53 protein-coding genes and 1 pseudogene (2 of these 54 only partly in view) are annotated in these 55,454 nt (G+C 74.1%); 32 read left to right on the forward strand and 22 right to left on the reverse strand.

Going from position 1 to position 55,454, the window contains the following annotated elements; all coding sequences use genetic code 11:
- The 6 genes from A6F73_RS07435 to A6F73_RS07460 form a co-directional block, all read left to right on the forward strand.
- On the forward strand, positions 1-58 hold the 3' end of the coding sequence (locus A6F73_RS07435) for an aminoglycoside phosphotransferase family protein (RefSeq protein WP_244293323.1). 842 nt of this gene lie to the left of the window's left edge; the window shows 58 of its 900 coding nt (coding positions 843-900); its start codon lies off the left edge, out of view; it ends in the stop codon at positions 56-58.
- A gap of 115 nt (positions 59-173) precedes the next feature.
- Positions 174-674, forward strand: coding sequence for a DUF6232 family protein (locus tag A6F73_RS07440; protein WP_159398393.1), 501 nt, complete (start codon positions 174-176; stop codon positions 672-674).
- Positions 671-994 (forward strand): hypothetical protein, encoded by a 324-nt coding sequence (locus A6F73_RS07445; RefSeq protein WP_063347052.1) that lies wholly within the window; start codon positions 671-673, stop codon positions 992-994. Before A6F73_RS07440 ends, A6F73_RS07445 begins: the two co-directional genes overlap by 4 nt.
- A 79-nt stretch (positions 995-1,073) precedes the next feature.
- A complete protein-coding gene (locus A6F73_RS07450) occupies positions 1,074-1,745 on the forward strand; it encodes a TetR family transcriptional regulator (RefSeq protein WP_063347053.1) in 672 nt (223 codons plus the stop codon).
- 67 nt (positions 1,746-1,812) lie between these two features.
- Positions 1,813-2,547 carry a tyrosine-protein phosphatase gene (locus tag A6F73_RS07455; RefSeq protein ID WP_079135503.1) on the forward strand — a complete coding sequence of 245 codons (735 nt, stop codon included), beginning with the start codon at positions 1,813-1,815 and terminating at the stop codon, positions 2,545-2,547.
- A gap of 148 nt (positions 2,548-2,695) precedes the next feature.
- A complete protein-coding gene (locus tag A6F73_RS07460; protein WP_159398394.1) occupies positions 2,696-2,956 on the forward strand; it encodes a hypothetical protein in 261 nt (86 codons plus the stop codon).
- Between the two features lie 75 nt (positions 2,957-3,031).
- On the opposite strand, the gene A6F73_RS07465 is transcribed toward A6F73_RS07460, so the two are convergent.
- Positions 3,032-3,961 carry a pentapeptide repeat-containing protein gene (locus A6F73_RS07465; protein WP_079135504.1) on the reverse strand — a complete coding sequence of 310 codons (930 nt, stop codon included), beginning with the start codon at positions 3,959-3,961 and terminating at the stop codon, positions 3,032-3,034.
- Between the two features lie 167 nt (positions 3,962-4,128).
- Between A6F73_RS07465 and A6F73_RS07470 the strand changes: the two genes are divergently transcribed.
- Positions 4,129-4,848, forward strand: a complete 720-nt coding sequence (locus tag A6F73_RS07470; protein ID WP_063347056.1) for a GNAT family N-acetyltransferase — start codon at positions 4,129-4,131, stop codon at positions 4,846-4,848.
- Here A6F73_RS07470 and A6F73_RS07475 read toward each other — a convergent pair.
- Positions 4,755-5,618 (reverse strand): SGNH/GDSL hydrolase family protein, encoded by an 864-nt coding sequence (locus tag A6F73_RS07475; RefSeq protein ID WP_279634885.1) that lies wholly within the window; start codon positions 5,616-5,618, stop codon positions 4,755-4,757. The genes A6F73_RS07470 and A6F73_RS07475 overlap by 94 nt on opposite strands.
- Before the next feature lie 144 nt (positions 5,619-5,762).
- A pseudogene (locus A6F73_RS07480) lies at positions 5,763-6,116 on the reverse strand (helix-turn-helix domain-containing protein); the annotation flags it as partial.
- Positions 6,117-6,212: 96 nt separating this feature from the next.
- Here A6F73_RS07480 and A6F73_RS07485 point away from each other — a divergent pair.
- Together A6F73_RS07485 and A6F73_RS07490 are read left to right on the forward strand one after the other, a co-directional pair.
- Positions 6,213-7,427 carry a pyridoxal phosphate-dependent aminotransferase gene (locus tag A6F73_RS07485; protein ID WP_063347057.1) on the forward strand — a complete coding sequence of 405 codons (1,215 nt, stop codon included), beginning with the start codon at positions 6,213-6,215 and terminating at the stop codon, positions 7,425-7,427.
- Between the two features lie 18 nt (positions 7,428-7,445).
- The gene (locus A6F73_RS07490) at positions 7,446-7,778 is read left to right on the forward strand and encodes a YnfA family protein (RefSeq protein ID WP_063347058.1); all 333 of its coding nucleotides are present in this window, start codon (positions 7,446-7,448) and stop codon (positions 7,776-7,778) included.
- A 115-nt stretch (positions 7,779-7,893) separates the two neighbouring features.
- Here the strand turns inward: A6F73_RS07490 and A6F73_RS07495 are convergent, their stop codons facing one another.
- The 3 genes from A6F73_RS07495 to A6F73_RS07505 form a co-directional block, all read right to left on the reverse strand.
- Complete coding sequence (locus A6F73_RS07495; RefSeq protein ID WP_079135505.1) at positions 7,894-9,561, reverse strand: metallophosphoesterase family protein; 1,668 nt, start codon at positions 9,559-9,561, stop codon at positions 7,894-7,896.
- 196 nt (positions 9,562-9,757) lie between these two features.
- Positions 9,758-10,012 (reverse strand): hypothetical protein, encoded by a 255-nt coding sequence (locus A6F73_RS07500; RefSeq protein WP_063347060.1) that lies wholly within the window; start codon positions 10,010-10,012, stop codon positions 9,758-9,760.
- Positions 10,013-10,162: 150 nt separating this feature from the next.
- On the reverse strand, positions 10,163-10,567 hold the full coding sequence (locus tag A6F73_RS07505; protein WP_063347061.1) for a hypothetical protein: 405 nt from the start codon (positions 10,565-10,567) through the stop codon (positions 10,163-10,165).
- Positions 10,568-10,685: 118 nt separating this feature from the next.
- On the opposite strand from A6F73_RS07505, the gene A6F73_RS07510 reads away from it, so the two are divergent.
- The gene (locus tag A6F73_RS07510; protein ID WP_063347062.1) at positions 10,686-11,036 is read left to right on the forward strand and encodes a metalloregulator ArsR/SmtB family transcription factor; all 351 of its coding nucleotides are present in this window, start codon (positions 10,686-10,688) and stop codon (positions 11,034-11,036) included.
- Positions 11,037-11,057: 21 nt separating this feature from the next.
- On the opposite strand, the gene A6F73_RS07515 is transcribed toward A6F73_RS07510, so the two are convergent.
- Positions 11,058-12,713 (reverse strand): FAD-binding dehydrogenase, encoded by a 1,656-nt coding sequence (locus tag A6F73_RS07515; protein ID WP_063347063.1) that lies wholly within the window; start codon positions 12,711-12,713, stop codon positions 11,058-11,060.
- 311 nt (positions 12,714-13,024) lie between these two features.
- On the opposite strand from A6F73_RS07515, the gene A6F73_RS07520 reads away from it, so the two are divergent.
- A complete protein-coding gene (locus A6F73_RS07520) occupies positions 13,025-13,963 on the forward strand; it encodes an SGNH/GDSL hydrolase family protein (protein WP_063347064.1) in 939 nt (312 codons plus the stop codon).
- Between the two features lie 84 nt (positions 13,964-14,047).
- Here the strand turns inward: A6F73_RS07520 and A6F73_RS07525 are convergent, their stop codons facing one another.
- Entirely contained in the window at positions 14,048-15,169 is a 1,122-nt protein-coding gene (locus tag A6F73_RS07525; protein ID WP_063347065.1) for a HoxN/HupN/NixA family nickel/cobalt transporter, read from the reverse strand.
- Positions 15,170-15,507: 338 nt separating this feature from the next.
- Between A6F73_RS07525 and A6F73_RS07530 the strand changes: the two genes are divergently transcribed.
- The gene (locus tag A6F73_RS07530) at positions 15,508-17,376 is read left to right on the forward strand and encodes a CocE/NonD family hydrolase (RefSeq protein WP_107452833.1); all 1,869 of its coding nucleotides are present in this window, start codon (positions 15,508-15,510) and stop codon (positions 17,374-17,376) included.
- Positions 17,377-17,424: 48 nt separating this feature from the next.
- The gene (locus A6F73_RS07535; protein ID WP_063347067.1) at positions 17,425-18,117 is read left to right on the forward strand and encodes an aspartate/glutamate racemase family protein; all 693 of its coding nucleotides are present in this window, start codon (positions 17,425-17,427) and stop codon (positions 18,115-18,117) included.
- Between the two features lie 31 nt (positions 18,118-18,148).
- On the opposite strand, the gene A6F73_RS07540 is transcribed toward A6F73_RS07535, so the two are convergent.
- Positions 18,149-18,607: a MarR family transcriptional regulator gene (locus A6F73_RS07540; protein WP_063347068.1), complete on the reverse strand. Its 459-nt coding sequence runs from the start codon at positions 18,605-18,607 to the stop codon at positions 18,149-18,151.
- A gap of 129 nt (positions 18,608-18,736) precedes the next feature.
- Between A6F73_RS07540 and A6F73_RS07545 the strand changes: the two genes are divergently transcribed.
- Entirely contained in the window at positions 18,737-19,993 is a 1,257-nt protein-coding gene (locus A6F73_RS07545; RefSeq protein WP_063347069.1) for an alpha/beta hydrolase, read from the forward strand.
- Between the two features lie 177 nt (positions 19,994-20,170).
- Here the strand turns inward: A6F73_RS07545 and A6F73_RS44355 are convergent, their stop codons facing one another.
- Positions 20,171-21,721, reverse strand: a complete 1,551-nt coding sequence (locus A6F73_RS44355; RefSeq protein ID WP_063347070.1) for a putative Ig domain-containing protein — start codon at positions 21,719-21,721, stop codon at positions 20,171-20,173.
- Between the two features lie 262 nt (positions 21,722-21,983).
- Positions 21,984-22,943: a hypothetical protein gene (locus A6F73_RS07555; RefSeq protein ID WP_063347071.1), complete on the reverse strand. Its 960-nt coding sequence runs from the start codon at positions 22,941-22,943 to the stop codon at positions 21,984-21,986.
- Positions 22,944-23,099: 156 nt separating this feature from the next.
- On the opposite strand from A6F73_RS07555, the gene A6F73_RS07560 reads away from it, so the two are divergent.
- Positions 23,100-24,218 (forward strand): alpha/beta hydrolase-fold protein, encoded by a 1,119-nt coding sequence (locus A6F73_RS07560; RefSeq protein WP_063347072.1) that lies wholly within the window; start codon positions 23,100-23,102, stop codon positions 24,216-24,218.
- Between the two features lie 115 nt (positions 24,219-24,333).
- The gene (locus A6F73_RS07565) at positions 24,334-26,811 is read left to right on the forward strand and encodes a glycosyltransferase family 39 protein (RefSeq protein WP_063347073.1); all 2,478 of its coding nucleotides are present in this window, start codon (positions 24,334-24,336) and stop codon (positions 26,809-26,811) included.
- Between the two features lie 105 nt (positions 26,812-26,916).
- Here the strand turns inward: A6F73_RS07565 and A6F73_RS07570 are convergent, their stop codons facing one another.
- The 3 genes from A6F73_RS07570 to moaA form a co-directional block, all read right to left on the reverse strand.
- Entirely contained in the window at positions 26,917-28,488 is a 1,572-nt protein-coding gene (locus A6F73_RS07570) for an alpha/beta fold hydrolase (RefSeq protein WP_063347074.1), read from the reverse strand.
- A gap of 60 nt (positions 28,489-28,548) precedes the next feature.
- Entirely contained in the window at positions 28,549-29,307 is a 759-nt protein-coding gene (locus A6F73_RS07575; RefSeq protein ID WP_063347075.1) for an HNH endonuclease family protein, read from the reverse strand.
- 120 nt (positions 29,308-29,427) lie between these two features.
- Complete coding sequence (gene moaA / locus A6F73_RS07580) at positions 29,428-30,423, reverse strand: GTP 3',8-cyclase MoaA (protein ID WP_063347076.1); 996 nt, start codon at positions 30,421-30,423, stop codon at positions 29,428-29,430.
- 146 nt (positions 30,424-30,569) lie between these two features.
- Between moaA and A6F73_RS07585 the strand changes: the two genes are divergently transcribed.
- The 5 genes from A6F73_RS07585 to A6F73_RS07605 all read left to right on the forward strand — a co-directional run bounded on the left by A6F73_RS07585 (position 30,570) and on the right by A6F73_RS07605 (position 35,694).
- Positions 30,570-31,181 carry an NTP transferase domain-containing protein gene (locus A6F73_RS07585; RefSeq protein WP_208869061.1) on the forward strand — a complete coding sequence of 204 codons (612 nt, stop codon included), beginning with the start codon at positions 30,570-30,572 and terminating at the stop codon, positions 31,179-31,181.
- Between the two features lie 164 nt (positions 31,182-31,345).
- Positions 31,346-32,197 carry a hypothetical protein gene (locus tag A6F73_RS07590; RefSeq protein ID WP_244293324.1) on the forward strand — a complete coding sequence of 284 codons (852 nt, stop codon included), beginning with the start codon at positions 31,346-31,348 and terminating at the stop codon, positions 32,195-32,197.
- 322 nt (positions 32,198-32,519) lie between these two features.
- Positions 32,520-33,317, forward strand: a complete 798-nt coding sequence (locus A6F73_RS07595) for a hypothetical protein (protein ID WP_244293595.1) — start codon at positions 32,520-32,522, stop codon at positions 33,315-33,317.
- Positions 33,318-33,485: 168 nt separating this feature from the next.
- Positions 33,486-34,421 (forward strand): (2Fe-2S)-binding protein, encoded by a 936-nt coding sequence (locus A6F73_RS07600; protein ID WP_107452834.1) that lies wholly within the window; start codon positions 33,486-33,488, stop codon positions 34,419-34,421.
- A gap of 214 nt (positions 34,422-34,635) precedes the next feature.
- On the forward strand, positions 34,636-35,694 hold the full coding sequence (locus A6F73_RS07605; protein ID WP_063347077.1) for a DUF2637 domain-containing protein: 1,059 nt from the start codon (positions 34,636-34,638) through the stop codon (positions 35,692-35,694).
- A gap of 6 nt (positions 35,695-35,700) precedes the next feature.
- Here the strand turns inward: A6F73_RS07605 and A6F73_RS07610 are convergent, their stop codons facing one another.
- Entirely contained in the window at positions 35,701-38,049 is a 2,349-nt protein-coding gene (locus tag A6F73_RS07610) for a SpoIIE family protein phosphatase (protein WP_079135507.1), read from the reverse strand.
- Between the two features lie 365 nt (positions 38,050-38,414).
- Positions 38,415-38,930 (reverse strand): ATP-binding protein, encoded by a 516-nt coding sequence (locus A6F73_RS07615; protein WP_107452835.1) that lies wholly within the window; start codon positions 38,928-38,930, stop codon positions 38,415-38,417.
- Between the two features lie 585 nt (positions 38,931-39,515).
- Here A6F73_RS07615 and A6F73_RS07620 point away from each other — a divergent pair.
- The 4 genes from A6F73_RS07620 (at position 39,516) to A6F73_RS07635 (ending at position 43,768) form a co-directional block, all read left to right on the forward strand.
- Entirely contained in the window at positions 39,516-40,226 is a 711-nt protein-coding gene (locus tag A6F73_RS07620; protein WP_063347078.1) for an urease subunit gamma, read from the forward strand.
- The gene (locus A6F73_RS07625) at positions 40,223-41,938 is read left to right on the forward strand and encodes an urease subunit alpha (RefSeq protein ID WP_063347079.1); all 1,716 of its coding nucleotides are present in this window, start codon (positions 40,223-40,225) and stop codon (positions 41,936-41,938) included. The genes A6F73_RS07620 and A6F73_RS07625 overlap by 4 nt, the downstream gene beginning before the upstream one ends.
- A 65-nt stretch (positions 41,939-42,003) precedes the next feature.
- Positions 42,004-43,050 (forward strand): agmatine deiminase family protein, encoded by a 1,047-nt coding sequence (locus tag A6F73_RS07630; protein WP_063347080.1) that lies wholly within the window; start codon positions 42,004-42,006, stop codon positions 43,048-43,050.
- Between the two features lie 118 nt (positions 43,051-43,168).
- Positions 43,169-43,768 carry a TetR/AcrR family transcriptional regulator gene (locus A6F73_RS07635; RefSeq protein ID WP_063347081.1) on the forward strand — a complete coding sequence of 200 codons (600 nt, stop codon included), beginning with the start codon at positions 43,169-43,171 and terminating at the stop codon, positions 43,766-43,768.
- A gap of 234 nt (positions 43,769-44,002) precedes the next feature.
- Here A6F73_RS07635 and A6F73_RS07640 read toward each other — a convergent pair whose 3' ends face one another.
- Both A6F73_RS07640 and A6F73_RS07645 read right to left on the reverse strand, forming a co-directional pair.
- Positions 44,003-44,650 carry a response regulator transcription factor gene (locus A6F73_RS07640; RefSeq protein WP_063347082.1) on the reverse strand — a complete coding sequence of 216 codons (648 nt, stop codon included), beginning with the start codon at positions 44,648-44,650 and terminating at the stop codon, positions 44,003-44,005.
- A complete protein-coding gene (locus A6F73_RS07645) occupies positions 44,635-45,915 on the reverse strand; it encodes a histidine kinase (RefSeq protein ID WP_063347083.1) in 1,281 nt (426 codons plus the stop codon). Before A6F73_RS07645 ends, A6F73_RS07640 begins: the two co-directional genes overlap by 16 nt.
- Positions 45,916-46,061: 146 nt before the next feature.
- Between A6F73_RS07645 and A6F73_RS07650 the strand changes: the two genes are divergently transcribed.
- Positions 46,062-46,577: a hypothetical protein gene (locus tag A6F73_RS07650; RefSeq protein ID WP_244293325.1), complete on the forward strand. Its 516-nt coding sequence runs from the start codon at positions 46,062-46,064 to the stop codon at positions 46,575-46,577.
- Between the two features lie 74 nt (positions 46,578-46,651).
- On the opposite strand, the gene A6F73_RS43920 is transcribed toward A6F73_RS07650, so the two are convergent.
- Entirely contained in the window at positions 46,652-48,196 is a 1,545-nt protein-coding gene (locus A6F73_RS43920; protein WP_063347084.1) for a protein phosphatase 2C domain-containing protein, read from the reverse strand.
- A 330-nt stretch (positions 48,197-48,526) separates the two neighbouring features.
- On the opposite strand from A6F73_RS43920, the gene A6F73_RS07660 reads away from it, so the two are divergent.
- From A6F73_RS07660 to pth, 4 genes are all read left to right on the forward strand, one after another.
- The gene (locus tag A6F73_RS07660; protein WP_159398395.1) at positions 48,527-49,030 is read left to right on the forward strand and encodes a hypothetical protein; all 504 of its coding nucleotides are present in this window, start codon (positions 48,527-48,529) and stop codon (positions 49,028-49,030) included.
- Between the two features lie 103 nt (positions 49,031-49,133).
- Complete coding sequence (locus A6F73_RS07665; RefSeq protein WP_063347086.1) at positions 49,134-49,799, forward strand: DUF3105 domain-containing protein; 666 nt, start codon at positions 49,134-49,136, stop codon at positions 49,797-49,799.
- 140 nt (positions 49,800-49,939) lie between these two features.
- Positions 49,940-50,524 carry a DUF305 domain-containing protein gene (locus tag A6F73_RS07670; protein ID WP_244293597.1) on the forward strand — a complete coding sequence of 195 codons (585 nt, stop codon included), beginning with the start codon at positions 49,940-49,942 and terminating at the stop codon, positions 50,522-50,524.
- Between the two features lie 110 nt (positions 50,525-50,634).
- Positions 50,635-51,222, forward strand: a complete 588-nt coding sequence (gene pth, locus A6F73_RS07675; protein ID WP_063347087.1) for an aminoacyl-tRNA hydrolase — start codon at positions 50,635-50,637, stop codon at positions 51,220-51,222.
- 16 nt (positions 51,223-51,238) lie between these two features.
- Here pth and A6F73_RS07680 read toward each other — a convergent pair whose 3' ends face one another.
- Positions 51,239-52,774 (reverse strand): MFS transporter, encoded by a 1,536-nt coding sequence (locus A6F73_RS07680; protein WP_063347088.1) that lies wholly within the window; start codon positions 52,772-52,774, stop codon positions 51,239-51,241.
- 191 nt (positions 52,775-52,965) lie between these two features.
- Here A6F73_RS07680 and A6F73_RS07685 point away from each other — a divergent pair, with 191 nt between their 5' ends.
- Together A6F73_RS07685 and A6F73_RS07690 are read left to right on the forward strand one after the other, a co-directional pair.
- On the forward strand, positions 52,966-53,472 hold the full coding sequence (locus tag A6F73_RS07685; RefSeq protein ID WP_063347089.1) for a MarR family transcriptional regulator: 507 nt from the start codon (positions 52,966-52,968) through the stop codon (positions 53,470-53,472).
- Positions 53,473-53,590: 118 nt separating this feature from the next.
- Complete coding sequence (locus A6F73_RS07690) at positions 53,591-54,109, forward strand: GNAT family N-acetyltransferase (protein ID WP_063347090.1); 519 nt, start codon at positions 53,591-53,593, stop codon at positions 54,107-54,109.
- A 26-nt stretch (positions 54,110-54,135) separates the two neighbouring features.
- On the opposite strand, the gene A6F73_RS07695 is transcribed toward A6F73_RS07690, so the two are convergent.
- Positions 54,136-54,645 carry a methylated-DNA--[protein]-cysteine S-methyltransferase gene (locus A6F73_RS07695; RefSeq protein ID WP_063347091.1) on the reverse strand — a complete coding sequence of 170 codons (510 nt, stop codon included), beginning with the start codon at positions 54,643-54,645 and terminating at the stop codon, positions 54,136-54,138.
- Positions 54,642-55,454: the 3' portion of an AlkA N-terminal domain-containing protein gene (locus tag A6F73_RS07700; protein ID WP_063347092.1), read on the reverse strand. 705 nt of this gene lie beyond the right edge of the window; 813 of the gene's 1,518 nt are visible here — the last part of the coding sequence; its start codon lies beyond the right edge, outside the window; its stop codon occupies positions 54,642-54,644. The genes A6F73_RS07695 and A6F73_RS07700 overlap by 4 nt, the downstream gene beginning before the upstream one ends.

Raw genomic sequence — 55,454 nt, forward strand, 5'->3', positions numbered from 1 at the left:
CCTCACCGCCAACGCCCGCCACGTCGTCCGCGAGGTACTCGCCGACCGCAGCACCTGACCGGGCACTGCCGCCCGACCAGCAGGGCGGCACTCCCGCCGCCGCCGTCGGCGACCGTTGCTATGGTTCTCCCCGCCACTACGGGTAGGGGGACGACTTGGCACGCAGAAGCAGTGTGATCGACGTCAGAGTGAGCCGGCGGGTGCTGTGGGTGGGCGGCGACGCCTATCCGCTCCACAACATCGCCCGGGCCCGGCAGTTCCAGCTGCTGCCGCCCAAGCGCGCGCGGGTGATCATCCGGTTCGTCCGGCAGGTGATCGGCCTGCTGGTGGCCACCGCCCTCCTCGGTTCGCTGCTCGGGAGCGGCGCGAACCAGGAGACGACCAAGAACGTGATCGGCGTGGTGGCGCTCGTGCTCTTCGCGGCCAGCCTCTACCGGCTGGTCAAGCGGCTGCAGATGCGCACGGTCTACCAGCTGATCATCGAGACCTCCAGCTCCTCGAACACGGCGGTGGTCAGCCACGACGCCCAGCAGGTCGGCAACCTGATCCAGCTGATCATGGAAGCGATCGACAACCCGCTGGCCGAGTTCGCGCTCCAGGTGGAGAACGTCCACATCGGCGACCAGATCAACCAGTACGGCGACCACAACACCGGAAAGAAGGTCAGCCTGTGAGCGGCGGCATCCACTTCGGGGACTCGGTCACCCAGCACGGCGACCACAACATCGGCATCATCAAGCACCAGGGCCCGGCCGACCCGCAGACTGCGATGCGCGAACTCATCGCCGCCGTACGCCAGTTGCGCGAGCAGGTGCCGGCCGAGGACCGCGAGGTGCTGGACGAGTCGCTGGCGGACCTCGGCAACGGGCAGGCCACCCCGCCCGCCACCCTGCGCCGCGCCCTGCGCAACATCTCCGGCGTCGCCGCCCTCGCCGCCGCCGGCGCCCCGGTGGTGGAGTCGATCCGCCGCATCCTGGACTCGCTGAGTTCCTGAGCGGCGGCGGGCGGCCAGCCCGAAAGTCATACCGGGTCAGAGACCTTCCTCAGTCAAGGAATCCTGCTAGCCTGACGCCATGAGCGGACTGCGGGAACGGAAGAAGGAGCGGACGCGGCGGGCGATCTCCGAGGCCGCGATCGCGCTCTTCCTGGAGCGCGGCTTCGACCCGGTCTCGGTGGCGGACGTCGCGGCCGCCGCCGAGGTGTCGAAGCCGACGCTGTTCAGCTACTTCTCCACCAAGGAGGACCTGGTCGTCCACCGCTTCGCCGACCACCAGGACCAGGCCGCCGGCGTGGTCCACGGCCGGGCGGCCGGCGAACCGGTGCTGGCCGCCCTGCACCGGGACTTCCTGGACGGGCTCGCCCGGCGCGACCCCATCACCGGGCTCAACGACGACCCCCGGGTCCTGGCGTTCAGCGATCTCGTGCACTCCACGCCGAGCCTGAAGGCCCGGGGCGCCGAATACCTCGCCCGCGCCGAACAGTCCCTCGCCCGGGCGCTGCACGAGGCCCCCGACCTGGCCCCGCCCCGGCGCCTCACCGCACCCCTCCTCGCCGCCCAGGTCACCGCCGCCCAGCGGGTCCTCGCCGAACACAACTGGCACCGGATCCGGGACGACGGCCAGACCGCCGACGAACTCCACTTCGAGGCCGCCACCAACGCCGACCGCGCCTTCGAACTCCTCACCGCCGGCTACGAAGGCGCCGCCGGGCACCCGGGGCCCACCGGGCGCCGGGGCCCCGCCTAACACGGAGGCCCCACCGGGCATCGGGGGCCCGCCGGCCCCACGGGCACCGCTGGTTAGAGTGCCGCGCATGACAATGCGTCAGCTCACCTTCGAACGGCTGCACAACTTCCGCGACCTGGGCGGCCACCCCGCCGCCGACGGCCGGTCCGTCCGCCGGGGCCTGCTCTACCGCTCCGACTCACTCGGCAAGCTCACCTCGCCCGCCGACCTCGACCGGCTCCAGGCCCTCGGCGTGCGCACCGTGATCGACCTCCGCTACCCCTGGGAGATCGCCGCCAAGGGCCGGGTGCCCGACTACGAGGGGCTGGTCTACCACAACCTCTCGATCGAGCACCGCCCCTACGACCAGGCCGAGATCGACCCGGACGTCGACCCCTGGCGGCACCTCGCCGACCGCTTCGCCGAGGTCGCCGAGGACGGGGTGGAGGAGATCCACGAGGCCCTGGAGGTGATCGCCGCCGCCGAGGAGCCCGTGGCCTTCCACTGTGCCTCCGGCAAGGACCGCACCGGGCTCATCGCCGCCCTCGTCCTCACCCTGCTCGGCGTCTCCGAGGACGACATCGCCGCCGACTTCGCCCTCACCGAGCTGGCCACCCCGCACCTCATCGCCGAGTGGCACGCCGCCCACCCCGGCCGCACCCTGCGCTGGCCCGGCTACGGACGCGCCCCCGAGACGGTCATCCGCCTCGCCCTCGCCGACCTCGCCGCCCGCCACGGCTCGGTCGAGGACTACGCCACCGTCACCCTCGGCTTCTCCCCCGCCCGGATAGCCGCCCTCCGCTCGCGCCTGCTCACGGCCTGACCTTGCCCGACGGGCCGTCAACGGCCAAGAAGATGAAGGGAGTTCACTCGAACACAGGTTGACCTAAACATGTCATGTCGCATTGCCCCCGCCTTCGCCGCGCTGCCAGGATCGGGCCACTGCCCAGACGAACCAACGGGAGAAAACCATGAGGATGCGTTCCGTTCTGCCCGTCGCCCTGCTGGCCGTGGCCGGCCTGTTCGCCGGCGTCAACACCGCCTCGGCGGCGGGGTACCCCGGCTACCAGTGCTTCAAGACCGCCGACCGCGTCGAGTACTGCAGCGACGCCAAGGTCAAGAACCACACGGCGGGCTCCAACTGGATCAAGACCTGCCCGGCCGACGTCGTGGCGCACATGGGCAAGCCGTACATCGCGGCGAAGCGCCCCTCCGCCGCGCACAGCTGTTAGCACCGGGCACCAGGAACACCGAGCCCGCCCGGCAGACGCCTGCCGGGCGGGCTCGACCGTTGGCGCGGGCGGCCGCTAGCGGCGGCGCGGGCCGCCCGGGCGGCCGCCGCTGCGCGGCTTGCGGGTGCCGCGCGCGCCGGTGGCGGCGGCGGCCGGGGCGGGGGCCGTGGCGGGCCAGTGGGTGGGCCGGGTGAGGGTGGCCGGCAGGCGGGTGGTCGCGTCGCCGCGGGCCGCGTTCAGCTGGGCCTGGGTGAGGAAGAGGGCCTCGGTGAGGTCGGCGCCGGAGAGGTCGGCGTCGCGCAGGTCGGCGCCGACGAGGTCGGCGAGGCGCAGGTCGGCGCCGCTGAGGTCGGCGGCGACGAGCAGGGCGCCGCGCAGGTTGGCCCCGCGCAGGTCGGCGCCGCGCAGGCGGGCACCGAAGAGGTCGGCGCCGCGGTGTTCGCGGCGGCGGGGGACGGCGGCGCGGACGAGTTCGCTGGCGCGCAGCAGCAGGTCGCTGACGCGCTGCCGGTGGGCGGGGACGTCGACGGCGAGGATCTCCTCGGGGGTGCCGCCGGCGAGCCGGTCGGTCTCCTCCAGGGCCTGCCGCAGGTCGGCGTGGACCGGGCGGGCGGGGGCGTAGCCGAGCGCCTCGGTGAGGTACCAGAGCAGTTCGTGGAGCTGGCGCACCACCGGGAAGACGTCGTACATGGGCTTGGCGTCGGCCGGCGCCTCGCGCCAGCTGCGGCCGCCGAAGGTGACCTGGGAGACGCGCTGCCCGGCGCCGAAGCAGTCGTAGACGGTGCAGCCCTGGAAGCCCCGGTCGCGGAGGCGTTCGTGGATGCCGCAGGTGAAGTCGGTCTGCAGGTTGCGGCACGCGCTGCCGGCGGCCTTGTCGACGGCGAAGTCGGTGCCGGCGCCGAAGGGCAGGGCGACGCAGCAGAGGCCGAAGCAGCTGGTGCAGTCGGAGCGCAGCTCGGTCGGCTGAGCCGCCGTGGGGTGCTGCGGCGGCTCGGTCTCGCGCACGTCGTGTGGTCCTTCCAGCGTGGGCACCGGCCGTCCGGTGCCTCGGACCGCCAAGCCTACTTGGCGCTGGTCACACCCACCCCACCCCCGGTAAGGTGTCAATCGACAGTGCACCTATTACGAGGTGCACCCATGACGCAGTGCGCCCATGGCATACGGGGGTAGGAGTGCAGGACCCGAGCATCAACGAACTCGTCCGGATGTGGATCGCCGGCTGGAGCGTCTCGCGCGGCGCGGCCGAAGCGGTGGACGAGCCCTGGGGCTGGACGATCGACGTCGGTGTGGTCGGCCACGTCGCCCGGCACGTGCTGCCCGAGCCGGCCGAGCCCGACGTCCGCAAGATCGCCGAGGCCACCACCGCACCGGGCACCTGGCTGAAGCTGTTCACCGAGGAAGCCGTCGCCCGGCCCTGGCTGGGCCCGCAGTGGCGGCTCGACCAGCCGGGGTACCTGATGACCGCCCCGCTGGGCACCGAACGGCCCGAGGTGCCGGCCGGCTACACGGTGACCACCTGGACCCGGGGCGGGGTCGTCCGGACCCTGGTCCGCACCGAGGCCGGACACCTCGCCGCACGCGGCCAGGCGGGCCTGGCCGGCCCCGTGGCCGTCCCGGACCAGATCGTGACCGCGCCCGAGCACCGGCGCCGAGGCCTGGGCGCCCTGGTGATGCGCACCCTCCAGAACGCCGGGCACCAGGCGGGCGCCGACACCGCCGTCCTGGTCGGCACCCCGGACGGCCGGGCGCTCTACACCGCGCTCGGCTGGACCACCCGCTCCCCGATGGCGAGCCTGTTCTACGAGCCCGCAGCCGAACCTGCGGCCGAACCCGTCGCAGAACCCGCAACCGAACCCGCCGTAGAACCCGCAGCCGAGCCCGGAGCCGAGTAGGGCAGCAGCTCGGCCCGCTTCGGCGGCCGGCCGTCGCCGGAGGAGCGCCCGGTGAGCCGGCGGCCGATCCACGGCCCCAGGTGGCCGCCCAGCCAGCGGGCGTCGGCGCGCAGCCGCTCGGCCCGGCCGGGCGGGGCGGCGGGCGGCAGCGGGGCGCGCCAGTCGAAGGCGACGGGACGGCCGAGCGCCTCCAACACCCCTTCGGCGACCCGGCGGTGGCCCTCGGGCGACAGGTGCAGGCGGTCCTCGCCCCAGAGCCGGCGGTCGTCGAAGCAGGGGGCGGCGAACAGGTCGACGACGGCGACGCCCTCGTCCTGGCCTAGCTCGTGCACGAAGGCCTTCATCCGCAGGATGGCCGGGAGCAGCCGGGCGCTGCCCGCCATCCTGCGGGTCGGGTCGGTGCTGGTGAACAGCACCACGGTGGCGCCGGTGGCGCGCAGTTCCTCGGTGCAGCGGCCGAGCAGCCGCTCGACCCGGGCGATGTCGCAGCCGGGGCGCAGCGCGTCGTTGAGGCCGCCGACGAGGGTCACCAGGTCGGCGCCCATCGCGGTGGCGGCGGGGAGCTGCTCGTCGTGGATCTGGCCGATGAGCTTGCCGCGGACGGCGAGGTTCGCGTAGCGGAAACCGCCGTCACCCCCGGCCTCGGCGGCGAGCGCGTCGGCGACCCGGTCGGCCCAGCCCCGGTAGTGGCCGTCGGGCAGCAGGTCGTCGCACATGCCCTCGGTGAAGGAGTCCCCGACGGCGACGTAACTGCGGTAGGTGGTGGGCACGGGCGGTCTCCGCTCTCCTCCGATGGCTCCGTGGCCCGACGATGCTACGCGGCCGGTCCGGGCACCGGCATCGGACCCCGGCACCGGCACGAGCACGGGTGCCTAACCCGCGACAGGCACCCCGTCGTCCGCCGTGCGGGGGGTGAACCAGTGCTCGCGGACGGCGTCGGTGGGCCGCTGCTCGCCGAGGGCGGGCAGGCCCCACTCCCCCAGCGCCTCGATCACCGGGCGCAGTTCGCGGCCGCGTTCGGTGAGCTCGTAGACCGTGGCGTTGGCGGGCCGTTCGAGCCGGCGGCGCAGGGCCAGGCCGTCGCCCTCCAGCTGCTTGAGCCGGGCGGCGAGGATGTCGGTGGAGACGCCGGGCAGGTCGGCGTGCAGGTCGGTGTAGCGGCGCGGGCCGCCGAGGAGTTCACGGACGATCAGGAGGCTCCAGCGCTCCCCCACCGCGTCCAGGGCGCGGGCGACGGCGCAGTACTGGTCGTAGCTTCGGCGTGACATGTGGATCAGCATAGCCAAAAGGTTGGACTTTCCAAGTACCAACTTGGTAGAACAAAGCATCAGCAACGATGCGGTGGTGACGGTCGGGAGGCCGCAGTGGAGTTTCGGCAGTCCAGCAAGCTGAACAACGTGTGCTACGAGATCCGCGGCCCGGTGGTCGACCAGGCCAACGCCCTGGAGGAGGCCGGGCACAGCGTGCTGCGGCTGAACACCGGCAACCCGGCGCCGTTCGGCTTCGAGGCGCCCGAGGAGATCATCCAGGACATCATCCGCAACCTGCCCAAGGCGCACGGCTACAGCGACTCGCGCGGCATCCTGCCCGCCCGCCGCGCGGTGGTGCAGTACTACCAGCAGCGCGGCGTGACCGGAGTCGGCGTCAACGACGTCTACCTCGGCAACGGCGCCTCCGAGCTGATCCAGATGGCCGTCACCGCGCTCGTCGACGACGGCGACGAGGTGCTCGTCCCGATGCCGGACTACCCGCTGTGGACGGCCGTGGTCCGGCTGGCCGGCGGCAAGGCCGTGCACTACCTGTGCGACGAGCAGGCCGACTGGTACCCGGACCTCGACGACATCGCCGCCAAGATCACCGCCCGCACCAAGGCCATCGTCGTCATCAACCCCAACAACCCCACCGGCGCGGTCTACCCGAAGGAACTGCTGGAGGGCATCCTCGACCTCGCCCGCCGCCACCAGCTGATGGTCCTGGCCGACGAGATCTACGACAAGATCCTCTACGACGACACCGAGCACCACTGCCTCGCCGCCCTCGCCGACGACGTCCTCACCCTCACCTTCAACGGCCTCTCCAAGGCCTACCGGGTGGCCGGCTTCCGCAGCGGCTGGCTGGTCGTCTCCGGGCCCAAGCAGCACGCCGCCGACTACCTGGAGGGCCTGACCATGCTCTCCGGCATGCGGCTGTGCCCCAACGTGCCCGCCCAGTTCGCCGTCCAGGCCGCGCTCGGCGGCCACCAGTCCATCAACGACCTGGTGCTGCCCGGCGGCCGGCTCACCGAACAGCGCGACGTCGCCTACAAGGCCCTCAACGAGATCCCCGGCGTCAGCTGCGTCAAGCCCAAGGGCGCCCTGTACGCCTTCGCCCGGCTCGACCCGGCGGTGCACCGGATCGTCGACGACGAGCAGTTCGTGCTGGACCTGCTGCTCCGCGAGAAGATCCACGTCGTCCAGGGCACCGGCTTCAACTGGCCCCGCCCGGACCACTTCCGCTTCGTCACCCTGCCCCGCGCCGACGACCTGGAGACGGCCATCAACCGCATCGGCCGCTTCCTCGCGACGTACCGGCAATCCTGACGCCTAGGCTTGTCGGCCATGACCGTCCTGCGTTCCGTCGCCCTGTTCGTCGTCGCCGCCCTCGCCGAGATCGGCGGCTGCTGGCTGATCTGGCAGAGCGTGCGCGAGCAGCGGCCGTGGTGGCTGGCCGGGCTGGGGGTGGTGGTGCTCGGCGGGTACGGCTTCGTCGCGGCGCTCCAGCCGGACAGCCACTTCGGCCGGGTGCTGGCCGCGTACGGCGGGGTGTTCGTCGCCGGGTCGCTGCTCTGGGGCGTGGTCGTGGACGGCTTCCGGCCGACCCGCTACGACGTGGTGGGCGCGCTGGTCTGTCTGGCCGGGGTCGCGGTGATCATGTACGGGCCCCGGCGCTGAGCGCACTGGGCCCGCCACGCACTGGGCCCTCCACGCACGGGGTCGTCCACGCACGGGGCCCCGGCGTCGAGGTGCCGACTCCTCGACGCCGGGGCCCGGCAAGCCGGTTCGGGGACTACCAGCCCCAGCCGCCGCCCTGACCGTCGTCGTCGTGGTCCGAGTCCCAGCCCTCGCCGACGTTGCGCAGGATCGTGTAGTTGTCGATCTGCGTGCCGTCCTCGGCCAGCGCGGTCACCTTCATGGACGACTTCTGGCCCAGGTGGGCCGGGGTGACGTCGACCTTGATGAAGGAGTAACCGGTGTAGCGCACCCGCGACCACTGGATGGTCTCGGGGACCTTCACCTTGCCCTTCCCCCAGTAGTAGGTCTTCACCTCGTCCTGGTGGTTCTCGTGCCCCTCGTAGGTGTCCGGCACGTCGAACTTGTACAGGCTGCGGCCGGCCGCGCCCGCGGTCACGTAGACGACGCCGTCCTTCGCCGGCTCGATGGTGGCGCCGCTCGGCACCTGCTTCGAGACCTTGTTGCCGAGGATCGCGTCGGTGCGCTCGTAGATGTGGTTGTGGCCGTTGATGACCAGGTCCACCCGGAACTTCTCGAACAGCGGCACCCAGGCCTCGCGGACACCGCCCTCAGAGGCGTGCGCGACGGTGGTGGAGAAGGCGCAGTGGTGGAAGAAGACCACGACGAAGTCGATCGTCTCGTCGTTGCGCAGGTCCTTGAGGGTGCGCTCCAGCCACTTGGTCTGCTTGTTCGCCGAGATGCCCAGGTTGGCCGGGATCTCGTAGGAGACGTCGTTGGCGTCGAGCGAGATGACGCCGACGTTCTTGTAGCGGAAGGTGTAGACGCCGGGGACCTTGCGCGGGTCCGGGCCGTTGTCCGGGAGGAAGAAGCGGGTGTTCTCGCCGCCGTACCCGTTGGGCGAGTACCAGGCCTCGATGTCGTGGTTGCCGTAGGCGACCATCCACGGCACGGTCGCCGCGACCGTCTCGGTCTGGACCAGGAAGTCGTCCCAGGTCCTGGCGTTGTACACGGACTTGTCGGGGTCCGTGCCGGAGCCCGCCGGGTCGGCGTAGCAGATGTCGCCGGCGTGCAGGTGGAAGGACGGCTTCTGGGCCAGGATGACGTGGTCGTTGCCGGCCGCGTGCGAGCTGACGCCCTGGTCGCCGAAGGCGGTGAAGGTGAACGGCTCGTAGACCTTGCCCCAGCGGTGGTCGCGGGAGGGCGCGGTGCGGAAGGTGTGCAGGGTGGAGATCTGCTGCTGCGAGGCCGGGTCGAAGCCCTCGTGGCCGACACCGTAGTAGTAGGTGGTGTCGGGGTGCAGGTCCTCCAGCGCCACGTGCAGGTAGTACTGGTCCACCGGCTGGCTGTTCGGGCTCAGCGCCGGGGTGTGCAGGGTGCGGACCTCGGCCTGGAGCTTGTGGCTGAGCTCCCACGGGGTCTTGCCGAAGCGCAGGAACGGCTTCTTGACCGGCGCCGGGACCTGCCAGGAGATGCGGAACTGGGTGTCGGGCTCGGGCCCGAACTGGAGGTGGCGCCCGATCGGCGCGACCAGAGAACCGTCGACACCGGCCGTCGTGGCACCGGTCAGCAGCTGCGGGCTCGCCGGCGCGGCGAAGGCCGTTCCACTGCCCAGCGCGCCGCCGACGGCGACGGCACCGACGGTCACGGCGCCGGCGCGCAGCATCCGGCGGCGGGAGAAGCGGGCCCGCAGGTACTCGTGCTGCTCGGCCGTGCTCATGCGGTCCGCGAGCTTGGCCGGTACGCCCATGTGAGGGATATCCATGCGCGGGACTCTTCCAGCGGCGCGTTGACCGCACACGGACGCGGGGTGAACGGGCCGCAGCGCGCCGCCCATTCGAACGCCAATGTTCGACCATGATCAGGTAAAGGAGCGCGTCCGCCCCGGACCGACCCCGGATCATGGCCCCGCCCGGCGGCGCGGCCTGAGCCACCGTCGGCGCCGCCGCGGACGGGGGCGCTCAGCCGGAGGGCTCGTCCCAGGTGGAGGGGGACCGGTTGCCGGTGCCGTCGCAGGTGCGGCAGATCTCGTCCCGGTAGGCGTGCTTGGCGCCGGTCGCGTCCACCCGGTAGCGGACGTACACCCCGGTGCCGTCGCAGAGGAAGCAGTTGCCGCCCCCGCCGCCCACCTCGGTGGTCCCGGTGCCCTGACAGGTCCGGCAGCTGAGGCCGGCGGTCCGGCCGGTGCCCGCGCAGATCCGGCAGACCGTCGTCATCGTCGTCCTCCCTGGGCGGAACCGCTGGCAGCCACCGGTCATGGTAGTGGGACCGCCGAGGGCGGCGTCCAGCGGATCCTGCTCGGCCGCCGGATCGGCCAACCCCGCTGCGTCCCAACCGTGATGAGGACGGATCGACTCCACCGTCCGCTACTCCGCCAGGCCCTCGCGGACCCGGCGGGACACCGAGATCAGCTGGAGGTCGAGCAGCCCGGGCGGGTCGGCCAGCCCGGGGCCGCCCGCGTGCACCCAGGCGGCTATCTCGTCGATCATGTCGTCCGCCAGCACGAAGCCCAGCCAGACCGGGCGCCCGCCCGCCGCCCGCCCCTCCCCGGAGGGGCCGACCACCACCACGTTGGACTGGGTGCACACGTCCAGGCACTTGACCGCGCGGACCCGGCCCGCCGCACCCACCGCCGCCCGCAGCCGCTCGTACTGCCCGGCGTGGTCCACCCCCGGGTGCTTGGCCTCGGTGCCGCAGCAGCAGCCCCGGCAGACGGTGACGGTCACCGGGGAGGCGGCCGCCTGCTTGCGGTCCCGGTCTCGGCGGCTCATCGGCTCTGGAACTCCTCCTGGTCACGGGGCACGCTGCACGCGCAGCCTACCTGGCATGCCAAGAGGCACTGCCGGGTACCGGGTGCCGGGGTTCGGCGGCGGTCCGTAGGATGCCCCCATGGGACACGCGACCACCGAGAAAGCCGTACCGCGGATGCGCCTGGACGCCTCCAACGCGGCCAAGGTCGCGACCACCCTCCAGGCGCTGGCCACCCCCTCCCGGCTGCTGATCCTCGCCGAACTGCGCGAGGGCCCGCGCGCGGCCACCGAACTCGCCGACGCCGTGGGCATGGAGCAGTCCGCCTGCTCCCACCAGCTGCGGCTGCTGCGCAACCTCGGCCTGGTCGTCGGCGAGCGCCGGGGCCGCTCGGTGGTCTACTCCCTGCACGACGACCACGTCGCCGCCCTCCTCGACCAGGCCGTGTACCACGTCGAGCACCTGCGGCTGGGCCTCACCGACGAGCGCTGAGGCCACACCCGCCCCCGTCTCCTACGCGGTGGCCTGAGCCGCCGCGCGGCCGGCGGTGCGGCCGGAGAAGAGGCAGCCGCCGAGGAAGGTGCCCTCCAGGGAGCGGTAGCCGTGGACGCCGCCGCCGCCGAAGCCGGCGGCCTCGCCCGCGGCGTAGACGCCCGGGAGGGGTTCGCCGTCGGGGCGCAGGACGCGCGCGGAGAGGTCGGTCTCCAGGCCGCCGAGCGACTTGCGGGTGAGGATGTTGAGCCGGACGGCGATCAGCGGGGCGGCGCCCGGGTCGAGGATGCGGTGCGGCGGGGCCACCCGGATCAGCTTGTCGCCGAGGTAGCGGCGGGCGCCGTGGACGGCGGTGACCTGGAGGTCCTTGGCGAAGGGGTTGGCGAACTGCCGGTCGCGGGCCTCGACGGCGCGGCGCAGTTCGGCGGGGTCGATCAGCGCCTCGCGGGTCCTGGCGTTCATGCCGCGGGCGAGGTCGGCGAGGTTGCCCGCGACGACGAAGTCGGGCCCGTGCCGCAGGTGGCTTTGGACCGGACCGGGGGCGCCGGGCAGGGCGCGGCTGAGGACGCCGCGCACGGACTTCCCGGTCAGGTCCGGGTTCTGCTCGGAGCCGGAGAGGGTGAACTCCTTCTCGATGATGCGCTGGTTGAGCACGAACCAGGTGTGCCCGTACCCGGTGGACATGATGTGGTCGAGCGTGCCGAGGGTGTCGAAGCCGGGGAAGAGCGGGACGGGCAGCCGGTTGCCGCGCGCGTCCAGCCAGAGCGAGGACGGGCCGGGCAGGATGCGGATGCCGTGCCGGGCCCAGATCGGGTCCCAGTTCTCGATGCCCTCGGTGTAGTGCCACATCCGGTCGCCGTTGATGAGGCTGGCACCGGCGTCGCCGGCGATGCCGAGCATCAGCCCGTCGACGTGGGCGGGGACACCGGAGAGCAGTTTGGCGGGCGGGGTGCCGAGCCGGGCGGGCCAGGCCTTGCGGACGAGGTCGTGGTTGCCGCCGATGCCGCCGGAGGTCACGATCACGGCCTGGGCGCGCAGTTCGAACCGTCCGGCGGCCTCGCGCGAGCTGGCCTCGCCGCGGGCCGCCGAACTGGGCACCAGCACCTCGCCGGTGACGGTGTCGGTGACGCCCGCGGTGGCGGCCAGGCCGGTGACCCGGTGCCGGAAGCGCAGGTCGACCAGCCCACGGGCGGCGGCGGAGCGGACCCGGCGGACGAAGGGCTCCAGCAGTCCGGGCCCGGTGCCCCAGGTGATGTGGAAGCGGGGCACCGAGTTGCCCGGGCCGTCGGCGAGGAGGCCGCCGCGCTCGGCCCAGCCGACGACGGGGAAGAAGCGCACGCCCAGGCCGTGCAGCCAGGAGCGCTTCTCGCCGGCCGCGAAGTCGACGTAGGCCTCGGCCCAGCGGCGCGGCCAGGCGTCCTCGGGCCGGTCGAAGCCGGCGGTGCCGAACCAGTCCTGGCGGGCGAGGGCGTGCGAGTCGCGGATCCGCATCCGGCGCTGCTCGGGCGAGTCGACCAGGAAGAGGCCGCCGAAGGACCAGTGCGCCTGGCCGCCGAGCGAGGCCGCGGGCTCCTGGTCGAGCAGGATCACCTTCCGTCCGGCGTCGGCGAGTTCGGCGGTGGCGGCGAGTCCGGCGAGTCCTGCTCCGATGACGATGACGTCGGCGTCCAGGGCCATGCGCAGTCCTCCGTCGCGGCGGGCGGGACGGCGCGCGCGGGGTGGGCGCCGTCGCTGTGCGCCCGATACTGCGGCCTGCGGTGACGTCCGGTCAACCGGCCGGTAACAACCGAGTGCGGCAATTCCGCTCCACACCGTTTCGGAAATGTCTTCGATACACGGTGGAGCGAAATGCGAAATGCGATCTGACGGAATTTCGGAAATTTCCGCGCACGGCATGGACGTCCACGAAACCAACAAGTAACTTACCTGCGAGTAGCCGCGGCCCGGCACGACCCCCACCCGTCGTTTCTCTCCCCCCAGGAGGAACCGTGCTCCGCCCTGCCCGGAAACCCCGATACCTGCGCAGCTCCACCGCGCTCGCCTCCGTCGCCCTGGGCGCCGCCCTCGCGCTCACCTCCACCAGCGCCCAGGCCGCCACCCCGGCGCCCAAGCACCTCGTGGCGCTCGGCGACTCCTACGCCGCCGGCGCGGGCGTGCCCGGCCAGTCGGCGGGCCTGTGCCTGCGCTCCGACCGCAACTACGGCCACCTGGTCGCCGCCGCCCTCAAGGCCGGCGCCTACACCGACGTCACCTGCGCCGCCGCCAAGGTCAAGGCCATGACGCAGCCGCAGTACGACGCCTTCATCCGGGTCAACGACCCGCAGCTGGACGCGGTGACCCCCGACACCGACCTGGTCACCCTCGGCATCGGCGGCAACGACCTCGCGGCCAGCGACCTCGGCCTCGGCGAACTCGTCGCCACCTGCATCGCCGGCGCGGTCGTCAACCCGCTCGGCACGCCCTGCAAGGACGTCTACCACCACGGCTACTGGGACTGGAGCAGCTGGTCCTGGCAGTACGGCAACGACGACCTGGCCGAGCGGATCACCAGCAGCATCGCGCCGCAGGTCGCCGACACGCTGCGGCGCATCCACGCCAAGGCGCCGCGGGCCCGGGTGCTGCTGGTCGGCTACCCGTCCGTGCTGCCCGCCGACGGCCGCTCGTGCATCCTGCGCCAGCCCGTGACCCCGGGCGACGTCGAGTACATGCACGGCGTGCTCGACAAGCTGAACGCCGCACTCAAGAGCACCGCGGCGGCCGGCGGCGCGACGTACGTCGACACCGCCACGCCCACCGCCGGGCACGACGTGTGCTCGGACGACCGCTGGATCGAGGGCGCGCTGCCCGGCTCGCCCGCCGTGCCGTTCCACCCGAACGCCACCGGCGAGAAGGTGATGGCGGACGCGGTGCTCGCCGCGCTGCGGTAGGGCGTGTCTGACAATCCCTAGGCCCCGCAAACCCCGAGGGGGGCGGTGACCGGAGTCCGGTCACCGCCCCCCTCGGGGTTTGTGCTACTCCGACTTGGCGGCCGCGGCGGCCAGGCCGGCCGACCACTTCTCCTCGACCTTGCCGAACTTCCAGTAGGCGATCGCCGCGACCCAGGTCAGCACGAACAGGCCGACGATCGCGTAGCCGACGAAGTTGAGGTCCAGCCCGCCGATCCAGGCGATCGGGCCGCTGGTGATGTCCAGCTTCTCGCCGAGCAGGCCGATCAGCTCGACCAGGCCGATCACCAGCGCGACCAGCACCGACAGGCCGGTGACGGTCAGGTTGTAGTAGATCTTGCGGACCGGCTTGGAGAAGGCCCACTCGTAGGCGAAGTTCATGAACGAGCCGTCGATGGTGTCCAGCAGGCTCATCCCGGCCGCGAACAGGATCGGCAGCGTGAGCAGCGCGTACCAGGGCAGCGAGAACGCGGCCGCGCCGCCGGCCAGCACCAGCAGCGACACCTCGGTGGCGGTGTCGAAGCCGAGGCCGAACAGCAGGCCCACCGGGTACATGTGCCAGGGCTTGGTGACGGCCCTGGTCACCCGGCCGAGGATGCGGTTCATCAGCCCGCGCCGCTCCAACTGGCGCTCCAGCTCGGCCTCGTCGTACTCGCCCACGCGCATCCGGCGGAACACCTTGAGGATGCCGTTGAAGGCGCCCAGGTTGATCAGGCCGAGGAGCAGCAGGAACGTCCCGGAGACGGTGGTGCCGATCAGGCCGGTCATCGTGTGCAGGGTCGAGTCGTCCGCCTCCACCTGGTCGGCGAGCGAGCGGATGCCGAAGGCGAGCAGCGCGCAGAGGCCGAAGACGATCGAGGAGTGCCCGAGCGAGAACCAGAAGCCGACCGACAGGGGCCGCTTGCCCTGGCCCATCAGCTTGCGGGTGGTGTTGTCGATCGCCGCGATGTGGTCCGCGTCGAAGGCGTGCCGCATCCCGAGGGTGTAGGCGGTCAGGCCCATGCCCGCGCCGAACACCTGCCCGCCGACGTTGTAGTGCTCGGGCGCGACCAGCGCGAGCAGGGTGAACCAGCCGACGACGTGCAGCACGAGGATGAAACCGCCCATCCCGGCCAGGCGCATCCACTCCTCCCGGGTGAGCCGGTCACGCCATCTGACGGGCGAGGCACCTGCGGCGGGGCTGGACATCCTGTGGTCCTTTCGGGTGGTCCGGGCGAAGCTGGGCCATCTTTCCCCCCTCGGGGAAGTAGTTGCAAGTCATGTGCAAATGCCGGACGACGGCGAACGGGGGCATACGGGCGCGGACGAGGGGCGCGCGGCGGCGGGCACACGCCCGCTCGCGCCGGCCTCCACCCCGCCGCCCCGACCGGCCGCCCCGACCGGCGGGCCGCGACCACCGCGCAGCTTTCGTCAGGAAATCGGACGATTCCTCCCCTAGGGTCGAGATGCCGACGCCCGCAGCGCGCTCCCCGTACGCGCCGCGGGCCCACCGGCGCTCACCGGCCCGGGATCCGATGGGAGCGGCCATGCCGTCCTACCCCTTCCGCACCACCCGCGAGGACGTCCGCATCCCGCTGCCCGACGGCACCCGGCTGGCCGCCCGGCTGTGGCGCCCGGTCAGCGACGAACCCGTCCCCGCCCTGCTGGAGTACTCCGCCGGCCGGCTCACCGACCGCACCGCCGCCGAGGACGCCCGCCGCCACCCCTGGTACGCCGGCCACGGCTACGGCGCCCTCCGGGTCGACACCCGCGGCCACGGCAACTCCGACGGCCTGCCCGGCGAACCCGGCGGCGACCAGGAGCTCGACGACGGCGCCGCCGTCCTCGACTGGCTCGCCCGCCGCCCCTGGTGCAGCGGCCGGGTCGGCCTGCTCGGCGTCGGCGCCGCCGGCACCACCGCCCTGCTGCTCGCGGCCCGCGCCCCCGACACCGTCGGCGCCGTGGTCACCGTCTGTCCCGAAGGCGGCCACCGCCTCGGCGGCGCCCTGCTCGCCGCCGACCTGCACACCCGGCTCACCACCCTGGTCTCCGACGCCGCCCTCCCGCCCGACCCCCGGCACGTCGGCGACGCCTGGCGCACCGACTGGCTGGCCCGCCTCGAATCCCTGGACCCGCCCGTCGACGCCTGGCTCGCCGCCGGCGAGACCACCGTCCCCGTCCCCGCCCCCACCTTCGCCGTCGCCGGCTGGGGCGACCCCTCCTGCTCCTTCGTGCTGCGCCTGCTCGCCACCTCCCCCACCGCCCGCGCCCTGCTCGGCCCCTGGCCGCACGGCCTGCCCGAGGACACCCTCCCCGAGACCCTGCGCTGGTGGGACCACTGGCTGCGCGACCTCGACACCGGCGCCCTGGCGGAGCCCGCCCTGCGCAGCTGGATCGGCACCCGCTGGACCGGCGAGGAGACCTGGCCCTCCCCCGACGTCCGGGAGATCCACTACGGCCTCGACGGCCCGCTGCGCACCGCCGGCACCGCCTCCGACGACCGCCACGTCCGCGTCCGCTCCCCGCAGCACACCGGCCTCAACGCCGGCGCCTACGTCCCGCTCGGCCGCCCCGCCGACCAGCCGCCCGACCAGCGCGAGGAGGACGGCCGCTCGGTCTGCTTCGACTCCCAGCCGCTGCCCGACCCGGTCGAACTGCTCGGCACCCCGACCGTACGGCTGCGCCTGCGCGAGGGCGGCCCGCCCGCCCAGATCACCGCCCGGCTCTGCGCCGTCGGCCCGGACGGCACCTCCACGCTGCTCACCCGGGGCGTCCTGGTCGCCACCGGCCCCGACGCGGACGTCGAGCTCGCCGCCTGCGCCGGCACCGTCCCGGCCGGGCACCGGCTGCGGCTCGCCCTCTCCTCGGTCTACTGGCCGTGGGTGTGGCCCACCCCGGACGACGCCGGCTACGCGCTCGACCCGTCCCGCTCCGCCCTCACCCTGCCCACCCGCCACCTCGCCGCCGACATGGGCGCCGCCCCCGTCGCCTTCGAGGCCCCCGCCCTGCCCGAGCCGCTCGACATCCACCGCACGGAGCCGCTGACCGCCCGGCCCGAGCACGTCACCGTGCACGACATCGGCCGCCGGGAATGGCGTGCCGAACTCTCCCCCGCCACCGACGGCAGCCGCACCCACCCCGACGGCCTGGTCCGCGACGAGCACACCGTCACCGCCTACCGGGTGCTCACCGGCGCCCCGCTCAGCGCCCAGGCCCGCACCGACCACACCGTGCGCCTCGAACGCCCCGACATCGGCTGGGACGTCACCGTCCAGACCCGCACCCAACTGCGCTGCGACGCCGGGCACTTCCTCAGCATCGTGCAGCTGCGCGCGCTGGAGGCCGGCTCGGTGGTGTTCGCCCGGGAATGGCAGCACCGCGTGCCGCGCTGGATTCCACAGGGCGATTCCAAGTAATCCTTATACATTTGCTTTCAATTCCATCATTGCTTTATAAATGGCGGCATGAAGACCCTCGGCCTGATCGGCGGCATGAGCTGGGAATCCACCGCCGAGTACTACCGCCTCCTCAACGAACTCACCCGCGACCGTCTCGGCGGCCTGCACTCCGCCCCGCTCGTGCTGTACTCGGTCGACTTCGCCGCCATCGAACGCCTCCAGGCCGACGGCCGCTGGACCGAGGCCGGCGAGGTCCTGGCCGGCGCGGCGCGGTCCCTGGAGGCCGCCGGCGCCGAACTGCTGCTGATCTGCACCAACACCATGCACAAGGTCGCCGACCAGGTCACGGCCGCGACCCCCGTCCCGCTGCTGCACCTCGCCGACGCCACCGCGGACGCCGTCCGGGCCGCCGGGCTGCACCGGATCGGGCTGCTCGGAACGGCCTTCACGATGGAACAGGACTTCTACCGCGGCCGGTTGGCCGCCCACGGCCTCGACGTCCTCGTCCCCGGCCCCGACAGCCGCGCCCTGGTCCACCAGGTGATCTACCAGGAGCTGTGCCTCGGCCTGGTCCGCGAGGAGTCCCACGCGGCGTACCGCCGGGTGATCGACGAACTGGTGGCCGCCGGCGCCCAGGGGATCGTCCTCGGCTGCACCGAGATCGAACTGCTCGTCCGCCCCGAGGACAGCCCCGTCCCCACCTTCCCCACCACCCGCCTGCACGCCGAAGCCGCCATCACCGCCGCCCTGACCCCGTAACGGCCCCGCGGCGGGCCCGCGACGACCCCGGTCAGAGGCGGTCGTAGATGGCGGCCAGCTGCCGGAGCACGTCGGTCGCGGCGTCCAGGGCGGGGGCGTCGTGGTGGGCGAGGGCGGTGTCGAGTGCCTGCGCCAGGGTGGTCTGGCGTTCGTCGTGGCGGCGGCGGCCCGCGTCGGTGAGGGCGACCAGGACGGACCGCTTGTCGCCCGGGGGGCGTTCCCGGGTGACGTAGCCGGCGGTGGCGAGGTTGTTGACCAGCTGGGTGGTGGCGGCGCTGGTGGTCTCGGTGGCGGCGGCGAGCTGGCCGATCGACAGCGGGCCCGCCTCGGCCAGGACGCGCAGGGCCCGGGCGTGGGTGAGGGAGAGCGCGCCGGGGGTGCGGGTGGCGCGTCCGCGCAGGCGGGAGTCGGCGGCGCTGAGGCTGTAGGCGGCGCGGGCGAGCTGGTCGAGGGCCTGCTCGCGGGCGGGAGTGGGCTGGGGCTGCGACATGGGGGCGGCCTCCGTGGCTCGATCGATGGGCGGGTTGACAACAGAATATCCTAAGTACTTAATAGATAAGTACTTAGCGACTCGGCGGCACCGCCACCGAGCCCCCTATCGACACGGAGGACACCCGTCATGACCGTTCGTTCGACCGGACAGAGCTGGGCCCTGGACATCGCCCTCGCCCAGGGCGGCTTCGACGCCCTGCACCCCCAGGCCAAGGGCACCCTGGAGCAGCTCGGCCACGACCACACCGACTTCGACAAGGTCTTCGCGCTGGTGCAGAGCGGGGCGATGCTCCCCAAGGCCTGGGCCACCGTGGCCGGGCAGGCCGAGGAGCGCGCCGCCCACCACGAGCGGGGCGGCTTCGCCCAGACCGCCGCCGACCTGTACGTGCGCGCCGCGGTGATGTGGGGCCGCGCCCAGTACTCCGTCTTCGACGCCACCGACCCGCGCAAGCTCGCCTTCCGCGAGCACGCCAACCACTGCGTGGAGCGCCTCGGCGCGCTGCGCGACGACCGGGTCCGCCGGGTGGAGCTGGACTTCGAGGGCGGCCGGATCTACGGCCTGCTGCACCTGCCGGCCGGCGAGGTGCGCAACGCCCCCGCGGTGATCCTCGGCCCGGGGATGGACATGATCAAGGAGGACTACATCTACGCCGCCGAGCGGTACTACACCTCCCGCGGCATCGTCGCCCTGTCCATCGAGGGCCCCGGCCAGGGCGAGACCCGGGCCAACGGGCTCACCGTCGACCTCACCAACTACGAGCGGGCGATCAGCCGTTACCTCGACCACCTGGCCTCGCTCCCGGAGGTCGACCCGCAGCGGATCGGCATGTTCGGCATCTCTATGAGCGGCTACTGGGGCTCGCGCGCCGCCGCCGCCGACCGCCGGCTCGCCGCGCTGGCCGCCTTCGAGGCGGTCACCGGCGACTTCCAGACGATCTTCGAGCAGGCCCAGCCGACCTTCAAGAACAACTACATGTACATGGCCGGCTACACCGACGAGGAGGCCTTCGACCGCGAACTGGTCGCCCGGATGCCGCTCGGCGACCTCGTCCAGGAGATCGACTGCCCGGTCCTGTACGGCATCGGCGAGTTCGACGAACTGACCCGGCTGGAGCAGGCCCTGGCCAACTACGAGCGCATCCGCGCGCCCAAGGAACTGCGCGTCTACGAGAACGAGTTCCACCCGCTGGGCGGGGTCGCCGCCGAGATCTTCCGCTTCGGCGCGGAGTGGATCGAGCGCGCCCTGAACGGCGAGTTCGCCGAGGCCGGGCGCGACGTGCGGCACTACGTGCACCACGACGGCCGCACCACCGACGGCACCGCCAACCCCACCTGGTGGCTCGGCGCCGTCCCCGCCCAGATCACCGCCGCCCGCCGGGCGTGACACCGGGCGGCCTCCGGGCGTGACACCGGGCGGCCTCCGGGGGTGGCGGGGCGGCGCGCGCGTGGGGGGCGCGCCACCCCGTCACCCCCGGGGCCCCGCACGGTCCGGCCCCGGGGTATGGAAGCCCCGGGGCCGGACGGTGCGCTGGTGCTGCGTCAGCTGGTCCGGACGGATGCGTCAGCTGGTCTGGATGGAGGTGTCGTCGATCACGAAGCTCGTCTGCAGCGAGGCGTCCTCGGTGCCGGTGAACTTCAGGGTGACGCTCTGGCCCGCGTAGGACGAGAGGTCGAAGGTCCGCTGCTGGTAGCCCGCCGCCGCGTCCACGTTGGAGTACGTCTTCAACGTGGTCCCGTTCACCGACACGGCCAGCTTGTCGTACGCGGTGCTGCCCGACTCAGCGGTGTCGATGTGCAGCCAGAAGCTCAGCGTCGCCTTGCAGCCCGCCGGGATCGTCACCGTCTGCGCCAGCGTGTCGGTGTGCGAGGAACCGTAGCCGTTCAGCCACGCCTTCCACGAACCACCGTGCGCCGCCTGCGAGGAGCTGTTGTCCACCACGCCGGAACTCGTCGTCCACGGCGCCGCCGAGCCCGTCTCGAAGCCCGCGTTGCCCAGCAGCTGCGCCGGCGTGCAGGTACCGCCACCGCCACCGGTCACCGTCCACGTGAAGCTCGCCGTACCGGACTTGCCCGCCGAATCCTTCACCGTCACCGTCACGCTCGACGAACCCGCCGCGGTGGCGGTACCGGTGATCGCACCGGTCGAGGCGTTGATCGCCAGCCCCGCCGGCAGACCCGTCGCACTGTACGACAGCGGCGCGGTACCACCGGAAGCGTTGATCTGGACGTTCACCGCACCGCCGACCGCCGTGGACTGGTCACCGGGGCTGCTGACGGAGACCGCGCCGCTGCCGGCCGGCTTGGTGAGCAGGCAGCCGGCCACGTTGAGGTCGATGACCCGGCCGTTGCCGAGGCAGGTGGTGAACCAGTAGGTCTCCTCACCGTAGCTCTGGCCCTTGGTGGCCGTGGTGGTGCCGTCGGCAGCGACCTCGCACGGGTTGTCCAGGGTGCACATCTCGCCGTTGTCGTTGCCGGTGTTGTTGATGCCGATGATCCGGCCGCTGGCGGAGTCGATGATCGGCGAACCGGAGGTGCCGTGCGTGGTGTTGCAGCCGGAGCTGTAGCGCAGCGAGTCGTGCCAGGTCCACTGGTCCTCGCGCAGGGTGGGCACGAACCCGTTGACGGAGCAGTTCCACACCTGCTTCCAGTACGAGGAGGGTATGTACATCGCGGCGCCGTCGGTCGGGTGCGTGTCGTTGACGGTCAGCGCGGTCGCGCCGTACTTGGAGCTGATCGAGCCGTAGGTGTCGGTGAGTTGGTAGAGCGCGACATCGGTGCCGGTCATGGTCGCGTAGACGACCTTGTCGGCCTGGACGGTGCCGAGGCTGTTGCCGGCGCCGTCGAGCAGGGTGCCGCTGCGGCTCGCGCTCGCGTTCTGGATGACCTGGCCGGCCGTGGGCATGGTCGGCAGGCAGTGGCCGTTGGTGAGCATCAGGGCCCGGTCTCCGGCCACCGAGGTGGGGTAACGCACCAGCGAGGCCGAGCAGTTGCTCAGCGCGATGGTGGAGGTCAGGTCGCTGGCCTGGACGGCGTGCGCGGGGGCGGCGGCGAGGGTCAGTCCGCCCGCGACGACGGCGCCGACGCCGGCCATCGCGGCAAGTCTCTTGAACATGGCTCTCCTTGTGGGGGATCGCGGGGTGTACGACTGGTCGCCGAGGCCCGCGCCGCACGAAAGTGCCATGGTCACTTCAAGTGGTCAACCGTATTGGCCGAACTCGCCGACGGCAATCGTCCGTTGCGGCCCGGGGCGGCAACCATCCGCCCCGGTATGCCCGTTAAGGGCGGGCGCAGTGGCACCCCACGGCACCGGCCGTGCCCGCCCGTCGGGGCGTCATATCCGCCCGCCCACCCGTCCGCTCGCCCGCTCGCGGGGGCTACGGCTGCGGGAAGGAGTTCTCGTCCACCTCGTCGGTCTTGGCGTTGCCGCCGACCGTCGGCTGGAGGGTGATCGACCAGGACGTCGCGGTGCGCCCGGTCTCGAACGCCAGCGTGTCCTGGAACTTGGTGAACCGGCAGCTCTGCGTGAACGCCTTCGTGTCGGAGTCCCAGTCCACCCCGCCCGCGAAGTACACCTCGTACGTGCCGTCCTCGACGCCCTCGATGCTGGCCTTCTGCCCCTTGGCCACGTACACCGAGTGCACCGACTTGCCGTTCAGCGCGAGCGAGACGACCGCGTCCCCCCTGCCGCCGTTGTCGACCTTGAACACGCCCTCGCCGCGCAGCCGCCCCTCGCGCACCAGGGTGCCGTTGTCCAGCGAACGGGACTGCTGCTTGGGGGTCTGCGGGACGGCGAAGGTCGTCGGGTAGCCGGCCGCCGCCATCTTGGCCAGGGCCGCCGACACCGCCGCCAGGCCCTCGGAGGCGCCCAGTTCGGCCTGCGCGGAGCCCACCGCGCAGACGCCCCTGCTCTTGATGTCGCCGCGGACCTTCGTCGCGTCGGTGGCCAGCGAGGTCAGCGCCCTCACCAGCTCGGTCTGCGCCGTCGCGACCGCGGCCGGCTCGTCCGCCAGGCCCAGGCTCCGCCCGGCCGTCCGCGCGCTGGTGGCGATGCCGCCGAGGACGCCGTCGAGGTCGCCCAGGGTCTTGGCCCCGGCCACCTGGCCGAGCGCGGTGTTCACCGGGTCGATGGTCGTGCCGAGCACCGGGCCGTACGGCGGCGGCGTCGGGGTGGGGGTCGGCGTCCGCGTCGGCGCGGGCAGGGCCGGGGCCGCGCCGGTGGACGGCCCGCCCGCGGCGCTCCCCCCGCCGCCCCCGCTCCCCCTGGTGCCACTGGAGCAGGCCGCGAGCAGCAGTACGGTGCCGACGGCCAGACCGGCCTTGGTGATGGACTTCATGAATCCCGCCCCGGTGACGCCCCGCGCACACAGCGTGCACGTGTCCGCCGCCATGCTGGCGGCCCCGCCCGGCGCGGTCAACCGGATTCCGAGGGCGTGCGGAGGGCGTGCAGGGGGCGCCCGGGGGCGCTGATCGAGGTCAACTACGATCGGGGCGTGCTCAGCCTCACCGGACTCCCCCTCCAGATCGTCGCCTCGGTCGTCGCGATCCTCGTCTTCGGCGCCACCATGTGGCTCTGGCCGCGCTTCGGCGGGAAGGGCTGGAAGTCCTGGACGGGCCGGATCGGCGCCTTCCTCGCCACCCAGATCGCCGTGCTGGTCGCCATGGGCCTGATCGCCAACGGCTACTTCGGCTTCTACAGCTCCTGGAGCGACCTGCTCGGCACCGACGGCAAGCCGGGCACGGTCGTCGACCACACGCCGAACGCCTCCGTGGCCGTCACCGGCGAGCAGAAGTTCTACTCGGCCCAGGGCTCGGACCGGGAGCGCTCCGGGCTGATCCAGCAGGTCGCCGTCAAAGGAGCCTCGACCGGCCTGAGCACCGAGGCGTTCGTCTACCTGCCCCCGCAGTACTTCCAGCCGGACTACGCGCAGCAGCGGTTCCCGATGGCCCTGGTGCTCACCGGCTACCCTGGCACGCCGGAGAAGCTGATCTCGCTGATGCAGTACCCGGCCTCCACCCTCACCGCGATCGAGCAGAAGAAGCTGCCGCCGACCGTCCTGGTGATGATGCGCCCCACGGTCGTCGGCAACCGGGACACCGAGTGCGTCGACGTGCCGGGCGGCCCCCAGGCGGAGACCTTCTTCACCACCGACCTGCCCAAGGCGCTCGCCACCACCTACCGGCTCGGCACCGACCCGGCGAGCCGCGCCGTCATCGGCAACTCGACCGGCGGCTACTGCGCGCTCAAGTTCGCGATGCGCAAGCCCGACGCCTACCGCGCCGCGGTCGCGCTCTCCGGCTACTACAGCGCGGCGCACGACGAGACCACCGGCGACCTCTTCGGCGGCAACGACCAGCTGAAGCAGCAGAACGACCTGCTGTGGCGGCTGAAGAACCAGCCGGCCGCCCCCGTCTCCCTGCTGCTCACCACCAGCTACGACGAGAACAACTACGCCGACACCCAGGCCATGGTCGGCGCCTTCAAGGCCCCCACCAAGGTGTCCACCATCACCCTGGACACCGGCGGCCACAACTTCCACACCTGGACCCGGGAGATCCCCCCGGCCCTGGAGTGGCTCGGCCAGCACCTCACCATGCCGAAGGCCGCCTGACCGATCCCCCGGCGGCCCGCCCGATCACCCGATCACCCGATCGGCCCCGCAGATCACACCCGTCTCACAGCGTCGTCTCACGCTCCTCTCAGCCGCACCACGCACGGTATGGCGCATGACCACGACCAGCTACTCCACTCCGGCCGGCGAACCGTGGCCCGAGGCCGCGGACTTCCCGCCGCCGGAGGTGCCGCAGCCGGACCCAGCCCGGCCGGACCCGGCGCCGCTCTTCCCCGAGCAGCCCCTGCCGCCCGCCCGCCCCAAGGGCCCTGCCTCCTGGTCCGGCCGGCTGCGCACCCTCCCCGCCCGCGCCTGGCGCGGCCGCGCGGACGACCCGCGCTGGGTGCGCCCGGCCCTGCTGGCACTGCTGGCCGCGACCGTCGTCCTCTACCTCTGGGGCCTGAGCGCCTCCGGCTGGGCCAACGCCTTCTACTCGGCCGCCGTCCAGGCCGGCAGCCAGAGCTGGAAGGCCTTCTTCTTCGGCTCCTCCGACGCCGGGAACTTCATCACCGTCGACAAGCCCCCCATGTCGCTGTGGCCGATGGCCCTCTCGGTGCGGGTCTTCGGCCTGTCCTCCTGGTCCGTGCTCGCCCCGCAGGCCCTGATGGGCGCCGCCACCGTCGGCGTCGTGTACGCGACGGTGCGCCGGCGCTTCTCCCCGCTCGGCGGCCTGCTCGCCGGGGCCGCCCTGGCGCTCACCCCGGTCGCGGCGCTGATGTTCCGCTTCAACAACCCCGACGCGCTGCTGGCCCTGCTGCTCACCCTGGCCGCGTACGGGCTGGTGCGGGCCATCGAGGCGGCGGGCACCCGGTGGCTGGTGTTCACCGGGGCGATGTTCGGCCTGGCCTTCCTCACCAAGACCCTGCAGGCCTTCCTCGTGCTGCCCGCCTTCGCGCTGGTCTACCTGGTCGTCGCGCCCACCGGCCTGTGGCGGCGGGTGCGGCAGCTGCTGCTCGCGGGCGCGGCCATGGTGGTCGCGGGCGGCTGGTGGGTCGCGGTGGTCGAACTGCTGCCGGCCTCGGCCCGCCCGTACGTCGGCGGCTCGCAGGACGACAGCTTCCTCTCCCTCACCTTCGGCTACAACGGCCTCGGCCGGATCAACGGCGACGAGACCGGCAGCGTCGGCGGCGGCGGGCGGCTCCCGGCCGGGCTCGACCTGCCGGCCGGGGCGATGCGCGGCGGCCGCGGCTGGGGCCAGACCGGCCTCACCCGGCTGTTCGGGAGCGACATCGGCGGGCAGATCGCCTGGCTGCTGCCGGCCGCGCTGATCCTGCTGGTCGCCGCCCTGTGGGCGACCCGCCGCTACGCCCGCACCGACACCGCCCGCGCGGCGTTCCTGGTCTGGGGCGGCGCGATGCTGTCCACCGCGCTGGTGTTCAGCTTCATGTCCGGGATCTTCCACCAGTACTACACGGTGGCGCTCGCCCCGGCCGTCGCGGCGCTGGTCGGCATGGGCGTGGACGGCCTGTGGCGGGCCCGGCACCGGCTTCCGTGGGCGCTGGTGCTGGCCGGCACCCTCGCGGTGACGGCGGTGTGGGCGTTCGTCCTGCTCGGGCGGAGCTCGGAGTTCCTGCCCTGGCTCCGCTGGGCGGTGCTGGTCGGCGGGCTGGTGGCGGCGGCCGCGCTGGTCGCCGGACAGCTGGCCGGGCGGGCCGACGGGCGGCTCGGGGCCCGGATCGCCTCGGTCGCCGGCCTGGTCGGCCTGGCGGCGGCGCTCGGCGGGCCCGCCGCGTACGCGGTGGACACCGTCGGCACGGCACACAGCGGCTCCATCGTGACGGCCGGGCCGGCCGTCCAGGGCGCCTCCGGTCCGGGCGGCGGCGGCCGGCACGGCGGGCAGGGCTTCGCGGGCAACGGGCGGACGTTCCAGCCCGGCCAGAACGGCGGCGGGCAGAACGGCGGCGCACCCGGCTTCCCCGGCGGCGGCGGGCAGCACGGCGGCTGGCCGGGCGGCCAGGGCGGCGGCAACGGGTTCAACGGCGGCAACGGCGGCGGCCAGGGCGGCTTCAACGGCGGCAACGGCGGCTGGTCGGGCGGCGGTTCGGGCAAGGGCCCGGGCGGCGGCAACGGTCACCGCGAGCGCGGCACGGGCGCCAACCCCGGCACCGGCAACCCGGGCAACCCCGGCAACCCCGGCAGCGGCGAGGACCCCGGCGCCTTCGGCCCCGGCGGCATGGGCGCCACGGGCGGCATGGGCGGCCTGCTCGGCGGCACCAAGGTGAGCGAGGAGGCCTCCGCCCTGCTCAAGGAGAGCGCCGGCCAGTACACCTGGGCGGCCGCCACCAGCGGCTCACAGAACGCCGCCAGCTACCAACTCGCCACCGGAGAGCCGGTGATGGCCCTCGGCGGCTTCAACGGCACCGACCCCTCGCTCAGCCTGGCCGGCTTCCAGAAGTACGTCCAGGAGGGCAAGGTGCACTGGTTCATCGCCGGCGGCTCCCACCGCGGCTTCGGCGGGGCCGAGAGCGGACGGGGCGACACCGGGGAGAAGGAGTCGGAGACCTCCCAGATCGAGAGCTGGGTGACGAGCCACTTCACCGCGAAGACGGTCGGCTCCACCACCTTCTACGACCTGACGGCCCCGACCTCCTGACCGTCCGACCTCCTGACCGTCCCACCCCAGGGGGCGCACCGCAGCCGGCGGTGCGCCCCTTCGCGTTGCCCCCGGGAAAGCCCCCGTCGGCCCCGGCAGTCCCCGTCAGGCGGACGGGCAGTGCGTCCCGGCGGCGGGCAGCGTGCCGTCCACCAGGAACGCGGCCACCGCGTCCCGCACGCACCCGCTCTTGTCGTAGCCGGTGTGCCCGTCGCCGTCCCGGGTGAGCAGGACGGCGTCGGCGAGGTTGGAGGCCATCCGCTGCGCCCACGGGTACGGCGTGACCGGGTCGGCGGTGGAGCCGATCACCAGGATCGGGGCGCTGCCCTCGGCCCGGATCCGGGCGGGCCGTTCGGCGGTGCGGTACGGCCAGGAGCGGCAGTCCGGGGCGAACAGCGCCGCCGAGGTGTCGTGCCGGCTCATCAGCGGGGCGCGGGCGGCGAGTTCGGTGCGGTCGGTGCGCAGGTCCCCGGCGCCGGGGGCCATCAGGGCGTCCGCGCAGCTGATGGCGGCGAAGGCGTCCGCCGCGGTGGAGTAGCCGCCGTCCTCGCCGCGGCCGTTGGCGCCGTCGGCGAGGGCGAGCAGTTCGGCGGCGTCGCCGCGGGTGATCGCCGGGTCGAGGGCCTGGCGCAGCCGCTCCCAGGAGCGGTGGCCGTCGTAGAGGGTGTCGAGGGTGCCGTTCCAGGCCAGGGTGGCGGTGAGGCGGCGGCCGTCGGCGGCGGGCAGCGGGTGTGCGCGCAGGCCGTCCAGGAAGTCGGCGAGCCGCTGCGGGGCGGCGGCGCGGTCGCGGCCGAGGGGGCAGTCGTCGCGGCCCGCGCAGTCGGCGGCGAAGTCCCGCAGCGCGGTCTCGGTGGCGGCGGCGGCCTCGACGTTCAGCCGGACCGGGTCGAGGCTGCGTTCGAAGGCGCCGTCCAGGGCGAGGCGGCCGGTGCGGGCGGGGAACTCCTCGGCGTAGAGGGCGCCCAGGTAGGTGCCGTAGGAGCTGCCGAGGAAGTCGAGCCGCCGTTCGCCCAGGGCGCCGCGCAGCACGTCGAGGTCGCGGGCGGTGTCGCGGGTGGAGAGGTGGGGCAGCAGCGTGGCGTACCGGGCCTGGCAGGCGTCGGCGAGCACCCGGCCGCGGTCGTAGCCGGGGTCGTCGGTGCTGGTCCACTCGTCCCGGGTGCGGTCGTCGAGGCAGTGCACGGGGGTGGTGCGGCCGGCGCCGCGCGGGTCGAAGCCGACCAGGTCGAAGTGGTCGGAGAGGGTGCCGCGGTAGTCCTCCCAGCCCCAGACCACCCGGTCCACGCCGGAGTTGCCCGGCCCGCCGGGGTTGAGCACCAGTGACCCGATCCGCCGGTCGGCCTCGGTGGCGCGGATCCGGGAGACGGCGACGTCGATCGTCTCGCCGCCCGGATCGGCGTAGTCCAGCGGGACCTTGAGTCCGGTGCACTGCGCGACCGGCTCCCCGGCCGGGCGCTCAGGCCGGTCCGGGCAGTCCTTCCAGTCCAGCGGCTGGAGGTACAGGGCCGCGAGCGCGGGGGCGGCCGTGCCGGGCACCAGGTCCTGGGGCCGGGCCGCGGCCGCGGTGCCGGGCCGGCGGGCGCCCGGGTCCGAGGGCCCGGTGCAGCCCGCGGCGAGCACGAGGAGGGCGACGGTGAGCAGGGCGCGGAGCGGGCGGCGGGGGTTCGACGAGTGCACCGCCCACGAATACCACCCGGCGCCCGCTCCCGTCACACCAGCATCTGCCGTAACGATTCCTCAGCCTCCGCACTGCTGCAGCATGGCCTGCTTGTCGGCCACGGTGACGGGGAGCTGGTACTTCAGGGAGACCTGGGCGAAGCGGACGGCGTACGAGCAGCGGACGGCGGTGTTGGCGGGGAGCCAGGAGGCCGGGCCGGAGTCGCCCTTGGAGGCGTTCTGCGAGCCGTCGGCGGGGATCAGGTTGAGCGGGTCGTTGGCGATCTGGACGCGCTTGGCCTTGTCCCACTTGGCGGCGCCCAGCTGCCAGTCGTAGGACAGCGGCATCACGTGGTCGATCTGGATCTTCGTGGCCTGCTGCTTGGTCCACTGGACGTTCTTGCCGGTGTACGGGTCGTAGATGGTCATCGCGGTGACGACGCAGTTCGAGCCGTCCTTGCGCTCGACGGCGGTGCCGTCGCGGGCGAGCAGGTCGTTGCGGGTGTCGCAGTTGTTGTGGCCGAGCGGGACGCCGTCGACGTTGTCCGTCCAGGCGGGGCCGAACTCGTTGCGGTCGTAGCCGTCCTTGGGGCCGGCGGCGGCGGTGGCGACCTTGGCTATCACGTCGCGGCCCGCCTTCTGCTCCTCCGGCGTGGTCAGCGGGGCCAGGCCGGGCTTGGTGCCGTCCGGGTTCTGCAGCGGGCTGGTGCCCAGGCCCCCGGCGGGCGCGGCGGAGTCGCCGCTCTTGTGGTCACGGCCGCCCAGCAGCCAGCCGGCCAGCGCGAGCGCGCATATCAGGAACACGGTGGCGGCGGACAGGGCGGTGCGGCGGGCGGGCACGGATAACTCCCGGGATCTGGGGCGGGTTGACGGCGAACCAGCAGATCAGCCACCCCGAGAGCAGGTCAAGGCGGCGCCACGCGAACCCCGCCCACCATGTCGAAGCTCACACCCCGGGCGTCAGCCGCCGATGGCGGACATCGGGCGGTCGGGCCGGACGAAGTCGGCGGAGTTGACGGCGTGTCCGGGCCCCTTCCCGGCCACCGAGGCCCGCCAGGCCGCCTCGATCCGGTCGTCGTCCGCGCCGCCGCGCAGCAGCGCGCGCAGATCGGACTCCTCCGTCGCGAACAGGCAGTTGCGCAACTGGCCGTCGGCGGTGAGCCGCACCCGGTCGCAGCCCCCGCAGAACGGGCGGGTCACGGAGGCGATCACCCCGATGACGGCGTCCGTGCCCGCGACCCGCCACTCCTCCGCCGGGGCGCTGCCCCGCCGGCCCACGGGCAGCAGGTCGAAGCGCTCCCCGAGCCGCTCCAGGACCTCCGCGGCGGTGACCATCGCCGAACGGTCCCAGGCGCCCTGCGCGTCCAACGGCATCGACTCGATGAACCGCATCCGGTACCCGTGCTCCACCGCGAAGGCCGCCAGCTCCGGGATCTCGTCCTCGTTCACCCCGCGCACCGGCACCGCGTTCACCTTCACCGGCCCCAGCCCCGCCGCCCGCGCCGCCGCCAGGCCCGCGAACACGTCCGCGATCCGGTCCCGCCGCGTGATCCGCGCGAACCGCTCCGGGCGCAGCGTGTCCAGACTGACGTTCACCCGCTCCAGCCCCGCCGCCCGCAGCGCCACCGCCGTGCGGGCCAGCCCGATCCCGTTCGTCGTCAACGACACCTCCGGCCCCAGCGCGGCGATCCGCCCCACCAGGTCCGGCAGGCCCCGCCGCAACAGCGGCTCCCCGCCGGTCAGCCGCACCGAGGCGATCCCCAGCCGCCCGACCGCGATCCGCACCAGCCGCACCACCTCGTCGTCGCCCAGCGCCTGCGCCCTCGGCAGCCAGTCCAGGCCCTCGGCCGGCATGCAGTAGGTGCAGCGCAGGTTGCAGCGGTCGGTCAGCGAGACCCTCAGGTCGGTGTGGACCCGGCCGAAACGGTCCAGCAGCGGGCGCGGTGCGGTGTTCATCGACCCAGTACAGGGGCCGGCGGGCCGCAGGACCAGCGGCCGAACCGCCGGGGGGCGGCCACCACCTGCGGGTTCCCCTTGTGCATTCGTACAACTGTGGGTTCGTACGGCTGCGCGGCGGCGGCCCCGGCGGGCAGGCTGGGCCCATGCAGACCACCGAAGACCGAACCGGGCCCGTCGCCGCACTGGTGCTCGCCGCCGGGGGCGGGCGACGCCTCGGCGGGCGGCCCAAGGCCCTGATCCGGTACGCGGGCCGCCCGCTGGTCGAGCACGCGGTGGCGGTGGTGCGGGCGGGCGGCTGCGCGGACGTCACGGTGGTGCTGGGCGCGGCCGGCGAACGCGTCCGCTCCACGGCACACCTGCCGGGCTGCCGGCTGGTGGCCAACCCGGACTGGGCGGGCGGCATGGGCTCCTCGCTGCGCGTCGGGCTGGCCGCGCTGGCGCCGGAGGTGTCGGCGGTGCTGGTGATGCTGGTGGACACCCCGGGCGTCACCGCGGCCGCGGTGGCCCGGCTGCTGGCCGCGCACCGGGCCGGCGCGGAACTGGCCGCGGCGGCCTACGCAGGGCGGCGCGGGCACCCGGTGCTGATCGGCGCCCGGTACTTCGCGCAGGCGGCCGCGGGCGCCTGCGGCGACGCCGGGGCCCGCACCCTGCTGGCCGCGCACCCGGACGCGGTCACGCTGGTCGAGTGCGCCGACGTCGCCGCCCCGGACGACCTGGACACCCCCGCCGACCTGGCCCGCTGGTCCGCCGGCTGACCGCACCCCGCCGGCCCGGGTGCCCGAAGCACCCGTGGCGGGCACCGGCCGGGCGCACACCCCTGATCCGACCCTGAGGATTGCCCCATTCCGCGCCAAGGACCCACCGTTTCGGGGAGCATGGAAACCGTTCCACCACCCGACTCGAACGGACGGAGCCCGCGATGGCCGGACTGCCCGACGACTTCACCGGACACGACCCCGCGAGGCCAGGGCACGGGGCGGGCGGTGGCGCCCGGGCGATCCGCTGCCCCGCCTGCCGCCGCGAGCACCTCTACGAGCCGCCGTCGCTGCCCTGTCCGTGCGGCGCCTCGCTGAAGGTGCCGCTGCTGCGCGGCGGGGTGCCGGTGCAGGTGCGGTTCCGCTCCTGGGAGGACTCCTGGCTGAGCATGCGCTGCCCGCACTGCGGCCGCTCCGACCAGTGGCCGCAGCCCGAGTTCACCTGCAACTGCGGCGCCACCGTCCGGCTGCCGGTGGACCGCACCACCCGGCTCGGCGGCGGCACGGCCGGCCCGCTCGCCACCCCCGGCCCGCAGGCCTCCCGCCCGTACCCGGCCCACCCGATGAGCACCCCGGTGCCCGCCCCGCCCGGCGGCTCCGGCGGCCAGCCCAAGCCGTTCCGCCACCGCGCGCCGTTCCGCCCGCACCCGGTGCGCACCTCGCAGGACGCGGTCTTCACCGCCGCCCGCTACCTGGAGTGGCTCGGCTTCGACGACCTGGAGCTGACCGAGGCCCAGGAGCGCGACGGGGTGACCCTGCTGGGCAGCCGGATGGTCGCCCAGGTGGACACCTGGACCGAGCCGGCCGACGTGAAGTCGGTCGAGTGCCTGTGGCTGCAGACCCTGCACGCCGAGGAGATGGCCGCCGCCATGTTCACCCTGGCCGGCTACTCCCACCAGGCCACCGTGCGCGGCGAACAACTGCTGGTCGCCCTGTTCAGCCTGGACCTGGCGGGGGTGCCGCAGCCTGCCAACGGCGCCGCCGAGGCCCTGATGGAAACCGGCTGGACGTCCTGACCGACAGGAGGCCACCGGGGCGCATCCGCCAGGGCGCGCCCTGCGGATCAGGCCGGACAGGGCCTAGATCATTTCCCCCGCGAATGCAAGAACCTCCGCTCGTGATCTGGTGCACAAGCTCACCCCCGTGTTGAATTGCCGCCACAGCGCGGGCCCTTGCGCTGCCGTCGCCGTGCCGCCGACAGTCGACGGCGGCGACGCCGGGCAGGGCCGCGCCCCGCTGGATGGCGCACACAAGGAGGTGGCGTTGTCAGAGCACGGATGGGGCCCGAACGGCCCGAACGGGCGGGGGCGGGCGGCAGCGGAGGAGCCGGGCGACACCGTGTGGCGACTGAGGTCCCGGGGGTGCTGGCAGGAGGCGGCCGAACTGCTGCGCCCGGCCGCCGAACAGGACCCGACAGCGGCCCTGGCACGGGCCGAACTCCTCATCGAGCAGTGCCTGTTCACCGCCGCACAGTGGACCCAGGCGGAACAGGCGCTGCGCCTCGCGGAGGCCGTGGTGGCCAGCACCGAGCAGCGCGCGGCCGCAGCCTGCGCCCGCGGCTTCCTGGCGTACGTGGCCAGCGTGCTCGGCCCCCGGGACCGACTGGACGAGGCGCAGGCCGCGCTCGGACGCACCTCGGCACTGCTGCCGCCGGACGCGCCGGGCCGCCCGCTGCTGGACTTCCGGCGCGGACTGGTCGCCGAGAACCTGCTGCGCGACCGCGGCGCCGCCTGGATCGCCTACCGCCGGGCGCACGACGGCGCGGGCGAACGCGGGGACGAACTGCTGCGCTCGTACACCTGGCGCCACCTGGCGGCGCTGGCCCTGGCCCGCGGGGAACGCGACCACGCCCGCGAGGGCTTCGACGCCTCGCTGCGGCTGCGCGAGCAACTCGGCTTCACGGTGGGGGTGGCGCCGGCGCTCGCGGCGCTCGCCGAGGTGTCCGAACCGGCCGAGGCCGCCCGGTTGCGCGCCGAGGCGGCCCGGCTCGTCCACGCCCTGGGCGGCGTACCGGTCTGGCTCGCGCGCCAGTTGGGCACCACCCGCACGCCGGGGCTCCCCCCGGACGGGGCCCACACGCCGGGGCCTCCCCCGGACGGGCGCATCACCCGCGAGACCTGGGGGACAATCAGCTAAGGTGAGCCTAACCTGGCCGGGGTGAGCAGTACCCCGGCCGGGTTCGCCTTGCCGTTCCCCGGGCACCGCCATGCCCCGGTCCGGCCGGGCCCGGGCGGGCCACCACCCCGACCGGGCACCGCCGGGCGGTCCATGGGCGGTCCCCGGTCGACCCGATGGGGCCCGCCCATGACCGCGAGCAGCACCCGGCCCGGCCCCACGCCGTGCGCCCCCCGCACCACCGAGGCGCACGCCCTCACCCCCGCGCCGGCCGCCACCACCCCCGGCGCGACCTCGTACCACCGGCTCACCGCGCTCGCCCCCGTCCTGCGGGTGCGCTGCGCCCCGCCCCGCCGCGGCGACGGCTGGATCCCCGCCGCCGACCTGACCACCCGGCCCGAGGCGGTCCGCGAGCTGATCGCCCACGACGCCCGGCAGGGCCTCGCCCACTACGGGCGGCCGCTGCGCCCGGACGTGGCGGCCGGCTTCGGCCTGCACCGCGTCGTGTGGCCGCTCTCGCTGCTGTTCACGCTGCCGTGGTTCCTGGAGCGCCGGGTCCCGCTGCTCGTCCCGGAGGACGTCTCGGTGCGCCGCGGCACCGACCGGGTGGAGCTGACGGTCCGCCCGGAGGCGTTCGCCTGCCTGCCGGACGACCCGGCGGCCGGCGTGCCGCAGGCCCGTACGGTGCCGGACGGGAACGCGTTGGCCGCCGAACTGCGGTGCGCGCTGGGCGGGTTCCTGGAACCGGTGCTGGCCGCCTTCCGGCCCGAGGTGCGGCGCGGGCCGCGGGTGCTGTGGGCGATGGCCACGGACGCGGCGGTGGAGGGGCTCTGGTACGCCGGCGGGCTGCTCGGGGAGCAGGAGCGGGCGCGCGCCGAGCTGTCCGCGCTGCTGGAGCCCCCGCAGGCGGGCGGCGCGACGGCGGCACCGGCGTGCGCGCCCGGCGTGACCGGCGGCCCCACTCCGGCCCCGTCCCCCTTCACCCCGGGTGCCGGTTTCGCCGCACCGGCGCCCGGGTGCGGGGATGCTTCGGGCACCGACCGGGCCCGGGCCAGCTGCTGCCTCGTGTATACCGCCCAACCGGAGGACATCTGCGGCGGCTGCCCCCGCGTCATGCGGGGTTGACGAAAATACGTGCGAAGCCGGATCCGGAAAGCCCGGAATTCCGGGAATAGCCCGCTTCAAATGCATAAGAAAATGCGATTGTCGCGGGGTCAGAAATCCCTCTACTCAGCGCATTGGCACCGAATCGGCCATTCCCCCGCCGAGCATCCGCCATGATGGTCCCCGCCATCACGACGCAGGAACGCGACGCAGGAAAGCGAGGCTGGTTCCGGCGATGAAATTGTCCGACATACCGCTTGGCTGGGCCGTCACCGGAGGTGCGGGGCTGCTGGTCAGCGCGCTCCTGGTGGCCCTGGTCCGGAGCCGGGGATCCGCCGCCGCCGGAGGGCCGGATTCCTGGGAGCGTTCCGAGGAACGGCGCCGCCGCAAGGAATCCCTGTACGGCGGCGCCTCGTACACGCTGCTGTTCTGCTGCGCGGGTGTCGCCGCCGCGCTGTCCTTCCACGGGCTGGTCGGCTTCGGGGTGCAGAACCTCGGACTGTCCGGCGGCTGGGAGTACCTCGTGCCGTTCGGCCTCGACGGCGCCGCGATGTTCTGCTCGGTGCTCGCCGTGCGCGAGGCCAGCCACGGCGACGCCGCGCTCGGCTCCCGGCTGCTGGTCTGGCTGTTCGCCGGCGCCTCGGCCTGGTTCAACTGGGTGCACGCCCCGCGCGGCTTCGGCCACGCAGGCGCCCCGCAGTTCTTCTCCGGCATGTCCCTCTCGGCGGCCATCCTGTTCGACCGGGCGCTCAAGCAGACCCGCCGGGCCGCGCTGCGCGAGCAGGGGCTCGTCCCCCGCCCGCTGCCGCAGATCCGCATCGTGCGCTGGCTGCGCGCCCCGCGCGAGACCTACGCGGCCTGGTCGCTGATGCTCCTGGAAGGCGTCCGCAGCCTCGACGAGGCGGTGGACGAGGTCCGCGAGGACAAGCGGGAGAGGGCCGTGGAGCGGGAGCGCCGCAGGCTCGCCGGCCGCCGCGAGCGGGCGGAGATCCGGGCGATCAGCCGCAGCAACAGCGCCTGGCGCGGACGCGGCGGCGCCGCACGGCAGTTGGAGTCCGGCTCGGAACCCGCCATAGCCGGCGGGCCCGCGGCGGAGCGGCCCGCCGGGCCGCGCGAGGTCGAGGCCGCCGAGGGCGCGGTGGTGCCCGCCGAGGGCACGGTGGCCCAGCCGGGCCTGCCCGCCCGCCCGGAGCGGCGCACCATCGACCTGACCATCGACGAGGACACCGTGACGCTGCCGCGGCTGGACTCGCTGGAGCGCAAACTGAAGGACCTGGAGCAGCAGTTCGGGTAGCCGGATCTAGGCCGCGGGCGTGCCGCTGAGCTCGAACCACATCCGCTTGCCGGAGCCACGCGGCTCCACGCCCCAGGCGTCCGCCAGCGCCTCGACGAGCATCAGCCCGCGCCCGGAGGAGGCCTGCTCCCCCGGGGTCCGGCGGGTCGGCCACAGGTCCGACTCGTCCTCCACCTCGACCCGCAGCCGGGCCCGGCCGCCGTCCGAGGCCGGCTCCCGGTAGAGCCGGGCGGTGAACATGGCGTCCCGGTCGGTGTGCCGGATGGCGTTGGTGACCAGTTCGGAGGAGAGCAGTTCGGCGGTGTCGATGAACTCGGCGACGCCCCAGCGGCGCAGCGCGTCGCGCAGCTCCGCCCGGACCTCGGAGATCCGCGCCAGGTCGGCCTGGCCGATCCGGCGGCGCAGCTGCTGGGCGGCCAGGCCGCCGGCCGGACCGTCCCAGCGCAGGAGCAGCAGCGCTATGTCGTCCTCGCGCTCGCTGGAGTCGGCGGCCTGGGAGGCGATCCGGTCGGCCAGGTCCTCCAGCGGGTCGCGGGCCGCCTCCTCGGCGCGCGGCAGCGGGCGGGCGAGCGCCCGGGTGAGCCGGGCGATGCCCTCGTCCAGGTCCATGCCGCGCGCCTCGACCAGGCCGTCGGTACAGAGCAGCACCGTCTCGCCCGGGTCCAGGCTGAACCGGGTGACCCGGTACTCCTGGTCCGGGTCGATGCCCAGCGGCAGCCCGCCGGCCACCGGCACCACGGCGGCGGTGCCGTCCGCCCGGCGCACCACCGGGTCGAGGTGGCCGGCCCGGACGGCGTAGACCACGCCGTAGTCCACGTTGACCTCGGCGTAGGCGCAGGTCGCGAAGTGGTCGGTGTCCAGGTCGGCGAGGAAGCGGGAGGCGCGGGCCATCACCGCGGCCGGCGGGTGCCCCTCGGCCGCGTAGGCGCGCAGCGCGATCCGCAGCTGGCCCATGATCCCGGCGGCGTGCACGTCGTGGCCCTGGACGTCCCCGATCACCAGGCCGACGTGCCCGCCCGGCAGCGGCACCACGTCGTACCAGTCGCCGCCGATCTGCAGGCCGGAGCCGGCCGCCAGGTAGCGCACGGCGGTCGTCACCCCCGGCACCGACGGCACGGTGCGCGGCAGCATCACCCGCTGGAGGCCGGCCGCCAGCTCGTGCTCGGCGTCGTGCAGCCGGGCCCGGGCCAGGGACTGGGCGACCAGCCCGCCCAGGGTCGACAGCAGGGTGCGCTCGTCGGCGTCCAGCTCGCGCTCGTCGTCGAAGCTGACCACGCAGACGCCGATCGCCCGCCCGCTGGCCACCAGCGGCAGGAACGCCCAGGAGCCGCGCCCGGTACGGCTGGTCGGCTCCCAGACGTCGGGGTAGGACGCGCGGAACTCCTCGCGGGTCGGGATGAACACCGGCGCCCGGTGGCGCACCGCCTCGGCGGCCGGGTGCCCGGCCGGCAGCACCGTGCGGTCCCAGACCGCCAGCGCCTCGGTCCGGTAGCCGGAGGCGCCGAGCACCTGCGCCCGGCCGGCCTCGAAGGAGGCCAGCACCAGGCCGTCCGGCGGCAGGCCGGGCAGCGGCAGCCCGGTGAACACCCGGGCCACGTCGCGGACGGTGACGGCTTCGGAGAGGGCGCGGGCCGCCTCCTTGATGAACCGGGAGCGCTCCTCGCGCAGCAGGGCCATCCGGTCGGCGCGGTCGCGCTTGTGCAGTTCGACGGTGGCGTCCCAGACGAACCCCACCATCCGCGAGGCCCGGCCGAAGGCGTCCGCGAGCACCCGGCCGCGGAAGCGCACCGCGCGCATGGTGCCGTTGGGCCCGACGGTGCGGTAGTAGGCGCCGCACTGGCCCAGTTCGGCCACCGCGCGCTCGACCCGGCGGCGCACCACCGGCGCGTCCTCGGGGTGCAGCAGGGCCAGGAAGGAACCGGCGGTGCGGTCGAAGCGGCCCTGATCCATGCCGTCCAGGCCGATGATCGCGCAGGCCCGGTGGTCGCCCTCCAGGACGTCGCGGCGGATGTCCCAGTCGAAGGAGCCGATGCCGTTGGCGGCCATCGCGGGCTCCAGCCAGTCCGGCATGGTGTCCGCGGAGGCGGGCGGCAGGCTGCCGGGGAGCACCGTCGCCAGCCGTCCGGCGGCGAGCGCGGGCGCCGGGCGCGGCACGGGCCGGCGCACCGCCTGCGCGGGCGGCTTCGCCCGGCCCGGCCCGGTCGCGGCGGGGCCGGCGGGGGGCTGGTCGACCGTCACGGGAGCGGGACCGGCGGGGTTCGGACCGGTGGTGCGGGCGGAGGCTGCCTGCTGCGGTTCGACGGTGGGCGCACCGGGTGGAAGCGCCGGCCCCGGCGACTCGGGCTCAGTGGGCATGCTGCTCCTGCCGCTGCCGTGGCGGACCGCGCCGACCGTCCGGCCGGGCCGCGTGGCGGTGTGATGGGTGGTGCTGGATCGGACGGTGTCGACGGGCGGGGTCGGTCGAGGTTCGGTCTCCCCGCTGCTTCCCGCACGTGGACACACATTCCCACCATCCTGTCCAATGTTGGGCCGAGCGGCAATGGCAACGGGCCGGAAATCTTCCGTTCCGCCTTCTGTTCTGGGCATGCTTCGAAGGCGAATGAATCGACGGCGAACGGTGCGACGGGCCGCGCGCCCCGCCCGCCCCGCGCCCCCGAGCGCCCCGTGCGCCCTGTGCCCGCGCCCCGAGCCCGTGCCCCGCGCCCCGGGAGCGGCCGGGCTCAGGGCAGGGCGAGCTCGAACCAGGTGACCTTTCCGTCACCCCGCAGCTGCACGCCCCACGCGTCCGCGAGCGACTCCACCAGCAGCAGGCCGCGCCCCGAAGTCGCGTACTCGGCGTCCGGATCGCGGCGCCGGCCGGGCAGCCGGGTCGTGCCGTCCTGCACCTCGATCCGCAGCCGGTGGTCCGACCCGAGCACCGCGTCGAACACCGCGCCCTTGCCGGTGTGCAGCAGCGCGTTGGTCACCAGCTCGGAGGAGAGCAGTTCGGCGGTGTCCGACAGCTCCGGCACCCCCCAGTGGCTGAGCGCCGTCCGCAGCCGCCGGCGGACCGAGCCGACCGCGACCAGGTCGGCCGGGTCGAGCGTCAGGTGCAGCCGGCGGTGCAGGGCGCAGCCGGGGGCCGAGGTGCCCGGCAGGGTCGTCCCGGTGCCGCCGGCTGCGCCCGGGGCGGGCCCGGACCGGTAGGCGTCACCCGAACTCGTCCGCTGCCGCGGGAATCGCGACTGACCGTCCATCAACACATGCCCCCGCCCTCGAATCCGGGCCCCCGCCTCCGGATCCCCCGCCGGCCGGGTGGCCCCTACGTTCTGACCACTCATCCTCATGCCCAGTTGACGGCGTTTGCAACAGTGTGCGTCCGATCACGTGGGGTGAAAGGGGCACGGGGAGGTTCACGTGATCCAACTGCCCGCGCCGGACAGGTTTGCGAAGCGCAGAGCCTGTTTTCGAGCCCGCCCCCGCCCGATCCCGCGCACACCCGGCGCCCGGGCGCCGGCCCGCGCCGCCCTCCCGCTCCCCGTCGCACTCCGCCATGCGCCGGGCCCCGGCCAGCCCCGCCCCGCTCCGCGCGCCCGGCGCACCCCGGCCGCGCGCCTTCCCGGCGGGGCTTCCCCGCGGGCCTTCCCCGCGCGCCTTCCCGGCGGGCCTTCCCCGCAGGCCTTCACCCCCGCCGCGGGCCCGGCGAGCCGAACCCCTGCGGACCGGCAACGCTGGACACAGCGGCCCGGTCCGGGTTCAATGGCCCGAGATGTTTGAACGACGTTCTAACATCGCCCCCGAAAGCCGACCCCCCCTCCCCCGGCGACCGCGAGCGAGGAACCGTGCGACTGACCCCCACCGAGCGGGACCGGCTGCTGATCTTCACAGCAGCCGAACTGGCCCGCGCCCGCCGCGCCCGGGGCGTACGCCTCAACATCCCCGAGGCCACCGCCCTGATCGCGGACACCGTCTGCGAGGCCGCCCGCGACGGCCGGCGCCTGGCCGAGGCCATCGAGGCCGGCCGCAGCGTGCTCACCGCCGACGACGTGCTGCCCGGCGTGCCGGACGTCGTCACCGTCATCCAGGTCGAGGCCGTCTTCGACGACGGCACCCGCCTGGCCGTCGTCAACGACCCGTTCCGGGGCGCCGGCTCGCTCGGCGACGAAGCCCCCGGCGGCGCGCTGATCGGCGCCGGCACCGGCTACGACCCGGTCGAGGAGACGGTGCTGCTGCCCGTCCACAACACCTCCCAGGTGCCGATCTCGGTCACCTCGCACTTCCACTTCTTCGAGGCCAACCCGCGCCTCGCCTTCGACCGCGCCGCCGCCTACGGCACCCACCTGGCCGTCCCGGCCGGCTCCTCGGTGCGCTTCGACCCGGGCGCCACCGTCGAGGTCGGCCTAGTGCCGATCGGCGGCCAGCGCGTCGCGATCGGCTTCGCCGGCCTGGTCGACGGCCCGCTGGACGCGCCCGGCGCGAAGGAGGCCGCCCTGGCCAAGGCCCGCGCGACCGGCTACCTGACCACCTTCGACGACACGGAGGTGCCGTCATGACGTCCATCACCCCCCACGACTACATCTCGGTGCACGGCCCCCGGGCCGGCGACCGGATCCGGCTCGGCGACTCCGGCCTGATCGTCCGCGTCGAGTCCGACTCGCAGGCCCCCGGCGAGGAGTTCCTGGCCGGCTTCGGCAAGACCGCCCGCGACGGACTGCACCTCAAGGCCGCCGCCGTCCGCGACACCTGCGACGTGGTGATCAGCAACGTCCTGGTGATCGACGCCATCCAGGGCATCCGCAAGACCTCGATCGGCCTGATCGACGGCCGGATCGCCTCGATCGGCCGCGCCGGCAACCCCGACACCCTCGACGGCGTGGACGTCGTCGTCGGCACCGGCACCACCATCGTCTCCGGCGAGGGCATGATCGCCACCGCCGGCTCCATCGACACCCACGTCCACCTGCTCTCGCCGCGGATCATGGAGGCCTCGCTGGCCTCCGGCGTCACCACGATCATCGGCCAGGAGTTCGGCCCGGTCTGGGGCGTCGGCGTCAACTCCCCCTGGGCCCTGCGCCACGCCTTCAACGCCTTCGACGCCTGGCCCGTCAACATCGGCTTCCTGGGCCGCGGTTCGTCCTCCGACGCGGCCCCGCTCGTCGAGGCCCTGGCCGAGGGCGGCGCCTCCGGCTTCAAGGTCCACGAGGACATGGGCGCCCACACCCGCGCCCTGGACACCGCGCTGCGCGTCGCCGAGGAGTACGACGTCCAGGTCGCCCTGCACACCGACGGCCTGAACGAGTGCCTGTCGGTGGAGGACACCCTGAAGGTGCTGGAGGGGCGGACGATCCACGCCTTCCACATCGAGGGCTGCGGCGGCGGACACGTCCCCAACGTGCTGAAGATGGCGGGCGTGCCCAACGTCATCGGCTCCTCCACCAACCCCACCCTGCCCTTCGGCCGCGACGCGCTCGGCGAACACTTCGGCATGATCGTCTCCGCCCACGACCTCAAGACCGACCTGCCCGGCGACGCCGCCATGGCCCGCGACCGCATCCGCGCCGGCACCATGGGCGCCGAGGACGTCCTGCACGACCTCGGCGTCATCGGCATCACCTCCTCCGACGCCCAGGGCATGGGCCGCGCCGGCGAGACCGTCCGCCGCACCTTCGCCATGGCCGGCAAGATGAAGGCCGAACTCGGCCCCCTCGACGGTGGCTACGGCACCACCGAGAGCGGCGACGACAACGAGCGCGTGCTGCGCTACATCGCCAAGCTCACCATCAACCCCGCCATCGCCCACGGCCTCTCCCACGAGGTCGGCTCCATCGAGGTCGGCAAACTCGCCGACATCGTCCTGTGGCGCCCCGACCACTTCGGTGCCAAGCCCCAACTGGTCCTGAAGGCCGGCTTCCCCGCCTACGGCGTGGTCGGCGACCCCAACGCCTCCACCGACACCTGCGAACCCCTCGTCCTCGGACCGCAGTTCGGCGCCCACGGCGCCACCGCCGCCGACATCTCCGTCGCCTTCGTCGCCCAGGCCGCCGCCGACGGCGCCTACCTCGACCGCCCCGCCGACGGGCTGCCCACCCGCCGCCGCCGCGTCGGCGTCCGCAACACCCGCGGCATCGGCCCCCGCGACATGGTCCGCAACGCCCGGGTCGGCCGCGTCGACGTCACCCAGACCGGCCTGGTCTCGCTGGACGGCGAACCGCTGCGCTCCGAACCCGCGGACAGCGTCTCGCTCAGCCGCCTCTACTTCCTCTGACGCTTCCGCTGCCACTTCCGCTTCCGCTGCCACCTCCGCCGAACGCCTCCCCCTAGGACTCCCGGATGACCACCCCCACGCCCGCTTCCCTCGGCTACCGGATGCCCGCCGAGTGGCACCCGCACGACCGCACCTGGATGGCCTTCCCCACCGCCAACCCCACCTTCGACACCCCCGAGAACCTGCACGCGGGCCGCGAGGCCTGGGCCGCCGTCGCCAACACCATCGTCCGGTACGAGCCGGTCACCCTGGTCGTCAACACCGGCGAGACCGCGGACGCCCGCAGGTACGTCTCCGAGCAGGTCGAGATCGTCGAGCGCCCGCTCGACGACGCCTGGATGCGCGACATCGGCCCGTCCTTCCTGATCGACGACAAGGGCTCGCTGGCCGCCACCGACTGGATCTTCAACGGCTGGGGCGCCCAGTCCTGGGCCCGCTGGGACGACGACCAGCACATCGCCGAGCACATCAGCGAACTGACGGGCGTCCAGCGCTTCGCCTCCCGGCTGATCAACGAGGGCGGCGGCATCCACGTCGACGGCGAGGGCACCGTCCTGGTCACCGAGACCGTCCAGCTCGGCGAGGGCCGCAACGCGGACTGGACCAAGGAGGAGGTCGAGGCCGAGCTGCACGCCTTCCTCGGCACCACCAAGGCGATCTGGCTGCCGCGCGGACTCACCCGCGACTACGACGAGTTCGGCACCCGCGGACACATCGACATCGTCGCCTCCTTCGTGCGCCCCGGCGTCGTCGTCGCCCACGTCCAGCCGGACCCCGCCCACCCGGACCACGCCGTCTGCCAGGAGCTCGTCGCCATCCTGCGCGCCGCCACCGACGCCCAAGGCCGGGCGCTGGAGGTCATCGAACTGGCCGCCCCCACCGTCCTGCTGGACGAGGACGGCGAGCCGGTCGACTACTCCTACATCAACCACTACGTGGCCAACGGCGCCGTGATCCTGTGCGCCTTCGACGACCCGCGCGACCAGGAGGCCGCCGCCGTCCTCGGCCGCGCCTACCCGGGCCGCACCGTCGAACTCGTCGACGCCCGCGAAATCTTCGCCAACGGCGGCGGCATCCACTGCATCACCCAGCAGCAGCCGAAGTCCGCCTGACCCCAGGCTACTTGAGGCACCTGGGCCACCTTGGGCACCACCCGGCTGCCGGGGCGGGGGCACCTCCCCCGCCCCGGCAGCCTTCCGACCTCCGCACCACCGAGGGAGCGCACCGCACATGGCCGACCCCCGCCCGCGCCGGCCGGCGCGCCCCCGCGAGGAGGTCTTCGCCACCGCCCGGGCCGCGATCGCCGAACACGGGCTCGCCAAACTCACCATGGCCGGGCTCGGCAAACAGCTCCAGATGAGCGCCGGACACCTGCTCTACTACTTCGGCAGCAAGGACCAGTTGCTGCTGGAAACCCTCCGCTGGAGCGAGGACCAGCTCGGCGCCCGGCGCCGTGACGCCCTCGCCGACCGCTCGCGCGACCCCTGGCAGCGGCTCGACGCCTACCTGCGCCTCTACCTGCCCGACGGGGCGGGCGATCCGCGCTGGATCCTGTGGGTCGAGGTGTGGGGGCGCTCCCCCGCCAGCGCCGAGATCCGCCAGGGGCAGCAGGAGATCGAAGCGCCCTGGCAGGCCGACCTGGTCGCCCTCATCGAGGAGGGCACCGCCACCGGCCACTTCACCCCCGGGCCCGCCGCCGACCGGGCCACCCAGATCCGTGCCCTCCTCGACGGCCTGGCCGTCCCCATCGCCATCGGCCTCCCCGCCGCCCACCGCCCCGCCGCCCTCACCCAGGCCGCCGCCGTCACCGCGATCCTCCTGCGCACCTGACCCCCGGGGGCTGCGGCGGGGTGGACAGGCCCTAGGGCGTGTCTTCAAACTCCCGTCGTCCGCCCGGAGGGCGGGCGTGGCGGCGTTGGGGTGCGTGCATCGCAAGGCGGAGGAGGGAGTCCATGCGGTGGGGGCACCTCCCGGCCGAAGGCTGGGGGCCATCGGCGACTGACGACAACGCGGCGAGGTGCGTGCCCCAACGCCGGCGCGCAGGCGGGAGTTTGAAGACACGCCCTAGGACTTGTTCAGGTACGTGAGGACGGCGCGGACGCGGCGGTTGGTGTCGTCGTCGTCGGTGATGCCGAGCTTGCCGAACATCGCGGTGGTGTACTTGCCGATGGCGCTCTCGCTCAGGAAGAGCCGGCGGCCGATGGCCTGGTTGGAGAGCCCCTCGGCCATCAGCCCCAGCACGGCGTACTCGCGTTCGGTGAGCCGTTCGAGCCCCCGGTTCGGTGGCGTGTTGGACAGCAGTCTCGCGATGACGGCCGGGTCCATGGCCGTCCCTCCGTCCGCGACGCGCTCCAGGGCACCGATGAACTGGTCGGCGTCGAACACGCTCTCCTTGAGGAGGTAGCCGACGCCGCCGGAGCCGTCCGCCAGGAGCTCCCGGGCGTACAGCTGCTCGACGTGCTGGGAGAGGATGAGGACCGGCAGCCCGGGCATCTCGCCGCGGGCGGCGAGGGCCGCCCGCAGCCCCTCGTCCGACTGGGTCGGCGGCATGCGGACGTCGATGACGGACACGTCCGGGCGCCACCTGCGCAACGCGTCGAGCGTCTCGGGCCCGGTGGCGGCCGTGGCCACCACCTGGTGCCCGCAGGCCTCGATCAGGCGGACCATCCCGTCACGCAGGAGGTAGAGGTCTTCGGCTACAACGATTCGCATGGCACCGTCATCCTGACACGGGTCGGACCGCCCGACGGACTGGTGACCTCCAGGGTGCCGTCGAAGGCCGCGAGCCGGCGGCGCAGGCCCGCCAGCCCGCCGCCGGCCCGGACGTCGGCCCCGCCCCGGCCGTCGTCCTCGACCTCGGCGACGACCGCGGCGGCGACACCGGTGCCGTCCCGCGTGAGGGAGATCCGCACCCCGGACGCCCCGGCGTGCCGGACGGCGTTGGTCAGCAGCTCGGCGACGCCGAAGTAGACGGCGGACTCGATCGGCGGGTCCAGGCGCAACAGGGCGTCGGCGCTGACGGCCACCTCCAGCGGGACGTCCAGGGCGAGCGCGCGGACGGCGTCGACGAGCCCCCGCTCGCTCAGCACCGGCGGGCTGATCCCCCGGATCAGGTCGCGGAGTTCGGCCAGCGAGGCGGTGGCACCGGCCTGCGCGTCCCGCATCAGCGCCCTGGCCTGGTCGGGGTCACGCTCCATCAGCTTCCCGACGGTCGCCAGGGAGAGCCCGAGCGCGACCAGGCGGGCCTGCGCCCCGTCGTGCAGATCCCGTTCGATCCGGCGGATCTCGGCGGCCTGCGCGACCGTCACGTCCGCCCGCTGGGCGGTCAGTTCCTCGACCCGCTCCGCCAGCGCCATCGCCGGCGACGGGCGCAGGAAGCGGACCGCCACCGGCACGACGGGCCGCCAGGCGTACGGGGCGGAGGCCACGGCCACGACCGCGCCGAGCGCCCCGGCCAGGCCCGCGGCGGATTCCGGCCCGCCGAACCCGAGGACCGCGCAGGCCGCCACGACCACCCCGGCCGGCGGGAGGCACGCGAGCAGACCGGCGGTGAACGGCGCGATCCCCGCGAACCGCAGGTCGCGCCAGTTCGCCGGGTCCCGCCAGCGGACCCGCCAGCGCTGGTCCATCAGCGCGTCCCGGCGGGTGCGCTCGTAGGAGAAGCCGTTCCACCAGAACCCGGTGGACATCCGCGTCACCGGCCCGGCCTGCCGGTATCCGGCGGGGATCACCGTGGCGGTCCACCGCGCGACGAGGAAGCGGACGATCCGGCAGACGGGGCGGGGCAGGGCGAGCGTGCCCACGCCCACCAGCACGAACGGCGCCGTCCACGACCACGGGTTGCCCGCCCCCCACCAGACCCCCAGCGCCACGGCCGCGGCCCACACGGCCGGCAGCAGCAGGCAGACGGCCGCCACGACACACGCCCGCACGAACCCCACCCCGGCGCGCGCCACCCACGAACCCAGCCGTCCCACGTCTCTCCCCTTCCGTACGGTGCTCCCACTGTGCACCGCGCCGAGCCCGCCACCGCCCAGATCGGCCGGGGAGTGGGGCTGGCCCCACCCACGTGTGGGCCCAGACCGATACCGCCCCGGCCGGGCGGTTCGTAGCGTCGGTGGACATGGACACCAACACGCACCGCACGGACACGCACCACACGAAGATGCACCGCACGAACGCCCACCGCACGGACATGCCCGGCAGCGACATGCCCGGCACGCCCGAGGCGGCGCTGCTCCACGACCCCCGTACCCGGCGGGCCTTCGGCACGGTGACGGCCTGTATCAAGGTCTACGGCGCGCTCGGCGCCGTCGCGTTCCTGGCGGTCGTCGCGGTGGCGGGCAACGGCCACCCGGTGAACACGTTCATGTGGGTCCGGGCGGTGCTGCTGCCGGTGGTCGCCGTGCTGCTCCACCGGCTGGCGGTCGCCGCCTCCCGAGGGTCCCGCCGGGCCTTCGAACGACTGGGCGCCCTCACCGTCATCATGCCGATCGCCATCATCGGCGTCGACCTGATCCCGGGCGTCTGCCCGCCCTGGTACGCCGCGGTGCAGACCGTCTGCATGCTGCCCGTCCTCCGGGCCGCGGTCACCGTCCGCGGCTCCGCGCTGCGCGCCGCCTTTCCCAAGGCGCGCTGACCGGGCGTCGGGCGCCTGGTGCGCGGTCGGCGTCCGGTCGGCGTTCGGTCGGCCATTCGGTCGTCAGCCGGTCGTCAGTCGGTCCAGACGGCGGCGGCCGTACGGTCGTCGGCGTAGCCCTTGGCGCGGACCTGGACCTGGCGGAGGAAGTCGACGGTGCCGGGCGGATGCGGGTGGGCCCAGTGGGTGGACAGGAAGTGGGCGACGGCCGGCTCGTCGGCGATCGGGCGGGCCAGACCGGGGGTGCAGAGCAGCAGCACGTCGCCCGGGGTGGCGGGGACCAGCCGGAAGCGGAACGGCCTCGGCTCCTCCGGCGGCTGCTGGCCGTCCGGGTGGTGCAGCAGGCGGGCCGCGTAGGCGTCGATCCAGTGGCCGGAGCGCAGCAGGTAGAGCCCGCCCGGGCCGACCCCGAAGGCCGCCCGGTGGCCGGCCGCCGGGTCGAGCGACAGCAGCAGGCAGTGCAGCGAGGCCGGGGACGGCGTGCCGTCCTCCTCGTTTCCGGGCACGAGCGCGCGCAGCGGGGCGACGGCGCCGGTGGCGAGCCGCTGGAGGCCGTAGCGCAGCCGGTCCCGGGCGCCGTCGCGCAGGTCGGCGGCCAGGCCCTCGCGACTGCGGCCGACCGCGGCGGCCAGATGGCGGCAGGCCTCACGGGTGCTGGTGGCGACGGCCTCCGGGGGAAGCGCCTCGTCCGCGGCGGTGCCGGTCCGGTCGATGCCGGCGAGCACGGCGAGCAGCAGCCCGTCCGGGCCGTCCCCGAACCTGGTGACCAGCAGCGCGTCGCGCCGCGACTCGCCCCGGAAGCGGGCGGAGTCGCCGCGGACGGAGACGGCGCGCAGGACGGACGGCCCGTACTGGGCGCCCTCCAGGACGGTGTCCGGCACCAGCGCCCCGAGGACGCCCGGATCCGCCTCCGGGACGGCGGTCGGCTCCGGCCCGTAGGTCGGTGGGCGCTCGCCGATGTGCGGCACGGTGGGGGCGCCGTCGGCGAGCGGCGAGCGGACGGCCGGGCGCGGGTCGGGGACGGTGGTGGTGGCGGTGGCGGTGGCGAGGGTGTCGGGTTCCGGGGCGGGTTCGGGTTCCTCGGCGGCGGCCTCGGGTTCGGGCTCGGGCTCGGGCTCGGCCTCGGGCTCGGCCTCGGGCTCGGCCTCGGGGGTGGGCTCGGGGGTAGGCTTGTCCAGGGAGACCGGGGCGACAACTGGTGCGGGCGCGGTCTCGGCTTCGGGTCCCGGGGCGTCAGGAGCGATGGCCGGGGCGGGGACGGTGGCGTGGGGCTCCTCGTCCGTCCGCTGGGGTCCGATGACGCCGATCGCGGTGTCGAACCAGTCGTCGATGCTGTCCCGTTCCAGCACCTCGTCCGCTACCGGCACCGCCGCCGACGACTCCGGCTCCGGCTCCGGCTCCGACTCCAGAACCGGCTCCGCGTCCAGGACGGGCTCCGGTTCGGCCGTGCGCTGCTGGCCGATGAGGCCGACCGCCGTATCGAACCAGTCGTCGACGCTGCCGTCGCCGGGGTCCGCGTGCGGGGTGTCGGGGAGGGTGCCCGCCGGGCCGTCGTAGACCGTTTCCCACCAACCGTCGTCCGGCCGGTGCGGCTGTGCGGGGGCACCCTGCTTGCTCATCTGGCGGCTCCTGGTCGGTCCGTGGTCGCGCCGCCCCCGGCGGGGCCGGACTCGACGTCATTGTCTCCAAGTGCAACGACGCTGTCCGGGTTTCGGCGACAACCGGTCAGCGCCGGGCCGTTCCCGGCCACCGCGTCGACCTCGGGTTTCACCGGGAAGTCCGGCGCCGCGTCCACCCCCGGGTTCACCCCTGCGTTCGGTCCCGTTCCGTCCGTGCTTGCCGGATGTGCCCGGAGCAGGGCGTTTCCGGGGTGTTCGGGTCCGGGAGCGGCCGAAAATGGGGGTCGAGGAGGGGCATCGCTTCACTCGTTCGGCTGATTAAATGTGCGCATGACCGCGTCGGCCCCCAGCTCACCCCGACCGGGGAGGGCCGCACCGGCGGGCCGCCCGGTGGGTGTGCTGTGGGTTCTGCTGCTGGTCGCGCTGCTCACGACGCTGCCGTGCGCCGGTCAGTCGAAGGCGGTCGGCGCGCACGCCGCTCCGATGCCGACCACCGTCACCGCCGTCACCGTCACCGTCACGACGGTCTCCAGTCACGCCCCGCACGCCGGCCCCGCAGCCAAGGCCTCCGACCAGCGCCAGCGCGCCGGCGAGCAGCGGCACTGGACGTGGTGCACCGCCGACGGCGGGCAGCCCCGCCGTGACAACGGCTGCTCCAGCCACCCGTACTGCGCGCAGGACGCCCAACTGCCGAACCCGCCGCCGCATCCGCAGCCGGCCGCGTCACCGCTCGCGCCGGCAGCCGAGGCGCTGCCCAGGGTGGTGCCCGCCGGGCTGCTGGACGGTCCGCATCCGGCACCCGATCTACACGAGCTGCAAGTACACCGGTCCTGAGCGGAACCCACCGCCCGGCATCCGCCGGCGGATCCGCCCCTCCCCTTCTTTCAGCTGACCGCCGCGCCACCAGCAGTGCGCGGCGGGGACAAGGACAACCACCATGGGTTCCGCCTCGAAGCAGTCCGGCAAGCAGTCCGGCAAGCCCGGCCCGACCGACCGCCGCGCCCGGATAGCCGAGCTGCGCGCCGGCGAGCAGCGCCGCGACCGCCGCAACAAGGTCATCGCCTCGGTCGCGGCCGGTGTGCTGGTGATCGGCGCGATCGCCACCGGCACCTGGATCGTCATGGACGCCAACCAGAGCAAGAAGAAGGAGCAGGCCGCCGCCAACGCGGACATCCCGGGCGTGCAGACCTTCGGCGAGCTGAGCCGCACCCACGTCAAGGACAAGGTCAGCTACCCGATGACCCCGCCGGTCGGCGGCGACCACAACGCGATCTGGCTGGACTGCATGGGCCACGTCTACGACCAGCCGGTCGAGAACGAGCGCGCCGTCCACTCGCTGGAGCACGGCGCGGTCTGGGTGACGTACAACGGCAAGGCGACGCCGGACGACATCAAGACCCTGTCCGACAAGGTCAAGACCACCCCGTACTCGCTGATGAGCCCGTACCCGGACGAGAAGGGCGCCATCACCCTGAACGCCTGGAGCACCCAGCTGATCGTGGACAGCGCGAGCGACCCCCGGGTGAACCAGTTCTTCACCAAGTACGTCCAGGGCAAGCAGACCCAGGAGCCGGGCGCCTCCTGCACCATGGGGCAGATGTGACCGCCGACGCGGCGCTGCCCGAGGACGGCTCCGAGCACGCCGCCGAGGAGTTCGCGGACGAGGCCGGGGCGCCGCGCCCGGCCCGTCGGCGGCTGTGGTGGCCGGCCGCGCTGGCCGCCGCCCTCGCGCTGGCCCTCGGGGTGCCCGCCCTGGTGGCGAGCGGGACGTCGGCGTCCGGGTCGGCCTCGGTGGCCGTCCCCGCGGACGACTCGCCCGAGGCCGGGTTCGCCCGCGACATGGCGACCCACCACCAGCAGGCGGTGGACCTGTCGTTCATCGTCCGGGACCGCACCGGCGACGACCCGACCCGCACCCTCGCCTTCGACATCATCAACACCCAGGCCAACCAGCGCGGGATGATGATGGGCTGGATCGACCAGTGGGGGCTACCGCAGCACTCGGCGGCCAAGCCGATGGCGTGGATGAGGATGGGCCACGACTACCAGGCCCACGACGGTTCGCTGATGCCCGGCATGGCCACCAACACCCAGCTGGCGAAGTTGCGTTCGCTCAGCGGGCGGGACGCCGAGGTGTACTACCTGCAGCTGATGATCCAGCACCACAAGGGCGGCGTCGAAATGGCCCAGGGCTATGTGGACCTGGCGAAGAACGACGCCGAGAAGCGGCTCGCCCAGTCGATGGTGGTCGCGCAGACCTCGGAGGTGCAGCTGATGACCGACATGCTCACGGAGCGCGGCGCCGCCCCCGGCGTGCCCGAGTCCTGACCCACCCCACTGCGCGTGTCCTCGGACGGCCGGGGCGCGGTCGACGGTCCCGTACCGTGCGTACCGTGCCCCGGCCGTCCCGCGTCCGCGACAAGCCCCTGGAGTTCCCGATGCCCCCCGCCGCACCCTGGCTGATCGCCGGACTGGGCAACCCCGGCCCGTGGTTCCGGCTGACCCGGCACAACGCCGGCTTCCTGACCGTGGAACGGCTGGCCGAACGGTACGGCGCGCGGTTCCGGCGGCGCGGGATCGGCGCCCTGGTGGCGGAGATCGAGGTCGACGGCCACCGGGTGGTGCTGGCCAAGCCGCAGTGGTTCATCAACCTGTCCGGCCGACCGGTGTCCGGCCTGCTGCGGCGTTACGGCGTCCCGGTCGAGCACCTGGTGGTCGTGCAGGACGACCTGGACTTCGCGTTCGGCACCGGACGGCTCAAGCGCGGCGGCGGCCCCGGCGGCCACAACGGCGTGCGCTCGGTGGGCGAGGTGCTCGGCACCCCCGACTTCATACGGCTGCGCTTCGGCATCGGGCGCCCACCGAAGGGGCAGAGCGCCGGCGACTTCGTGCTGAAGAAGTTCTCGGACCACGAACAGGCCGCCCTGCCAGGGGTTTTGGACCGGTGCGCGGACGCGCTGGACACGCTGGTGCGGCGCGGCCTCAACCGGGCCCAGGACGCACTGAACGTCCGCTCGGAGGCTTAGGGGAAGAGGTCCCGGCTCAGGCCTGGCGGACCGGCCGGGTCAGGGCCACGGCTGCCACCGCGACCGCCGCGAGCGCGAGCAGCACCGTCCGGCCGCCGGCCGCCGGGCCCGCCAGATGGACCCCGAGGACGGGCAGCGCGGTGCCGAGCGCCGTCCCGAGGCTGCGGGCCATGTTCACCATGCCGCCGCCGACCGCCGAGCACTGCGCCGGGATCGCCCGCATCACCAGCGCGTTGTTGGCGGGCAGCAGCAGGCCCAGCCCGTAGCCGGCGAGCAGCAGCGGCACCGCCACGGCCGCCCCCGAGACCGGCAGCAGCGCGAACAGCAGCAGCCCCGCGCCCGCGAGCACCGCGCCCGCGCGGCAGCGGGCGACGTCCGACCAGCCGCGCGGCAGCAGCGCGCCGCCGACGGTCGCGGCGAGCGCGAACGCGGCGGGCAGCAGGGTGACCACCAGGCCGGCCCGGGCCACCGGCACGCCCGCGCCGGTCAGCAGCACCGGGCCGAGCACGAGCGGGCAGAACAGCAGCAGGTAGCCGATCAGCGAAACCACCAGCCCGGACCGCACCCCGGGGGTGTTGACCAGGCCGGGCGCCAGGATCGGCCGGGCGGCCCGCCGTTCCTGACGGACCAGCGCGAGCGCGAGGACGGCGGCGGCGAGCAGCAGTGCGGCGGCGGCCCAGCCGGGCAGCGGCAGTCCGGAGGCGGTGGACAGGGCGAGCAGCAGCGCGGTGGTGGAGCCGGTGAGCAGCAGCAGGCCGGCCAGGTCGAAGCGGCCGCCGGATGCGGTGGCGGGAGGGCTCGCCACGCCCGGCGCGAGCGGGCCGTCCTCGGCGCGGGGAGCGGGCAGGCGCGCGGCGGCTCCTGCGGGCGGGCCCCCCGTACCGGCGGCGAGCTGCTGCCCGGTACCGACGGCGGGCGGGGGCCCGGTGCGGGTGCGGGGCAGCAGGAACCAGCCGGCCAGGATGCCCAGCACCCCGATCGGCACGTTGATCCAGAACACCCACCGCCAGGAGGCGTGCTCCACCAGCAGCCCGCCGAGGCTGGGGCCCAGCGCCAGACCGAGCCCCTGTGCCGCCGCCTGGATGCCGAGCGCGCGCCGCATCGCGTGCTCCGGGACGCCGCGCGCCACCAGGGCGACGCTGTTGGCCTGCATCATCGCGCCGCCGACGGCCTGGACGGCCCGGCAGGCGACCAGCACGCCGAGGCTGCCGGCGCATCCGGCGCCGAGTGAGGCCAGGGCGAAGACGGCGAAGCCGCCGAGGTACATGGTCTTGCGGCCGATGAGGTCGGAGAGCCAGCCGACCGGGGCGAGCAGGGCGACCAGTACCAGGAGGTAGGCGAGGGCGACCCATTCGACGGCCGCGAAGCCGGCGTCGAAGTGCCGGCCGAGGGCCGGGAAGACGAGGGCGGTAACGCTGGCGGTGAGCTGGCCGAGGAAGGCCCCGAGGCAGACGGTGCCGACGGCCAGCCAGTGGGCGTGACGCCAGCCGGCTATGCCGCGGGGCCGGGGCCGCTCGGTGAGCAGCCGCGCGGCAAGAGCGGTGGCGTTCATGCCACAAATATATCGGATGCAGATATGTTCTTTCTACGAGTTGCTCGCCTTCCGACGGGATCCCGGGGAGTTCCACGGAGCTCCCAGGGGATCCGCAGAGTTCCACCGAGCTCCGCAGAGCTCCGGGAGGCCCCCGCTCAACGGTGGACAACCCGCCGGACCGGCCCGTACCAGGCGATACGCTGTCCGCCATGCCGTCGTCACCACACGTCCCCGACCCCGCCACCGAAACCCCCGAAACGGCGGTCGACCACGCCCGGCGGCTCACCGACACCGTCACCCGCCTGCGCCGCGCCCTGCGCAGCAGCATCCGCACCGACTACCCGTGGGAGTCCCTGCCCATGGCGCAGGTCGAACTCCTCCAGACCCTCGCCGCCGCACCCCTGCGGGTCGGCGAACTCGCCGCCCGGCAGCGGCTCGCCCCCAACACCGTCAGCGGACTGATCGGCAAGCTCCTCGACGCCGGATTCGTCGACCGCCAGGCCGACCCCGGCGACCGCCGCACCGCCCGCATCGCCCTCACCCCGGCCGGCCGGCGCCAGCTCGACGACTGGCAGCGCGCCCACGAGCGCCGCATCGCCACCGCCCTCGACACCCTCGACCCCACCGACCGCGACGCCGTCGTCCACGCCCTGCCCGCCCTCGAACAGCTCGCCCGCGCCCTCGCCGAGGCCGGCCAGGGCCCCGACCAGGCCTGAACCCCGGCCGGGCCTGGCCCCTGACCGGGCCCAACCCGGGGCCGAACCCCGGTCAGCGCCCCCGGACGCCTGCAAAACCGCTGGTCACCGACCCGTACCGACCGCTACCGTCCCCGGCATGAGCACAGCACAGGTACTGATCGAACCCTGGACGGACGCCGACCTCGCACTGCTGCGCCGGGTCAACACCCCGGAGATGAAGAAGCACGTCGGCGGCCCGGAGACCGAGGAGCAACTCCTCGTCCGGCACCGGCGCTACCTCGACTTCGTCCCGTCCGGCCTGGGCTGCATGTACCGGATCGTGCTGCTCCCCGAGGGCGAGGCCGTCGGAACCGTCGGCTACGGCACCCGCACCTGGGAGGGCGAGACCGTCCACGAGATGGGGTGGAACGTCCTGCCCGGCCACCAGGGGCGGGGCATCGCCGTCGCCGCCACCCGCGCCGCCGTCGCGGCCGCCCGCCGCGAGGCCGCCCACCGCCACCTGCACGCCTTCCCCTCGGTGGACAACCCGGCCTCCAACGCGGTCTGCGCGAAGGCCGGGTTCAACCTCGTCGGCGAGACGGACTTCGAGTTCCCGCCCGGGCGGTTCATGCGCAGCCACAACTGGCGGGTGGACCTGCGGGCGGCGGCGGGCTGAGCCGCGCCGCCGCCCGGGCGGACGCGTCAGAACAGCGTGCCGCTCTCCAGCTCCAGCAGCCGGCGCTTGCAGTCCACGCCCGCCGCGAAGCCGGTCAGCGAACCGTTGGCGCCCATGACGCGGTGGCAGGGGCGGACGATGAGCAGCGGATTGGCGCCCACCGCGCCGCCGACCGCCCGCACCGCGCGCGGCGACTCCCCCGCCAGATCGGCGAGTTGGCCGTAGGTGACGGTCTCGCCGTACGGGATCTCGTCCAAGACGGCCCAGATCCGCCGGCGGAACTCGGTGCCCACCGGGGCGAGCGGGAGGTCGAAGGAGGTGCGCTCGCCCGCGAAGTAGGCTGTCAGCTGGGCGACCGGCTCGGCGAGCGCCTCCGGGTCGAGGACCCAGTCGTCGGCGGGCTCGGACAGCGCGTACTTCTGCCCGGGCGCGGTCACGGTGGCCAGCGCCGCCGCGCCGCCGCCCTCGGGCAGGACACCGGACAGCAGCAGCCGGCCGAACGGGCTCTCCATGGTGGTGTAGACGGTGGTACTCATGCCTCTGCCTTCTCCGTTCCAGTGCTGGCGCTCGCGGGCCCGGCCCACAGCCGGTGCACGGCGTAGGAGCGCCACGGGGCCCACGCCTCGGCCGCGCGGGCGGCGCTCTTCGGGTCGCCGGGGACGCCGAGCCGGACGAGGCCGTGCTTGACGCCCACATCGCCCGGGAGGAAGACGTCGGGGTCGGCGAGGGCCCGCATCCTCAGGTAGCCGACGGTCCAGGGGCCGATGCCGGGCAGGGCCAGCAGCCGGGCCGCAGACTCCTCCCGGTCCACCCCGCCGTCGAGTCGCACCGCCCCCTCGGCCAGGGCCGCGCACAGGCCGGTGAGCGCGCGGCGGCGGGCGGCGGGCATCGCGAAGTCCTCCGGGTCGGCGGTGGCCAGCACCGCCGCCGTCGGGAACAGCAGCCGCAGGCCGCCGCTCGGCTCGGGCAGCGCGGCGCCGTACTTCTCGGTCAGCCGGCCGGCCAGCGTACGGGCGGCGCCGACCGTGATCTGCTGGCCGAGCACCGCGCGGACGGCCAGCTCGTGCGGGTCCACGTGGCCGGGCGAGCGCAGGCCGGGGCGCTCCCGGACCAGGGGGCCGAGCACGGGGTCGGCGCCGAGCTGCTCGTCGACCGCGTCCGGGTCGGCGTCCAGGTCGAACAGGCCGCGCAGGCGCTGGACGGCGGTCGGGAGGTCGCGCAGGTCCGCGAGCAGCAGGCGGCAGTCGAGCCAGCCGCGGGTGCGCAGTTCGCCCGGCGCCAGCCCGTCGACCTCGGCGATGCCGTGCCCGTACGGGAGCGCCAGGGTGCGCCGGTAGGTGCGGAC

The sequence above is a fragment of the Streptomyces sp. MJM8645 genome (assembly GCF_001625365.1).
Classification (GTDB): Bacteria; Actinomycetota; Actinomycetes; order Streptomycetales; family Streptomycetaceae; genus Kitasatospora.

What these genes read in the sequence shown, in the direction of transcription:
- A6F73_RS07450 (WP_063347053.1), top strand. Translation starts at nt 1,074, where the DNA reads ATGAGCGGACTGCGGGAACGGAAGAAGGAGCGGACGCGGCGGGCGATC.
- A6F73_RS07455 (WP_079135503.1), top strand. Translation starts at nt 1,813, where the DNA reads ATGACAATGCGTCAGCTCACCTTCGAACGGCTGCACAACTTCCGCGAC.
- A6F73_RS07460 (WP_159398394.1), top strand. Translation starts at nt 2,696, where the DNA reads ATGAGGATGCGTTCCGTTCTGCCCGTCGCCCTGCTGGCCGTGGCCGGC.
- A6F73_RS07490 (WP_063347058.1), top strand. Translation starts at nt 7,446, where the DNA reads ATGACCGTCCTGCGTTCCGTCGCCCTGTTCGTCGTCGCCGCCCTCGCC.
- A6F73_RS07495 (WP_079135505.1), bottom strand. Translation starts at nt 9,561, where the DNA reads ATGGATATCCCTCACATGGGCGTACCGGCCAAGCTCGCGGACCGCATG.
- A6F73_RS07500 (WP_063347060.1), bottom strand. Translation starts at nt 10,012, where the DNA reads ATGACGACGGTCTGCCGGATCTGCGCGGGCACCGGCCGGACCGCCGGC.
- A6F73_RS07505 (WP_063347061.1), bottom strand. Translation starts at nt 10,567, where the DNA reads ATGAGCCGCCGAGACCGGGACCGCAAGCAGGCGGCCGCCTCCCCGGTG.
- A6F73_RS07510 (WP_063347062.1), top strand. Translation starts at nt 10,686, where the DNA reads ATGGGACACGCGACCACCGAGAAAGCCGTACCGCGGATGCGCCTGGAC.
- A6F73_RS07515 (WP_063347063.1), bottom strand. Translation starts at nt 12,713, where the DNA reads ATGGCCCTGGACGCCGACGTCATCGTCATCGGAGCAGGACTCGCCGGA.
- A6F73_RS07525 (WP_063347065.1), bottom strand. Translation starts at nt 15,169, where the DNA reads ATGTCCAGCCCCGCCGCAGGTGCCTCGCCCGTCAGATGGCGTGACCGG.
- A6F73_RS07530 (WP_107452833.1), top strand. Translation starts at nt 15,508, where the DNA reads ATGCCGTCCTACCCCTTCCGCACCACCCGCGAGGACGTCCGCATCCCG.
- A6F73_RS07535 (WP_063347067.1), top strand. Translation starts at nt 17,425, where the DNA reads ATGAAGACCCTCGGCCTGATCGGCGGCATGAGCTGGGAATCCACCGCC.
- A6F73_RS07540 (WP_063347068.1), bottom strand. Translation starts at nt 18,607, where the DNA reads ATGTCGCAGCCCCAGCCCACTCCCGCCCGCGAGCAGGCCCTCGACCAG.
- A6F73_RS07545 (WP_063347069.1), top strand. Translation starts at nt 18,737, where the DNA reads ATGACCGTTCGTTCGACCGGACAGAGCTGGGCCCTGGACATCGCCCTC.
- A6F73_RS44355 (WP_063347070.1), bottom strand. Translation starts at nt 21,721, where the DNA reads ATGTTCAAGAGACTTGCCGCGATGGCCGGCGTCGGCGCCGTCGTCGCG.
- A6F73_RS07555 (WP_063347071.1), bottom strand. Translation starts at nt 22,943, where the DNA reads ATGAAGTCCATCACCAAGGCCGGTCTGGCCGTCGGCACCGTACTGCTG.
- A6F73_RS07565 (WP_063347073.1), top strand. Translation starts at nt 24,334, where the DNA reads ATGACCACGACCAGCTACTCCACTCCGGCCGGCGAACCGTGGCCCGAG.
- moaA (WP_063347076.1), bottom strand. Translation starts at nt 30,423, where the DNA reads ATGAACACCGCACCGCGCCCGCTGCTGGACCGTTTCGGCCGGGTCCAC.
- A6F73_RS07585 (WP_208869061.1), top strand. Translation starts at nt 30,570, where the DNA reads ATGCAGACCACCGAAGACCGAACCGGGCCCGTCGCCGCACTGGTGCTC.
- A6F73_RS07590 (WP_244293324.1), top strand. Translation starts at nt 31,346, where the DNA reads ATGGCCGGACTGCCCGACGACTTCACCGGACACGACCCCGCGAGGCCA.
- A6F73_RS07600 (WP_107452834.1), top strand. Translation starts at nt 33,486, where the DNA reads ATGACCGCGAGCAGCACCCGGCCCGGCCCCACGCCGTGCGCCCCCCGC.
- A6F73_RS07605 (WP_063347077.1), top strand. Translation starts at nt 34,636, where the DNA reads ATGAAATTGTCCGACATACCGCTTGGCTGGGCCGTCACCGGAGGTGCG.
- A6F73_RS07610 (WP_079135507.1), bottom strand. Translation starts at nt 38,049, where the DNA reads ATGCCCACTGAGCCCGAGTCGCCGGGGCCGGCGCTTCCACCCGGTGCG.
- A6F73_RS07615 (WP_107452835.1), bottom strand. Translation starts at nt 38,930, where the DNA reads ATGGACGGTCAGTCGCGATTCCCGCGGCAGCGGACGAGTTCGGGTGAC.
- A6F73_RS07625 (WP_063347079.1), top strand. Translation starts at nt 40,223, where the DNA reads ATGACGTCCATCACCCCCCACGACTACATCTCGGTGCACGGCCCCCGG.
- A6F73_RS07630 (WP_063347080.1), top strand. Translation starts at nt 42,004, where the DNA reads ATGACCACCCCCACGCCCGCTTCCCTCGGCTACCGGATGCCCGCCGAG.
- A6F73_RS07635 (WP_063347081.1), top strand. Translation starts at nt 43,169, where the DNA reads ATGGCCGACCCCCGCCCGCGCCGGCCGGCGCGCCCCCGCGAGGAGGTC.
- A6F73_RS07640 (WP_063347082.1), bottom strand. Translation starts at nt 44,650, where the DNA reads ATGCGAATCGTTGTAGCCGAAGACCTCTACCTCCTGCGTGACGGGATG.
- A6F73_RS07650 (WP_244293325.1), top strand. Translation starts at nt 46,062, where the DNA reads ATGGACACCAACACGCACCGCACGGACACGCACCACACGAAGATGCAC.
- A6F73_RS43920 (WP_063347084.1), bottom strand. Translation starts at nt 48,196, where the DNA reads ATGAGCAAGCAGGGTGCCCCCGCACAGCCGCACCGGCCGGACGACGGT.
- A6F73_RS07660 (WP_159398395.1), top strand. Translation starts at nt 48,527, where the DNA reads ATGACCGCGTCGGCCCCCAGCTCACCCCGACCGGGGAGGGCCGCACCG.
- A6F73_RS07665 (WP_063347086.1), top strand. Translation starts at nt 49,134, where the DNA reads ATGGGTTCCGCCTCGAAGCAGTCCGGCAAGCAGTCCGGCAAGCCCGGC.
- pth (WP_063347087.1), top strand. Translation starts at nt 50,635, where the DNA reads ATGCCCCCCGCCGCACCCTGGCTGATCGCCGGACTGGGCAACCCCGGC.
- A6F73_RS07680 (WP_063347088.1), bottom strand. Translation starts at nt 52,774, where the DNA reads ATGAACGCCACCGCTCTTGCCGCGCGGCTGCTCACCGAGCGGCCCCGG.
- A6F73_RS07685 (WP_063347089.1), top strand. Translation starts at nt 52,966, where the DNA reads ATGCCGTCGTCACCACACGTCCCCGACCCCGCCACCGAAACCCCCGAA.
- A6F73_RS07690 (WP_063347090.1), top strand. Translation starts at nt 53,591, where the DNA reads ATGAGCACAGCACAGGTACTGATCGAACCCTGGACGGACGCCGACCTC.
- A6F73_RS07695 (WP_063347091.1), bottom strand. Translation starts at nt 54,645, where the DNA reads ATGAGTACCACCGTCTACACCACCATGGAGAGCCCGTTCGGCCGGCTG.